A 57,671-nucleotide genomic window follows, 5' to 3' on the forward strand; every position below is an offset into this window, starting at 1 on the left:
GCGCCGGCGGCTGCTGGCCGAGTTGCGGGTGGTGCCAGCGCAGCAACACCTCGGCACCAACGATACGGTTGTCGCGGGCATCCACCTGGGGCTGGAAGTGCAGGGCCAGCTCACCCCGGGCCAGCGCCAAGCGAAGGTCGTTTTCCATGCGCAAGCGCTCGCTGGCGGCCTTTTGCATGGTGGTGTGGAACAGCTGGGTGGTGTTGCGCCCGGAGTCCTTGGCCCGATACAGCGCAATATCGGCGCGTTTGAGCAGGTCTGCCGGGGTGGTGCCGTGATCGGGTATCAGCGCCACGCCGATGCTGGGGGTCACCTGCAGGCGTTGGCCATCCAGCGACATCGGTTCGGCCAGCAGTTCACGCAGGGTATCGGCCAGATCGCGCACCTTGCTTTCGACCTGTTCGCGGCTGCCCTCCAGGCCGCTGAGCAGCACCACGAACTCGTCGCCGCCCAGCCGCGCAACGGTGTCTTCCAGACGCACGCTGGCCTCCAGGCGCGCGGTGATGATCTTCAACACGGCGTCGCCCACCGGGTGGCCGAGCGAATCGTTGATGTGCTTGAAGTGATCGAGGTCGAGAAACAGCAGCGCACCCCGCAGGTTGTGGCGTTTGAGCAGGGCGATCTGCTGGCTCAGGCGGTCCATCAGCAGGGCGCGGTTGGGCAGGTTGGTCAGCGGGTCGTGGTACGCCAGGTGGCGGATCTGCGCTTGGGCATTCTTCAGCTGGCTGACGTCGCGGGCGGTCAGCAGCAGGCAGTCGGTCTCGTTCAGGGTGATCGGTTCCACCGACACTTCGACGGTGAGGATATCGCCGCGCTTGTTGCGCCCGAGCATCTCCCGATGGTGCACCCGGCCCCGCTCCTTGAGCTCGGCGAGCAGGGCGCTGCGCTGCTTGTCGTCGGCCCAGATGCCCAGCTCGTAAACGCTGCGCCCGACCACTTCCGCCGCGCTGTAGCCGGTCAGCCGGCAGAACCCGTCGTTGATTTCCAGGTAGCGGCCGCTGTAGCGCTCGGTGATGGTGATGGCGTCGGGGCTGGAGTGGAAGGCCTTGGCGAACTTCTCTTCACTGGACTTGAGCGCCGCTTCGGCGCGTTGCTGCTGGGTGATGTCGCGCAGGGTGGTGACGCTGCAGGGCTGGTCATCGACACTGATCAGGCAGCTGGATATCACGCAGGTCAAGGGTGAGCCGTTGCGGTGGTTGACCACCACGGCCACGTTGCTCAGGGCCTGTTCGCGGATCACTCGCTCGATACGTTGCGCGCGTTCGATGGACTCTGCCCACAGGCCGATTTGCTCGGCGGTGTGGCCGATCACCTGGTCGGCGTTCCAGCCGAAGGTCTGGGTGAAGGCCGGGTTGATCTCGATGAACTGGCCGGTGTCCTGGCGGGTCACGCAGATCGGGTCTGGGCTGACCTGGAACAGACTGGCGAACTTTTCTTCCGAGGCGCTCAGGCGCTGTTCGCGCTCTACCTGGTCGGTGATGTCCAGCAGCGTGCCAGCCATGCGCAGGGGGTTGCCCTGGTCGTCCCGGTACAGCCGCGCACGGCTTTCGATATAACGCGAAGTGCCGTTGTCCAACTGTACCCGGTAGGTGATCTGGTAATTGCCCGCAGGCCCTTCGCGCAGGCTGCGGTAGGCCTGGCGCATGACGTTGCGCTCTTGCTCCGGCACACCTTCGAAAAAGGCATCGAAGGACTCATGGAAGGGGATGGGGTCAAGGCCGTGCAGTTGCGCCGCGCGGGCCGAGCCATACAGCATGCCGCTGGGGATGTGCCAGTCCCAGGTGCCCAACTGCGCCGAATCCAGGGCCAGATCGAGTCGCTCCTGGCTGTCCTTGAGGGCCTGCTCGGCGCGCTTGCGCTCGGTGGTGTCGACGAAGGTGCTGAGCAGAAAGGTCACGCCCTCCAGTTCGATGCCCTGGGTGCAGAGGATGCCGTCATGCACCTTGTCGTTGCTGGCCCGGAACTGCACCTCGAGGATCAGCGGGCCGCTGCTGGCGCGGGTGGCGTCGAGCATCTGCTGGCGTTGCTCGGGGTGCACCCACAGGCCCAGCTCCAGGCTGGTCTTGCCGATTACCTGGCTGCCCGGCCAGCCGAACATGTCCTCGAAATGCTGGTTGACCTCGAAGATCATGCCGTCGTGGCGACGGGTCAGCAGGATGGCATTGGGGCTCAGGTGAAACAGCGTGGCGAAGCGCTTTTCCGAGTTGATCAGCGCCGTTTCCCGCTCGCGCTGGCGAGTGATCTCGCGGATCACCCCGATCATCTGCGGCCGGCCATGGCGGTCGTGGGTCAGGCTGCCGTTTATCTCCAGCCAGTGCAGGCTGCCATCCGGCCAGCGGATGCGGTGGCGCATGGCCTGCTCCACGGGCTCGCCGTTGACCACTGCCTGGAACAACTGGCGGGTGCGCGCGCGGTCTTCCTCGGGCAGCAGGTCGAGGTAATCGATGTCGTTGGGCAGCGGGCGTTGCGGGTCGAAGCCGAACAACGCCTGGGTGCCGCGTGACCAACTGACCCGACCGGTTTCGATGTCCCACAGCCAGGCTCCCAGGTGGGCACCGTTAAGCGCGGCCAGCAGCTGTGGGGCGTTTTGCCAGGCCTGCTCGGATTCCTGAGGGTCAGCCGCAGAGATACGCGGCAGGCGCGGAAAGCGGTTTGCTGATTTGGGCATTGGTACCAGACCTTTGGCGTTTGAGGCGTCCTTGAGTTGGAAATGCCGAACTGACGACCGGTCAGGCGGACCCTGCGTGACTGTCGAGCAGGGCCATGAAGGCCCTCGCCGCATTCGATAGCGTTCGCTCCGTGTGCAGTATGTAGCCTAGCTGGCGCGACAGCTGTATGCCGGGTAAAGCGATGGGTGCAACCTGATCGTCGAGCATGGTGCGGGGCAGCACGCTCCAGGCCAGGCCAATGGAAACCATCATCTTGATGGTTTCCAGGTAGTTGGTGCTCATGGCGATGTTCGGCGTCAGCCCCTGGCTTTCGAACAGGCGCTGGACGATGTGGTGGGTAAAGGTGTTGCCGCCCGGGAACACCGCCGGGTGGCGGGCGACATCGGCCAGGCTGACCGCGTGGTTGCTGGCCAGTGGGTGCTCCGGTGCCGCCACGAAGTCCAGGGCGTCGTTCCAGACCGGGATCGCCTTGATCAGGTGGTGGGGCTCGGGTGCCAGGGTGATGACGGCAATTTCAGCGCGGCCATGGAGTATCTCGTCGTAGGCCGCTTCTGAATCCAGGAACTGAATATCCAGTGCCACCGAGGGGTACTGCCGGGTAAAGGCCCGTAGAAGCGGAGGCAAGCGGTGCAAGCCGATATGGTGGCTGGTGGCCAGGGTCAGTCTACCGCTCACCTGTCCCGTCAAATTGGTCAGTGCGCGTCGAGTATCATCGAGCACATTGAGTATTTGATAGGCCCGTGGCAGCAACGCCCGGCCAGCTTCGGTCAGGGTCACTTCACGCCCCAGCCGGTCGAACAGGCGCACGTCCAATTGCTGCTCAAGGCCGGCGATGCGTTTGCTGATGGCAGGCTGGGTCAGGTGCAGGCGTTCGCCGGCCCCGGAGAAGCTGCCGGTTTCGGCAATGGCGATAAAAGCACTGAGGTTGGCCAGGTCCATCTCTCTGATTCCTGATGGTTATGCAAAGTATGAAAATTATGAATTTGAGTTATTCAATCTATCGCCATAGCATCGTCCGTACAAGCCAAGGGGTCTTTGGCATAGAAAGACGCTGATGAGGAACAGTCTGATGGCTGGCAAAACGCTCTACGACAAACTCTGGGAAGCCCATGAGGTCAAGCGCCGTGATGACGGCTCGTCCTTGATCTACATCGACCGACACATCATCCACGAAGTGACGTCGCCCCAGGCCTTCGAAGGCCTGCGCCTGGCGAACCGCAAGCCATGGCGCATCGACACCAACATCGCCACGCCCGACCACAACGTGCCGACCACGCCAGAGCGCAAGGGCGGTATCGAAGCCATCGTCGACCAGGTGTCGCGCCTGCAAGTGCAGACCCTCGACGAAAACTGTGACGAGTACGGCATCGTCGAATTCAAGATGAACGACGAGCGCCAGGGCATCGTCCACGTCATCAGCCCGGAGCAGGGCGCTACCTTGCCGGGCATGACCGTGGTCTGCGGCGACTCGCACACCTCCACCCACGGTGCATTTGGCGCCTTGGCCCACGGCATCGGCACCTCGGAGGTCGAGCACGTGCTCGCTACCCAGTGCCTGGTCGCCAAGAAGATGAAGAACATGCTGGTGCGCGTCGAAGGCCAATTGCCTGCCGGTGTCACCGCCAAGGACATCGTCCTCGCCATTATCGGCAAGATCGGCACCGCGGGTGGCAACGGCCACGCCATGGAATTTGCCGGCAGCGCTATCCGTGGTTTGTCCATGGAAGGCCGCATGACCATCTGCAACATGTCGATCGAGGCTGGTGCCCGTGTCGGCTTGGTGGCGACCGATGCCACCACCGTTGCCTATGTTGAAGGTCGCCCCTACGCGCCGAAGGGCGAGCAGTGGGAGCAAGCGGTAGCGTCTTGGCAAGACTTGGTTTCCGATGACGACGCGGTGTTCGACACCGTGGTCGAGCTGGACGCCGCGCAGATCAAGCCGCAGGTCAGCTGGGGCACTTCACCCGAGATGGTGCTGGCGGTTGACCAGCGCGTGCCGGACCCGGCCGCCGAGGCCGACTTGGTCAAACGTGGCTCGATCGAGCGTGCCTTGAAGTACATGGGCCTGACCGCCAACCAGGCGATCACCGATATCCAGCTCGACCGCGTATTCATCGGCTCCTGCACCAACTCGCGGATCGAAGACCTGCGCGCCGCAGCCGAAATCGCCAAGGGCCGCAAGGTCGCTGCCACCGTCAAGCAGGCCATTGTCGTTCCGGGCTCGGGCTTGGTTAAGGCGCAGGCCGAACGTGAAGGCCTCGACAAGATCTTCCTCGAAGCCGGTTTCGAGTGGCGTGAACCGGGTTGCTCGATGTGCCTGGCGATGAACCCGGACCGCCTGGAAAGTGGCGAGCACTGCGCCTCGACGTCCAACCGCAACTTCGAAGGCCGTCAGGGTGCCGGTGGCCGTACCCATCTGGTCAGCCCGGCCATGGCTGCCGCCGCCGCGGTGACGGGCCACTTCATCGATGTACGCGAGTTGATCCAAGGGAGCGCAGCATGAAAGCTTTTACCCAGCACACCGGCCTTGTCGCGCCATTGGACCGTGCCAACGTCGACACCGACCAGATCATTCCCAAGCAGTTTCTCAAGTCGATCAAACGCACCGGCTTCGGCCCCAACCTGTTCGACGAGTGGCGTTACCTGGATGTGGGCCAGCCCTACCAGGACAACAGCAAGCGCCCGCTGAACCAGGAGTTCGTGCTCAACCACGCACGCTACCAGGGTGCCAGCGTGTTGTTGGCGCGGGAGAACTTCGGTTGCGGCTCCAGCCGCGAGCACGCGCCCTGGGCGTTGGATGAATACGGCTTTCGCAGTGTCATCGCACCGAGCTTTGCCGACATCTTCTTCAACAACAGTTTCAAGAACGGTCTGTTGCCGATCATCTTGAGCGATGAGGAAGTCGACGAGCTGTTCAAGCAGGTGGAAGCCAACCCTGGCTATCAGTTGACCGTCGACCTGCAAGCCCAGGCCGTGACCCGTCCTGATGGCAAGGTGCTGCACTTCGAGATCGATGCCTTCCGCAAGCACTGCCTGCTCAACGGCCTCGACGACATCGGCTTGACCTTGCAGGACAGCGATTCGATCAAAGTCTTCGAAGGCAAGCACCGCGCCAGCCAGCCCTGGCTGTTCCGGGATGCCTGATTGACCGGCTCCCTCATTGGCAACGCTGCCGATGTGGGAGCGGGTTCGCCGGCGAAGCCTGCATAGGCAACACAACACCAAAAGGATTGCCCCATGACCAGCACCACCCACACCGATGTGGTCCAACGCCAGTTCGGCGAACAGGCCAGCGCCTACCTCAGCAGCGCGGTACATGCCCAGGGCACGGAATTCGCGCTGCTGCAAGCCGAGCTGGCAGGCCATGCCGAGGCGCGTGTACTGGACTTGGGCTGTGGTGCCGGTCATGTCAGCTTCCACGTCGCGCCTCTGGTGGCGGAAGTGGTCGCCTACGACCTGTCGCAGTCGATGCTCGACGTGGTCGCCAGTGCCGCTGCCGAGCGTGGCCTGGGCAATATCACCACCGAATGCGGTGCCGCCGAGCGCCTGCCGTTCGCTGACGCCTCGTTCGACTTCGTCTTCAGCCGCTACTCGGCACACCACTGGAGCGACCTGGGCCTGGCCCTGCGCGAAGTGGGCCGCGTGCTGAAGCCGGGTGGGGTGGCGGCGTTCATCGATGTGCTGTCACCCGGCAGCCCGTTGCTCGACACCTACCTGCAAACGGTCGAAGTGCTGCGCGACACCAGCCACGTGCGCGATTATTCTGCCGCCGAGTGGCAGCGCCAGGTCAGCGAAGCCGGCCTGCACGCCCGTAGCCACACGCGTCAGCGCCTGCGCCTGGAGTGGAGCTCGTGGGTAGAGCGCATGCGCACGCCCGAGCCGCTGCGTGTGGCCATACGCCAATTGCAGCAAGCCATGGGTGAAGAAGTGCGGCAGTATTATCAGATTGAAGCCGACGGCTCGTTCAGCACCGATGTCATCGTGTTGTGGGCCGAGCGCTGAGTTTATTTCGCTGCGGCCGAGCTGGCCGCAGCGCTTGAATGGATAGAGGAAAGCATGAGCAAGCAGATTCTGATTCTCCCAGGTGATGGCATCGGCCCGGAAATCATGGCCGAGGCGGTCAAGGTGCTGGAGCTGGCCAACGACAAGTTCCAGCTGGGCCTGAGCCTGGCGCACGACGTGATCGGTGGCGCGGCCATCGACAAGCATGGCGTGCCGCTGGCTGACGAGACCCTGGAGCGTGCGCGCCAGGCCGATGCCGTGCTGCTGGGCGCCGTGGGCGGCCCGAAATGGGACAAGATCGAACGTGACATCCGCCCTGAGCGTGGCTTGCTGAAAATTCGCTCGCAACTGGGCCTGTTCGCCAACCTGCGCCCGGCCATCCTCTACCCGCAACTGGCCGATGCTTCATCGCTCAAGCCAGAAATCGTCTCGGGCCTGGATATCCTCATCGTCCGCGAGCTGACCGGTGGCATCTATTTCGGTGCGCCACGTGGTCAGCGTGAACTCGAAGGTGGCGAGCGCCAGGCCTACGACACACTGCCCTACAGCGAAAGCGAAGTGCGCCGCATTGCCCGCGTCGGTTTCGACATGGCCCGTGTGCGCGGCAAGAAGCTGTGTTCGGTGGACAAGGCCAACGTCCTGGCTTCGAGCCAGCTGTGGCGCGAAGTGGTCGAAGACGTGGCCAAGGACTACCCGGATGTCGAACTGAGCCACATGTACGTCGACAACGCTGCCATGCAGTTGGTCCGCGCGCCCAAGCAGTTCGACGTGGTAGTGACCGATAACATGTTCGGTGACATTCTGTCGGATGAAGCTTCCATGCTGACTGGTTCCATCGGCATGCTGCCTTCGGCGTCGCTGGATGCCGACAATAAAGGCATGTACGAGCCGTGCCACGGCTCGGCGCCAGACATCGCCGGCCAGGGCATCGCCAATCCGCTGGCGACCATCCTGTCGGTGTCGATGATGCTGCGTTACAGCTTCAACCAGCAGGCTGCAGCAGAGGCCATCGAGCAGGCCGTCAGCCTGGTGTTGGACCAAGGTTTGCGCACCGGTGACATCTGGTCGGCCGGCTGCGACAAAGTAGGCACGCAGGAAATGGGCGACGCAGTAGTCGCAGCGCTGCGGAATCTGTAATCTCTCTGGCCCGCCACCGTTTTAAGTCGGTGGCGGCCCACTTTTAGCAAAGGTGTAGTTGCGATGAAACGTGTAGGTCTGATCGGTTGGCGCGGTATGGTCGGTTCCGTGCTCATGCAGCGGATGCTGGAGGAGCAGGATTTCGACCTTATCGAGCCGGTGTTCTTCACCACCTCCAATGTCGGTGGCCAAGGCCCGAACGTGGGCAAGGATACAGCTCCGCTCAAGGACGCGTATTCGATTGAAGAACTCAAGACCCTCGACGTGATCCTGACTTGCCAGGGCGGCGACTACACCAACGAGGTCTTCCCCAAGCTGCGTGAAGCTGGCTGGCAGGGTTACTGGATCGATGCCGCCTCGTCCCTGCGCATGCAGGATGACGCGGTCATCATCCTCGACCCGGTCAACCGCAAGGTCATCGACCAGCAGCTCGATGCCGGCACCAAGAACTACATTGGCGGCAACTGCACGGTCAGCCTGATGCTGATGGGCCTGGGCGGCCTGTTCGAAGCCGGCCTGGTCGAGTGGATGAGCGCCATGACCTACCAGGCAGCTTCCGGTGCCGGCGCGCAGAACATGCGTGAGCTGATCAAGCAGATGGGCGCCACCCACGCGGCCGTGGCCGATGACCTGGCCAACCCGGCCAGCGCCATTCTGGACATCGACCGCAAGGTTGCCGAGACCATGCGCGGTGAAGCGTTCCCCACCGAGAACTTCGGTGTGCCGCTGGCCGGCAGCCTGATTCCGTGGATCGACAAGGAGCTGCCGAACGGGCAGAGCCGTGAAGAGTGGAAGGCCCAGGCTGAAACCAACAAGATCCTCGGTCGTTTCAAGAGCCCGATCCCGGTCGACGGTATCTGCGTGCGCATCGGCGCCATGCGATGCCACAGCCAGGCGCTGACCATCAAGCTGAACAAGGACGTGCCGCTGGCCGACATCGAAGGCATGATCAGCCAGCACAACCCATGGGTGAAACTGGTGCCGAACCAGCGAGAGATCAGCATGCAAGAGCTGACCCCGACCAAGGTCACCGGTACCTTGAACATTCCGGTGGGTCGCCTGCGCAAGCTGAACATGGGTTCGCAGTACCTGGGTGCGTTCACCGTGGGTGACCAGCTGCTGTGGGGCGCCGCCGAACCGCTGCGCCGCATGCTGCGGATTCTGCTGGAGCGTTGATCGTTCTGGTTTGACCGAAAACCCGCGCTGGCGACAGCGCGGGTTTTTTTATGGTGGGTTACGCCTGGTAGCAAACGAATGGCTGTGTTGGCCTCGTCGGGGCAATGCGAGTAAAGTGCCGCTCCCCGTTTCGCCTGAGGCAGCCCGTAGCATGAACCCTTCTCTCGATATCGCCGTCGTCGGCGCCACCGGCAGCGTCGGTGAAACCCTGGTACAGATTCTCGAAGAACTGGCGTTCCCGGTCGCCACCTTGCACCTGCTGGCCAGCATGGAGTCCGCAGGCAGCAGCGTGATGTTCGCCGGCAAGAAGCTCAAAGTCCGCGAAGTGGACAGCTTCGATTTCGCCCAGGTCAAGCTGGCCTTCTTCGCCGCAGGCGCGGCGGTCAGCCGCAGCTTCGCCAGCAAGGCCCTGCAGGCAGGCTGCACGGTCATCGACCTGTCCGCCGGCCTGGACGATGCCCTTGCCGTGGTGCCTGAAGCCAATGCCGAACGCCTTGCCGGCCTGACGCTGCCTGCACGCATTGCCAGCCCTAGCAGCGCAGCCGTTGCCCTGGCCGTTGCGCTGGCACCGCTCAAAGGCTTGCTGGACATCGAACGGGTTCAGGTGATGGCCGCGCTGGCGGTGTCCGCGCAGGGGCGCGAAGCGGTCAGCGAACTGGCCCGGCAGACCGCCGAGCTGCTCAACGCCCGCCCCCTGGAGCCGCGCTTCTTCGACCGCCAGATGGCGTTCAACCTGCTGGCCCAGGTCGGCGCCGCCGACGAACAGGGCCACACCGCGCTGGAGCGGCGCCTGGTCAGCGAATTGCGCGTGCTGCTCGGGCAGCCTGAACTGAAGATTTCGGTGAGCTGCGTTCAAGTCCCGGTGTTTTTCGGCGATAGCTTCAGTGTGGCCGTGCAGAGCCGTCGCCCGGTCGACCTGGCTGCGGTCAACCAGGCCCTGGAGTCTGCCGACAGCGTCGAGTTGGTGGAGCGCGACGATTATCCGACCCCGGTTGGTGACGCAGTGGGCCAAGACGTGGTCTATGTTGGTCGTGTACGCCATGGTGTCGATGAAGACCAGCAGCTCAACCTCTGGCTGACCACCGACAACCTGCGCAAGGGCGCGGCGCTCAATGCTGTGCAGGTGGCACAATTGTTGATTAAAGACAGGCTGTAAAAGATACTGCGAGCACTTTTGTCCTGCTCTGCATGCAGGTTTCGGGACGATTCATACAAGGGAAGAGGTCATGCTTCGAATTCGCAAACTGGTTCTGGCCATGGCGGCTGCCTCGGCGCTGTCGTCGGGTATGGCCAATGCCCTGGGCCTGGGGGAGCTGACTCTCAAGTCGGCACAGAATCAGCCGCTGGACGCCGAGATCGAATTGCTCGATGTGCGCGACCTCACTGCCGCCGAGGTGGCGCCGAGCCTGGCGCCGCCGGAAGAGTTCAGCAAGGCGGGGGTGGCCTTTCCGACTTACCTCGAAGACCTGACGTTCACACCGGTGATCAACCCCAACGGCAGGAGCGTGCTGCGCGTCACTTCCAGCCAGCCGCTGCCGGGCTCGGTGGTCAAGTTCCTGGTCCAGGTGATGTGGCCGCAGGGGCGACTGCTGCGCGACTACAGCGTCCTGCTCGACCAGGCCAAGGCGCAGGGCAAGCAACCGGCGGCGGCCAATGTGGCGCCGGCGGTGACGGGTGCGAGCAACTACACCACCCAGCGCCGCGACACCTTGTGGCAGATTGCCGCGCGCAACAGCCAGGGCGGTTCGATACAGCAGACCATGATCGCGATCCAGGCGCTGAACCCGGACGCCTTCATTGGCAACAACATCAACCAGTTGAAGGTTGGCCAGGTACTGCGCTTGCCCGATCAGCAACAGGTGCAGAACATCCCTCAGGGTGAAGCGGTTCGCGACGTGGCCGAGCAGTATGCGGCCTGGCGTGAAGGCCGGCGCCTGGGGCCGCGTGCCCGCCAGCTCGACGCCACCCGCCGTGGTGCTGCCGACGCGGCGCCGGAGCGCATTGCCCAAGGTGACAACCTGCGCCTGGTCAGCCCCGGCAACCAGGCTGGCGCAGGGCAGGCCAAGGCGCTCAATGACAAGCTGGCCGTGGCCCAGGAAAGCCTCGACACCAGCCGCCGTGACAACGATGAGCTCAAGAGCCGCATGGCAGACCTGCAGAGCCAGCTGGACAAGCTGCAGCGTCTGATCGAGTTGAAGAACAACCAACTGGCCCGTCTTGAGGCCCAGGGCGCGGCCGGTACGGCGCCGGTCGCCGCCGCGCTGCCAGGCGAGCCAGCACCCACGAAACCGGCGGCAAATGCCCAGCCAGTGGTCAAGCCTGCGCCGGCCGCTGTCGACACCGCGCCGAAAAACGTGCCTGCCGCCAATGCTGCGCCGGCTGCCCAGCCGCGCGGCGCCTTCGACGATGTGCTCGGCAACCCCTTGCTGCTGTGGCTGATTGCAGGGTCTGCGTTCCTCGTGCTGCTGCTTCTGCTGGTGCTCTTGATGCGCAAGCGCAAGGCTCAGGAAGAGGCAGAGAAACACCTGCGCATGGCGCGGGCCTTGGCTGAGGAAGAGCAGGGTGCGGGGCTGGACATGGCCTCCGACAGCTTTGAAGGCCTGGATGTTACGGCACCGAGCGTCACGCTGTCGCCAGCCGTGGTCGCGGCCTCTGCCGCAGCTGCTGCCGCCGCGGAAAAACCTGCGGTCCCGGTCACCGAGCCTGTGCTTGAGCCCGACGCCACTGCCGCGCTGCTGGCCGAGGTCGAGCAGAGCGTTGAAAGCGGCCGTCTGAATCATGCCGCCGAGCTGCTCGAAACCGCCCTCGCCGCAGAGCCCGGCCGTGATGAGCTGCGCTTGAAGCTGATGGAAGTGTATGCCCGCCAGGGTGATCACAGTGCGTTCGTCGAGCAGGAGCGTGTGCTGCCGGCCACCGAACAGAACGTGGCTCAGGTTCAGGAAATCAAAGGCCGCTTCCCAGCCATGCTGGGTGTGGCCGCCGCCGGTCTGGGCGCGGCAGCGCTGGCTGCTGAAATGGATGAGCAGTACGTGCAGGGCCTGCTGCAGGACCCGCCTGAGGCACCGGTGGTTGAAGACGTTGTTTCCGAGGGCATGGCAGAGCAAGCGCTTGAGCCTGAGCCGGAAGACGAGCCAGCGGTACTGGAGCAGCCCGATTCGGTCGCTGAGGCAGCGCTGGATGACATCGTCGAGCCTGAAACCGAGGCCTTTAGCGAGATGCCTTCGCTTGAGGAATCGGACCTGGACAGCGCCTTCGATCTGAGCCTTGACGAAGACCTGCCCGAGGAAGATCCACTGGCAGCGCCGCTGTTGGACGAGCCGGTACTGGACGAGACTGTACTGGATGAATCGGTGCCGGATGAGCCCGTACTGGACGAGGTGCAGGTAGAGCAACAGCCGGCCGTCGTGGACGCCGAGCTGCAAGCCGAAGCCGAAGCCGATGCTGATTTCGAAGCGATGCTGGCGCAGGCCGAGCCGCAGCCGGTTGCGGACCTGGACGACTTCGACCTTGATGTCAGCGAGCCGGTTGCCCCGGCTGTCGCCGATGAAACCCCGGTGGATGTCGCCGCCGAACTGGCCGCCTTCGACAGCGTGCCGGAGTTCGAGCCGATCACCGAGCTCGACCTGCCGTCCGATTTCGACCTGTCGCTGTCGCTGGACGACGATTCGCCGGCCGCCAAAAGCTTTGCTTCGGAGCTGGACGACGTCAACGCAGAGCTGGACAAGCTGTCGCAGAACCTCGAGTCGCCTTCGCTGGAACCGCACTTCACCACTGAGGATGCAGTGGCGCAGCCGGAGCCGGAGCCGCTGGATGACCTGGACTTCGACTTCTTCTCTGGCAGTGACGAAGTAGCCACCAAGCTCGACCTGGCGCGTGCCTACATCGACATGGGCGACCACCAGGGGGCGCGTGACATCCTTGATGAAGTGGTCAAGGATGGCGACGGGACCCAGCGTCAGGAAGCCGAGGAGCTGTTGTCCCGGTTGGTCTGATTCTACTGCTGAAGCGTTGTCGCCGGCGTGTCGGCGACGGCGCCATGACAGGCGTTACCCCCAACGGCAGCCCAACAGGGCTGCCGTTGTCGTTATAATCCCGCCATTGCGTATTCACCACAGGTTTCATGCTCTTGGACATCATCGACACCGCCGCCGAATCCGCGGCCGAAGGCTACTCCCGTATCGCCCTGGGCGTGGAATACAAGGGCTCGCGCTATCGCGGCTGGCAGCGCCAGGCCAGTGGTGTGCCCAGCGTCCAGCAAGCCCTCGAGCAGGCCTTGTCGAAAGTGGCGAACGAGCCTATCTCGGTGATCTGTGCCGGGCGCACCGACGCCGGGGTACACGGCTGCGGGCAGATCGTGCATTTCGATACGCGCGCCATCCGCGACGAACGCGCCTGGACCCTGGGTACCAATTTCAACCTGCCCCACGACATCAGTGTGGTCTGGTCGCGCCCGATGCCGTCAGACTTCCACGCCCGGTTCAAGGCCACGGCGCGGCGTTACCGCTACGTCATCTACAACGACCCGATCCGCCCGGCACACCTGGCCGAGGAGGTGACCTGGAACCACCGCCCGCTGGATGTCGAACGCATGGCCGAAGCCGCCGCGTTCCTGCTGGGCACCCACGACTTCAGCGCCTTCCGCGCCAGCCAGTGCCAGGCCAAGTCGCCGATCAAGCACATCCATCACCTGCGCGTCACCCGCCATGGCCAGATGATCGTGCTGGACGTGCGTGCCACGGCGTTCCTGCACCATATGGTGCGTAACATCGCCGGTGTCTTGATGACCATTGGCGCGGGCGAGCGGCCAGCCACCTGGGCACGTGAGGTGCTGGAGGGGCGCAATCGCCGTGAAGGCGGGGTGACGGCGCATCCGTACGGCCTGTACCTGGTGCAAGTGGAGTACCCCGAAGCCTTCCAATTGCCCAAGCGTTACATCGGCCCACACTTTCTGACCGGCTATGAGGCATTGGCTGACTGACGGACGAAAAGTCATTTGCTAACATCCGGCCTTTCACCGCTATAGCAGGGTTCGCAGTCCATGAGCAACGTTCGCAGCAAGATCTGTGGTATTACCCGCATCGAAGACGCGCTGGCTGCCGCCGAGGCGGGGGCTGATGCCATCGGCTTCGTGTTCTACGCCAAGAGCCCGCGCGCCGTGGACGTGCGCCAGGCGCGTGCGATCATTGCCGAGCTGCCGCCATTCGTGACCACGGTCGGGCTGTTCGTCAACGCCTCGCGCTGCGAGCTGAACGAGATCCTCGAAGTGGTTCCGCTGGACCTGCTACAGTTCCACGGCGACGAAACCCCGCAAGACTGTGAGGGTTACAACCGCCCCTGGATCAAGGCCCTGCGGGTGCGCCCAGGCGATGACCTGGAGGCGGCCTGTCGGCTTTACGCTGGCGCCCGGGGTGTGCTGCTGGACACCTACGTGCCCGGCACACCTGGGGGGACTGGCGAGGCCTTCGACTGGTCGCTGGTGCCGGCCCGCCTGAGCAAGCCGGTCATCCTTGCCGGTGGGCTGTCTGCACAGAATGTCGGCCAGGCCATTGCCCAGGTGCGGCCTTATGCGGTGGATGTCAGCGGCGGGGTGGAACAGGCCAAGGGCATCAAGGATGCGGCGAAGATCGAAGCCTTCATGCGCGCGGTGAAACAGGCGTGACAGTGGATGTGACGGTTGGCGGCGCACCATCGTCCATAGCTATCGCAGCCCCTGCGGGGCGGCCGTCGGTGCGACGGTCGAACAACACATTAACGGTGGAGCGGCGCGAAGGAAGCCCCGGCGGCCGGTCCATCATCGTTTCATAAAAGATATTGAGCTCAAGGGCAGGGCAGGCCGGTCACGCTGGCCCCCGCCCGCCGATACTGGAGAAAGAAAGCATGAGCAACTGGTTAGTCGACAAACTGATCCCTTCGATCATGCGTTCCGAGGTGAAAAAGAGCTCGGTGCCTGAAGGCCTGTGGCACAAGTGCCCGGCTTGCGAGGCCGTGCTGTATCGTCCGGAGCTGGAAAAGACCCTGGATGTCTGCCCCAAGTGCAACCACCACATGCGCATCGGCGCACGTGCGCGTATCGACATCTTCCTCGACGCCGAAGGCCGTGCCGAACTGGGCGCCGAGCTGGAGCCGGTCGACCGCCTGAAGTTCCGCGATGGCAAGAAGTACAAGGACCGCCTCACCGGTGCGCAGAAGCAGACCGGCGAGAAAGACGCCCTGATCTCCATGAGCGGCACCCTGATGGGCATGCCAATCGTGGTCAGTGCGTTCGAATTCTCCTTCATGGGCGGCTCCATGGGTGCCATCGTCGGTGAGCGTTTCGTGCGCGCCGCCAATTACGCCCTGGAAAACCGCTGCCCGATGGTCTGTTTCTCGGCCTCCGGCGGTGCGCGCATGCAAGAAGCGCTGATCTCGCTGATGCAGATGGCCAAGACCTCGGCCGTGCTGGCGCGCCTGCGTGAAGAAGGCATCCCGTTCATTTCGGTGTTGACCGACCCGGTCTACGGCGGCGTTTCCGCCAGCCTGGCGATGCTCGGCGACGTTATTGTCGGCGAGCCAAAGGCACTGATCGGTTTTGCCGGCCCCCGCGTGATCGAGCAGACCGTGCGCGAGAAGCTGCCAGAAGGCTTCCAGCGCAGCGAGTTCCTGTTGGAGCATGGCGCCATCGACCTGATCATCTCCCGTGGCGAGCTGCGCCCGCGTCTGGCCCGCCTGCTGGCGCAGATGACCGGCCAGCAAACCCCGGAGCAGGCACGTGAGGCGGCTGCGGTCGCGTGATGAAACAAAGATCCCTGGGCGAATGGCTCGCCTACCTCGAACAGTTGCATCCATCGGCCATCGACATGGGCCTGGAACGTTCGCAGAACGTGCTTGCCCGCCTTGCGCTGGGCAAGCTGGCGCCGCGCGTGGTAACCGTCACCGGTACCAATGGCAAAGGCTCCACCTGTGCCTTTGTCGCTGCGATGCTGCGTGCCCAGGGGCTCAAGGTTGGCGTGTACAGCTCGCCGCACCTGTTGCGTTACAACGAGCGGGTGCTCATCGATGGCCAGGAGGCCAGTGATGAGCGCCTGTGCGATGCCTTCGCCGCCGTCGAGGCGGCGCGGGGCGAAATTTCCCTGACCTATTTCGAGATGGGCACCCTGGCGGCGTTCTGGTTGTTCTACCAGTCGAAGCTGGATGCCGTGGTGCTCGAAGTGGGCCTCGGTGGCCGTCTGGACACCGTGAACGTGGTCGATGCCGACCTGGCGCTGGTAACCAGTATCGGCGTCGACCATGTCGACTACCTGGGTGATACCCGTGAGTGCGTCGCCTTCGAGAAGGCCGGTATCTTCCGCGCCGGCAAGCCGGCGCTGTGTGGCGACCTCGACCCGCCGCAGCCCTTGCTGGACAAGGCACAGGAGCTGGCAGCGCCGTTGTACCTGCGTGGCCGTGATTTCGACCTGGCAAGCAGCGACGCTGCCTGGCACTGGCGCGGGACCACGGCCGAACGTGGCCGGGTAGAGCTGCGCGATCTGCCATTGCTCGACCTGCCCATGGAAAACGCCACCTTGGCCCTGCAGGCCTATTTGTTGATGGGCCTGCCATGGGATGCCGGGCAAATCCGCCAGGCATTGCTCGACACCCGCATCACCGGGCGCCTCGATCGCCGCCAACTGAACTGGCAGGGCAAGCCGGTGGAGTTGCTGCTGGATGTGGGGCATAACCCGCATGCCGCCGCCTACCTGGCGCGGCGCCTGGCCGCTCGACCGCCCAAGGGGCGCCGCCTGGCGGTGTTCGGCCTGCTCGCTGACAAGGACCTGCAGGGCGTTGTCGAACCCTTGCAGGGGCTGGTCGACGACTGGGCGGTGGCACCACTGGATACACCTCGCAGCCGTCCGGCCGCAGAACTGGCGAATGCCTTGACGAACCTCGGCGCCTCGGTGAAGTCTTATGCCAGCGTCGACGCCGCCCTCGAAGGGCAATGCGCGCAGGCGACGGCGGATGACCAGATCCTGCTGTTCGGTTCGTTTTTCTGTGTCGCCCAGGCCCTGGAGTGGTTGGCGCGGCAGGCCCCGGAGGGTTGAGTAGATGGCAGTGCTGGATAAGGGGATGAAACAGCGCATGGTCGGTGCGTTGGTGCTGGTAGCGCTGGCGGTGATCTTCCTGCCGATGCTGTTCACCCGCGAGGACGAGATGCGCCAGGTACGGGTTGAAGCCCCGCAGGCACCGGCCATGCCGAGCCTGCCCGAGGTGAAGGTGGAGCCGGTCGCCGTGCCGGAGCCTCAGGTCATTCCTGAGGAGCCACAGCAGCCCCCGGTAGTGATCGACGAGGCTACTGCGCCAGCGAGCACGCCAAGCCAGCCGATCACGCCGTCGCCACAGACCCAGGCCCAGGCCGCCAAGCCGTCAGTACCCGCACAGAAGGTGGAAACCAAGCCCGCCGCTGCGCCGGCGCCTGCCGTCGCAGCAGCCAAGCCCGCAGCGCCGTCCAAAATCGACGTCAACGGGTTACCGGTCAGTTGGTCCATCCAGCTGGCCAGCCTGTCCAACCGCGCGGGGGCAGAAAGCCTTCAGCAGACCTTGCGCAGCCAGGGCTACAACGCCTACATCCGCTCTGCAGGCGGTATGAACCGGGTGTATGTCGGGCCGCTGATCGAACGCGCCGAGGCCGAGCGTGTGCGTGATGCAATCAACCGCAAGCACAGCCTCAAAGGCTTCGTGGTGCGTTTCCAGCCTGAACGCGGTTGATGGTGCCAGCGCGGTCCGCTCCCACAGGTATCGCGCAGTTGCTGATCGGCCCGACATTCCGCTTACTCCCAGCCCGCTGCTCTGATAAAATGCGCCGCCTCAAACGTCTGTAGGCGGCACCGTGGCATTTACCTGGGTTGATTGGGCGATCATTGCGATCATCGCCGTCTCCACACTGATCAGTCTCAAGCGCGGCTTCGTCAAGGAAGCCTTGTCCTTGCTCATCTGGATCATTGCCGGTGCGGTTGCCTGGATGTTCGGTGGCTCGCTCTCGGTGTATCTTGAAAGCTATATCCAGACACCGTCGATGCGTACCATCGCCGGTTGCGCCATTCTATTTGTCGCCACCCTGCTGGTGGGGGCCATGATCAACTTCCTCATCGGCGAGCTGATCCGCGTGACCGGGCTGTCCGGCACCGATCGTTTCCTCGGCATGGCCTTCGGCGCCGCGCGGGGGGCTTTGCTGGTGGTGGTGGCCATCGGGCTGCTCAGCCTGGGGCCGGTTCAACAAGACACCTGGTGGCAGGAATCACGCCTGATACCACAATTTCTCTTGGTCGCTGACTGGTCGAAAAACCTGATTCTCGGTTTCACCAGCCAGTGGATGTCCAGTGGGGTGATCAGCACACCGGCTGATCTCCCGTTCAAGGAACAGTTGCTCGGGCCCGCAAAGCCCTGAGCGCTATTCACTCAAGTTTCGTCAAAGTAGGGGTTGCGTCGCATGTGTGGCATCGTCGGTATCGTCGGTAAGTCGAACGTCAATCAGGCGCTGTATGACGCGCTTACGGTCCTCCAGCACCGCGGCCAGGACGCTGCCGGTATCGTGACCAGCCATGACGGCCGGTTATTCCTGCGCAAGGATAATGGCTTGGTGCGCGACGTCTTCCAGCAGCGCCACATGCAGCGCCTGGTGGGCCACATGGGCATCGGCCACGTGCGCTACCCGACCGCGGGCAGCTCGACCTCGGCCGAGGCCCAGCCGTTCTACGTCAACTCGCCGTACGGCATTACCCTGGCGCACAACGGCAACCTGACCAACGTCGAGCAGTTGGCCAAGGAGATCTACGAGTCCGACCTGCGCCACGTCAACACCAACTCCGATTCGGAAGTGCTGCTGAACGTGTTCGCCCACGAGCTGGCCGTGCGCGGCAAGCTGCAGCCAACCGAAGAGGACGTGTTCGCTGCGGTTTCTCACGTGCACAGCCGTTGCGTCGGTGGCTACGCGGTGGTGGCGATGGTCACTGGCTACGGTATCGTCGGTTTCCGTGACCCGAACGGTATTCGCCCGGTGGTGTTCGGTCAGCGCCACACCGACGAAGGCGTGGAATACATGATCGCTTCCGAAAGCGTCGCCCTGGACGTGCTCGGCTTTACCCTGATTCGCGACCTGGCGCCGGGCGAAGCGGTGTACATCACCGAAGAAGGCCAGCTGTACACCAAACAGTGCGCGAAGAGCCCGAAACTGCAGCCGTGCATCTTCGAACACGTCTACCTGGCCCGCCCGGACTCGATCATGGACGGCGTCTCGGTGTACAAGGCGCGCCTGCGCATGGGTGAGAAGCTGGCCGAGAAGATCCAGCGCGAACGCCCAGAGCACGACATCGACGTGGTCATCCCGATCCCGGACACCAGCCGCACTGCGGCCCTGGAGCTGGCCAACCACCTGGGCGTCAAATTCCGCGAAGGCTTCGTCAAGAACCGCTACATCGGCCGTACCTTCATCATGCCCGGCCAAGCCGCACGCAAGAAGTCGGTGCGCCAGAAGCTCAATGCCATCGAGCTGGAATTCCGCGGCAAGAACGTGATGCTGGTGGACGACTCGATCGTGCGCGGCACCACCTGCAAGCAGATCATCCAGATGGCCCGCGAAGCGGGCGCCAAAAACGTCTACTTCTGCTCCGCAGCCCCTGCGGTACGCTACCCCAACGTCTACGGCATCGACATGCCGAGCGCTCACGAACTGATCGCCCACAACCGCACCACCGACCAGGTGGCCGAGTTGATCGGCGCCGACTGGCTGATCTATCAGGACCTGCCTGACCTGATCGAATCGGTCGGTGGCGGCAAGATCAAGATCGAGCACTTCGATTGCGCGGTGTTCAACGGTGAGTACGTCACCGGCGACATCGACGCGGCCTACCTCGAGCGTATCGAGCAGGCCCGTAACGACCTGGCCAAGGTGAAGACCCAGGCGGTCAGCGCGATCATCGACCTCTACAACAACTGATTAGGGAGCGACGGCATGACGGATCAATGGGATGCCGGGCGCCTGGACAGTGACCTCGAGGGTGTCGGTTTCGACACCCTGGCGGTGCGCGCCGGGCAACACCGTACACCGGAGGGCGAGCACAGCGAAGCGATGTTCCTGACCTCCAGCTATGTGTTTCGTACGGCCGCCGATGCGGCGGCACGCTTTGCTGGCGAAACGCCGGGTAACGTCTATTCGCGTTACACCAACCCGTCCGTGCGCGCCTTCGAGGAGCGCCTGGCGGCCATGGAAGGCGCCGAACAGGCCGTGGGCACCTCCACCGGCATGGCGGCAATCCTGGCGGTGGTGATGTCGCTGTGCAGCGCGGGCGACCATGTGCTGGTATCGCAGAGCGTGTTCGGCTCGACCATCAGCCTGTTCGAGAAGTACTTCAAACGCTTTGGTGTGCAGGTGGACTACGTGCCGCTGGTCGACCTTGGCGGTTGGGAAAAGGCCATCAAGGCCAATACCAAGCTGCTGATCGTCGAGTCGCCGTCCAACCCGTTGGCCGAGCTGGTCGATATCGCCGCCCTCAGTGAAATCGCCCACGCCGGTGGTGCCATGCTGGTGGTGGACAACTGCTTCAGCACCCCGGCCCTGCAGCAGCCGCTCAAGCTTGGCGCTGACATCGTGTTCCACTCGGCGACCAAGTTCATCGACGGCCAGGGCCGTTGCATGGGCGGCGTGGTGGCGGGGCGTAGCGAGCAGATGAAAGAAGTGGTGGGCTTCCTGCGTACCGCAGGCCCGACCCTCAGCCCGTTCAACGCCTGGATCTTCACCAAAGGCCTGGAAACCCTTCGTTTGCGCATGCGTGCGCACTGCGAGAGCGCCCAGGTACTGGCCGAATGGCTGGAGCAGCAGGACGGCATCGAGAAGGTGCATTACGCCGGCCTGCCAAGCCACCCACAGCACGCGCTGGCCAAGCGCCAGATGAGCGGCTTTGGCGCCGTGGTGAGCTTTGAGGTGAAGGGGGGCAAAGAGGGCGCCTGGCGCTTTATCGACGCCACGCGGATGATCTCTATCACCACCAACCTGGGCGACAGCAAGACCACCATCGCCCACCCGGCCACCACTTCCCACGGCCGTCTGTCGCCGCAGGAGCGTGAAGCGGCGGGTATCCGCGACAGCCTGATCCGCGTTGCCGTGGGCCTGGAAGATGTCGCTGACCTGCAGGCTGACCTTGCACGTGGGTTGGCGGCACTGTGATTGAAATCAGAGGCGGTGCACCGGGCCATAACGGTCGGGTAGCCCTGGTGACCGGTGCCGCTCGCGGTATCGGCTTGGGGATTGCCGCCTGGTTGATCTGTGAAGGCTGGCAGGTGGTGCTAAGCGACCTGGACCGCCCGCGTGGGGCCAAGGTAGCCAAGGCGTTGGGTGACAACGCCTGGTTCATCACCATGGACGTTGCCGACGAGGCGCAGGTCAGTGCCGGGGTGTCCGAGGTACTGGGGCAGTTCGGGCGGTTGGACGCGCTGGTGTGCAATGCAGCGATCGCCAACCCGCATAACCAGACGCTGGAAAGCCTGAGCCTGGCGCAATGGAACCGGGTGCTGGCGGTCAACCTCAATGGCCCGATGCTGCTGGCCAAGCATTGTGCGCCGTACCTGCGTGCGCACAATGGGGCGATCGTCAACCTGACCTCGACCCGTGCGCGGCAATCCGAGCCTGACACCGAGGCCTACGCGGCGAGCAAGGGCGGCCTGGTGGCTTTGACCCATGCCTTGGCCATGAGCCTGGGCCCGGAGATCCGCGTGAATGCGGTGAGCCCGGGCTGGATCGATGCGCGTGACCCTTCCCAGCGCCGTGCCGAGCCGTTGACCGAAGCCGACCATGCCCAGCACCCGACGGGCAGGGTAGGGACGGTGGAAGACGTTGCGGCGATGGTGGCCTGGCTGCTGTCGCGCCAAGCGGCGTTCGTCACCGGCCAGGAGTTTGTGGTCGATGGCGGCATGACCCGCAAGATGATCTACACCTGAGCTGTAACACTATGAGTTGTAAAGGAAAGGGGCCGAGAAGGCCCCTTTTTTGTTTTTTCGGCGGCGCATATGCCAGTGGTGTAGCGATGGCAGCAGGCTTGCCCTTGAACAAGCCAACAGGAACAACCCAAATGGCACAGGGTGTGGAAACCGCTTTTTTGCCTTTTTTGAAAAAAAATTCAATGGGGGTATTGACTTAGCATCGGTACCTGCGTAAATTTCGCGGCCTCAGCGAAGCAAACGCAACAAGCAACATCGCGGGGGTGATTAGCTCAGCCGGGAGAGCATCTGCCTTACAAGCAGAGGGTCGGCGGTTCGATCCCGTCATCACCCACCACTTCCTGAGCGTTCCTGACGCAAGACGCTTCGAAAGAAGCCGATCGCCAGAGAGGAACAAGGCCTGATAAGCCATTATGCGCAGCGGTAGTTCAGTCGGTTAGAATACCGGCCTGTCACGCCGGGGGTCGCGGGTTCGAGTCCCGTCCGCTGCGCCACTTTTTAGTAACAGATGGGTGCCTTGCACCGGTCTGAGACCGAAAGGCAAATATGCCTGAGGTCGATCCCAGTTTCAATCGGGCGCAAGCCTGAATGATACGCAGCGGTAGTTCAGTCGGTTAGAATACCGGCCTGTCACGCCGGGGGTCGCGGGTTCGAGTCCCGTCCGCTGCGCCATCTTCGTTTCGAGGCCCCTTGAACGCCTCGAAGCAACAAAAAGAGCGATCAACGTGTCGCTTTTTTTGTGCCTGATAAAACTGTGCCTCTGGCCAGTAAGCAGGCAAAGCAGGTTTCACCGGGCGCAAGCCCAAGCGATACGCAGCGGTAGTTCAGTCGGTTAGAATACCGGCCTGTCACGCCGGGGGTCGCGGGTTCGAGTCCCGTCCGCTGCGCCATCTTCGCCTCGAGGCCCTGAACACCTCGAAGCAACGTGAAAAGCGACCTTAGGGTCGCTTTTTTCGTTATCACGGCCAGCTCGGCCACCTTTACACGAAGCTGACAGACTCTTCACGGATGAACGGTTTCAGTGTCTGTGCGCGCTGATGCACAATAGGCACCTTCTCGACTTACCCGGAATTCGCAATGACCAGATCATCCGTCTTTGGTGCGCTCGGGCTGGCCCTGGTGCTGGCGGGCGTGACCGGTTGTTCCTCGAAAAAAACGGCCATCTACGAGCACGAGAACTTCGACGACTCGGGGACGTTCTCGCGCAGCTTTCCGGTGACCGATGCCGGCTCCTGCGAGGCCGCTCGCCGTGCCTTGCTCAGCCAGGGCTATATCATCACCAGCAGCGGTGCCAACCAGGTTACCGGCAACAAGAGCTTCCAGCAGAACAGCGAAAACCACCTGCAGATCAGTTTCAACGTCACCTGCGCGCCAGACGTGAGCGACGAACAGCGTTCGACCATGTTCGCCAACGCCCTGCAGGATCGCTACAGCCTGAAGAAGTCCAATACCTCCGCCAGCCTGGGTGTGGGCGTGCTGGGTTCGGTGTCGATGCCGATCGGTTCGAGTGACGACTCGATGGTCAAGGTGGCCAGCGAGACGGTGACTGCGGCGCAGTTCTACGACCGGTATTTCGCACTGGTGGAGAGCTATCTGCCCAAGCCCAAGAAGGTCAGCAAGGCCAAGGTCGAGCCTGAGGCGCCTGCGCCGAAGGTAGAAAAGCCCGCAGTTGACCTGGGGCTGCCAGAGCAGGCGGCTGCCGCCCCAGCAGCGGTTCCCGCAGCCGCCCCAGCGCCTGCCGCCGTTGCCCCGGCCGCCGAGGTGCCAGCGGCGCCTGTGGTCAATGACAGCCAGGGCTCGCAACCTGTAGCACCGCCGGCAGAGCCGGCACCGATCCAGGCGCAACCTGCTGAAGCCCCGCCGGCCACCCTCTGAGCCTCTTTGCGCCTGCGGCTACGCGCGGGCACAGCACACATTCCCTGTTACAGACGGGCGCCGATAGCGCGTTCGATACCTGCTACGTTTACTTCTCATGAGCTTGTCATCATTCCTTCACCCAACCTGCTTAGGTTGAAGGCGACACCTACGAAGACAGATGAGAAAAGAGGACGCAGGGCAATGGACGAATATCAGGAAGAGCTGCTCGAGTTCCAGGCATACGAACTGGATACCCCGGAACCTGCCGAGGACGCCACCGAGCTTTAGCCGGCCTGCCGCTGACTGCGGCGAAACTCCCCCGGCGTGAGGCCGGTCCAGCGCTTGAATGCGCGCTGGAAAGCCTCTGCCGAAGCAAACCCCAGCAGATAAGCGATTTCGCCGAAAGCCAGCGCCGTGTCACGGATGTAGGTTTCGGCCAGGTCGCGCCGTGTCTCGTTCAGCACGTCGCGAAAGCGCGTGCCTTCCTCAGCCAGCTTGCGCCGCAATGTCCAGGTGGGCAGTTGCAGGCTCTGGGCCACTTCGTCCAGGTCCGGTTCGCGGCCGCCATTGAGTAACGGGCCGAGCAGGTGCGTGATGCGTTCACCCAGGCTGCGTACCCGTGTGCGCTGGAGCAACTCGGCTTCGCAGAGTTGCAGCAGGTGCTGCCAGGTGCTCGGGCAATGCTGCGGGTTGGCTATCTGTAGCGTGGCGCGGCTCAGGCGCAGTTGATTGCCAGCGGCTGCGAACTGCACCGGGGTACAGCACAGCGGCTGATACTGAGTGGCATAGTCGGGCGCTGCAAATTCAATATCCAGCCGTTCGGCCTGCAGCACGGTGCCTGTCAGGTCGCCCAGTTGTGCCAGCCAGCCGGCGAGCAACGAATCGACCACGAAACGGTTGTACGTGTTGTACGGGCTGATGGAGTAGAAGCGCAGCCAGGCGCCCTGGGCATCTTCCTGAAAGCTTGAGTGGCCCCGGTAGTTGGCAGCGTACAGCGGCTCGAAGCGCAGCAAGGTGCGCGCCGCTTCGCCCAGGGTTGGCGCCTGGGCCGCCGTGATGCCCGCCAGGCCGGCATGGGCCAGGCGGCTGAGGCGCCCCATGTGCAGGCCCAGGGCCGGCTCTGAGCAGAGCGTGATGGCGGCATGCCCAAGGTGCATGTAGCGGGGGATCGACAAGCGTGCGCCCGCTTCGGCCAGGCGCGCAGCATCGAGGCCATAGCGCCGCAGCAGGGGCGCTGGGTCATGGCCCAGCGCGCGCACAGCCCCTGCCAATGGCTGGACGAAGCCTACCGACAGGTCACCCAGGCGCACGCGGGGGCGGGCCACGGGGTCACAACCACAGGTTCAGCAGGCGGGCGCCATGGCTAGGGTTGCCCGCCAGCAGTTCGCCCGATTGATGGGCAAAGCCCTGGCCGTCGCCGGCCTGCTCCCAGAACTGCCCGCGCATGAACACGCTCATGCTGCTGACACCTGCGCCAGCCGCCTGGGTCAGGCGCTGCCAGGCGGTTTGCTCGCTTACCTCGCCACGCTGCAAGGCAAGCTCGGCCGCCGCTTGCTGGTGGCGGTTGCCGCGCCAGGGCGCCTGCCAGCTACCTTTGCCGCTGAGGAACACCGGGTTGGCGATCAGTTGGACCGACTGTTGCTCCAGTTGCTGGTGGTTTTCCGGGTACCAGCTGTCACTGCCGATCAGTACACCGAGGCGCCCGGCGGGGGTTTGCAGGACCTGCAGCGGGTGCTGGCGGCCATCATGGATGTAGCGGCGCATTTCGCTGTCTGGGTACTGCTGGCGCTGGGGCTGGCCCAGCAGCGAGCCGTCGCCGGCAAACACCACGCTGCTGTTGTACAGCGGGCCACTGCCGGCGTGCAGCACGCCCTGTTTGACATAAGGGGCAGGGAGCACGATAGAGCCAGCCACCAGGGTTACCCCAAACTCCTTGGCCAGGCCACCGAACAGCTGCTGATAGTCGGCGGCCATCTGCTCGGCCTTCATGCGCAAGTGCGCGTCGGTGCGCCAGTCGTCGGCGTTGGCGCGCAGCATCGCCAGGCCATAGCGCAGCGGGTTGCTCAGCTCCAGCCATTGCAAGGCCTCGCGGCTCTGCGTGACCTGGTACAGCTCGTTCTTTTCGCCGCGCGCCCACAGCCAGGTGCCGATGTGCTCCGGCAACACCACCACCGTGCGTGGGCCAACCAGCCCCTGCATTCGGGCCTGCTGCAGATAGGCCGAGAGCTTGCGGTGCAGGCGCTGCAGGTTCTGGTAGTCACTTGGGTAAAGCAGCGGCTCGACGCCCAGCAGGTTGCCGTGTTCGCCCGGCACGCCATGGTTGAGCGCGAGCTCGATGCGCAGGTCGGACAGGTAATGGCCTTCCGGGCGCTGCTGGGTCCAGAAGCCGTAGCCGCACACGGCGGCGATCATCACCAGCGCCAGGGCGCTTGCCAGGAGTTTTCGCATGAAGCGGTACTGCGCCTTGGAAGTCAGAGTTGTCTAGGGTAGCCGTGCTGTGAGGGAGGATCAATAAGTTGTCAGTTTCGATCATTGAGCCTGTTCAAACGCCTGTTTAATGTCATCGGCAGATAAACGACGGGCCCGCCGGCTGGCGAGGTACCCGCATTCCGTGATCACGCCACATGGGGACCTTCCATGGCTGCCGACCTTTATCCGCACCTGCTCGCACCGCTCGACCTCGGCTTCACCACCTTGCGCAATCGCACCCTGATGGGCTCGATGCACACCGGCCTTGAAGAGCGGCCCGGTGGTTTCGAGCGCATGGCGGCCTATTTTGCCGAGCGCGCCCGGGGTGGCGTCGGCCTGATGGTCACCGGCGGCATCGCGCCTAATGATGAAGGTGGGGTCTATTCTGGCGCCGCCAAGCTCAGCACCGAAGAAGAAGCCGACAAGCACCGCATCGTGACTGACGCGGTACACGCCGCGGGCGGCAAGATCTGCCTGCAGATCCTGCATGCCGGGCGCTACGCCTACAGCCCGCGCCAGGTCGCGCCGAGTGCGATCCAGGCGCCGATCAACCCGTTCAAGCCCAAGGAGCTGGACGAAGCGGGCATCGAGAAGCAGATCGCCGACTTCGTCAATTGCGCCGTACTGGCCCAGCGTGCGGGCTACGATGGCGTCGAGGTAATGGGTTCGGAAGGCTATTTCATCAACCAGTTCCTCGCTGCCCACACCAACCACCGCACCGACCGCTGGGGTGGCAGCTACGCCAACCGCATGCGCTTGGCCGTGGAAATCGTCAGCCGCGTACGTGAGGCCGTGGGCCCGAACTTCATCATCATCTTCCGCCTGTCGATGCTCGATCTGGTCGAGGGTGGCAGCACCTGGGATGAAATCGAGCTGTTGGCCAAAGCCATCGAGCAGGCCGGTGCGACCCTGATCAACACCGGCATCGGTTGGCACGAGGCGCGCATCCCGACCATCGCCACCAAGGTGCCGCGTGCGGCGTTCAGCAAGGTCACCGCCAAGCTGCGGGGGGCGGTGAACATTCCGCTGATCACCACCAACCGCATCAACACCCCGGAAGTGGCCGAGGCGGTGCTCGCCGAAGGCGACGCCGACATGGTCTCCATGGCGAGGCCGTTCCTGGCCGACCCGGACTTCGTCAACAAAGCCGCCGCCGGGCACGCTGATCAAATCAACACCTGCATCGGCTGCAACCAGGCCTGCCTGGACCACACCTTTGGCGGCAAGCTGACCAGTTGTCTGGTCAACCCACGCGCCTGCCACGAGACTGAGCTCAACTATCTGCCTGTGCGCGCGGTGAAGCGTATTGCCGTGGTCGGTGCAGGCCCAGCCGGCCTGGCGGCCGCCACTGTGGCCGCTGAGCGTGGCCACCAGGTGACGCTGTTCGATGCCGCTGGCGAGATCGGTGGGCAGTTCAACGTGGCCAAGCGGGTGCCGGGCAAGGAAGAGTTCTTCGAGACCCTGCGCTACTTTGCCAACAAGCTCAGCAGCACAGGCGTGGACGTGCGCCTGAACACCCGCGTCGATGTACAGGCGCTGGTGGACGGCGGCTTCGACGAGGTCATCCTGGCCACCGGTATCGCGCCACGCATCCCAGCGATCCCGGGGGTGGAGCACGCCAAGGTGCTCAGCTACCTGGATGTGCTGCTCGAACGCAAGCCGGTCGGCGCGGCCGTCGCGGTGATTGGGGCCGGCGGTATCGGTTTCGATGTGTCCGAATACTTGGTGCATCAGGGTGTGGCAAGCAGCCAGGACCGTGACGCGTTCTGGAAAGAGTGGGGCATCGACACCCAGCTTGAGGCCCGCGGTGGCGTGGCCGGAATCAAGGCCGCGCCGCACGCGCCGGCACGCCAGGTGTTCCTGCTGCAGCGCAAGGCGTCCAAGGTAGGTGACGGTCTGGGCAAGACCACCGGCTGGATCCACCGCGCAGGGCTGAAGAACAAACAGGTGCAGATGCTCAATGGCGTTGAATACCTGAATATCGACGACGCCGGTTTGCACATTCGTGTCGGCGGCGGTGAGCCGCAACTGCTGGCGGTGGACAACGTGGTGATCTGCGCCGGGCAAGAGCCGCTGCGTGAGTTGTACGACGGGCTGGTGACCGCAGGGCAGTCGGTGCATTTGATCGGCGGCGCGGACGTGGCAGCGGAGCTGGATGCCAAGCGGGCGATCAACCAAGGCTCGCGCCTGGCTGCCGAGCTTTGATAGGGCCGGGGGCTGCTTTGCGGCCCCCCGCTGTTTCACTGATAGACTGATGAATCCGCCTCAGGCCCCGATCCATGTCCATCGATTTCTTGAACCTCCCCCAGGCCCCTCTGCACCCCCTGACCCTGCCTTGGCTACAAAGCGCCAACGTCGAAGCTGCCATCTTGCGCCTGGACCTGATCGACCCCTTGATCAGCGGCAACAAGTGGTTCAAGCTGCGCCACCACCTTGCACAAGCCCATGAAGCAGGCGCCCCCGGCCTGATCAGCCTGGGCGGTAGCCACTCCAACCACTTGCACGCCCTGGCCGCCGCCGGCAAACGGTTTGGCTTCGCCACCGCCGGCTTGCTGCGTGGCCATGCCCAGGACACCCCGACGGTGCGTGATCTGCAGACGCTGGGCATGCACGTGCACTGGCTGGGCTATGGTGGCTACCGTGCGCGCCATGAAGCGGGGTTCTGGCAACCCTGGCAGGCACGTTACCCCGGCTGGCACTGCATCCCCGAAGGCGGTGGCGGCATGGCGGGCGCGCAAGGCTGCGGGTTGATCGTCGCGCAGGCGCGTACACAGCTGGCCGGCATCGGTTGGGACGATTACAGCGCCTGGTGGCTGGCCGTGGGTACCGGTACCACGCTGGCTGGCCTGGTGCTGGAAGAGGCCGGCGCGCATGACGTGCACGGCGCGCTGGCGGTGCCAGGCGATCATGGCGTGGCGGAGAATGTGAGCCAACTGGTCGGCGACAGTGGTTATAGGCTGCACGATGCCTGCCGGGGCGGCTTTGCCCGGGTCGACGACGAACTGTTGGGGTTCATCGACGCCTGCGAGCGCAGCACCGGCGTGCCGCTTGAAGCGCTCTACACCGGCAAGGCCTTGCTGGCGCTGCGTGAGCAGGTCGAGGCCGGCGTATTCCCGCCCGGCACCCGCCTGATCGTGCTGCACACCGGTGGCCTGCAAGGCCGACGCGGTTACTTGTAGGGCAGCATGCGCAGCAGCGTGTTGTCGCGTTGCACGTAGTGGTGATACAGCCCGGCCAGCGCATGCAGGCCGATCAGCCAGTAACCCCAGCTGCCGACGCGCTCATGCCAGCCTTTGATGAACTTGGCTTGGTCCGGGTCTGCGCCGATCAGGTGGGGCAGCTCGAGGCCATAGAAGGGTACCGGCTTGTCGGCGGCGCTGAGAATCAGCCAGCCGGCCAGGGGCAGGCCGATCATCAACAGGTACAGTGCCAGGTGCATCAGGTGGGCAAGGCCGGTCTGCCATGCAGGGGGCTTGGGCAGAATGGGCGGGGTGGGGCGGCTCAGGCGTACCGCCAGGCGCAGCCAGACCAGCACAAACACCGTCAGGCCCAGCATGAAGTGCAGGTCCTTCATTAGGTTGCGCTCAGCGCTGTCCTTGGGGAACAGGCCGCGAAACTCGATGCAGGCGTAGACGGCGGCCAGCAGCACCAGCATCAGCCAGTGCAGGGCGATGGACAGGCGCGCGTAATGAGGCGTCGGGGTGAGTGAAACCATGCTTGATCCTCGTCATCAGGTTTAAGGTGGCGCTCTTGCTGGCGCTCACGGGTAACTGTAACTGCTGATTTGAGGGGATGCTTTGCGCTGGGTCGGTGAAAGGTGTTTGGCCGGTGGGGCAGGGCTTGAGGTTTTTAGCGCCTATGAGATCGAGCGCCGCCAGCGCGGCGCTCGATCTTCTGGGCGCCACAAACCTCAAGCCCTGCGCACAAACCCACCTACTCGCTCAGCGCCGGCCAGCCATCGGCCACCAAAAATACCCGCTCTACTTCATGCCAGGCCCCATCGGCCTGCATGTGCAACCTGACCAGCATCTGCGCCGGCGCCTGCTCATCCAACCCCGCCAGCCAAGCCTCGAACTGCTGCACTGTCCAGCACGCCTCGGCCGTGACCCGCGCTGGCGCCAACCAGGCATTGCGCGGCAGGGGCTGCCAACGTTCAGCTGTGGCCCTTGGCCAATCCCGCCGGCGTAACCAACGCCCGCGCAGATGCAGCGGGTTGGCCCCCTCAGGCGGTTCTGCATGCCCTGGCCATGGGTAGAACAGATAACCCGCAAGCCACAGATGCGCCTGCACCTGCTGCACGCCAAGCCCGGCCAGCGCCACACGGCTGTGCGCACCACTAGACATGGGCAACTGATGCCCGGCCAGGTGCGCCAGCTTGCTGCCCAATCGGTCGTAACACCCCGGCCCGAGCCACTGCGCGGGGTCGCGGCCACCGCTGTGGTCCGGCCCCAGGTAAAGCTTGATCGCCAGCTCCAGGTGGTGGGTGCCTTCAGCGTCGCGCAGCAAGATATCCAGCTCGCCCAGCGTGCGCCCACCTTCGCGGATCGCCAGGTTGGCCGCCAGCAGCTCGATACCCGGCGCCTGGCCCAGGGCGAACTGCCACAGGCTTTCGTAGTAAAGCCCCAGGCGCCGGCTGGTCAGCCTCGCCAGCCCGTCACGCAGCGGCTGGTCATCGGCATCCAAGGCCAACAACCAGGCTTTCAGGCGCTGCGGCTCATCGGCCCAGGCACTGCCTGCCAGCGGGTGGCGCTGGGGGCAGGGCGGGGCGCTGAGCAGCGGTGGGGACAGCAGTGTCCAGGCCAGGTCGCGCACGGCAGGGCGGCGCAACTGGCGGGGCAAGTCGTGGAGTTCGGCGAAGGGCATCATCCAGCGAGCATAGCCGGTTTGCCGCTGCCCGGTCGTTTCGCCCATAATCGGCGCATAGTCACCCGCCGCAGAGCCTCGCAGGAGCCCCATGGAGCAATTTCGCAATATCGGTATCATCGGACGCCTTGGCAGCTCACAGGTGCTCGACACCATTCGCCGACTGAAAAAATTCCTCATCGAGCGCCACCTGCATGTGATCCTCGAGGACACCATCGCCGAAGTGCTGCCCGGCCACGGCCTGCAGACGTCCACGCGCAAGCTGCTGGGCGAGGTCTGCGACCTGGTCATCGTCGTTGGTGGTGATGGCAGCCTGCTCGGCGCCGCCCGCGCCTTGGCCCGGCACAACATTCCGGTGCTGGGCATCAACCGCGGCAACCTGGGCTTTCTTACCGATATCCGCCCCGACGAGTTGGAAGAAAAGGTCGCCGAAGTGCTCGACGGTCACTACCTGGTAGAAAACCGCTTCCTGTTGCAGGCCGAAGTGCGCCGGCACCACGAGGCCATCGGCCAAGGCGATGCGCTCAACGATGTGGTCCTGCACCCCGGCAAATCGACGCGGATGATCGAGTTCGAGATCTACATCGATGGCCAGTTCGTCTGCAGCCAGAAGGCCGACGGCCTGATCGTCGCCACCCCGACCGGCTCGACCGCCTATGCGTTGTCGGCGGGCGGCCCGATCATGCACCCCAAGCTCGACGCCATCGTCATCGTGCCGATGTACCCGCATACCCTGTCGGGCCGGCCGATCGTGGTGGACGGCAACAGCGAACTGAAGATCGTCGTGGCCAAGGACCTGCAGATCTATCCGCAGGTCTCCTGTGACGGCCAGAACCACTTCACCTGCGCCCCCGGCGACACCATCACGGTGAGCAAGAAGCCGCAGAAACTGCGCCTGATCCATCCGCTGGACCACAATTACTACGAAGTCTGCCGTACCAAACTCGGCTGGGGCAGCCGCCTTGGCAGCAGGGACGACTGATGCTCGATCCGGCGCGAAGTTTCGACATCATCGGTGACGTGCATGGTTGTGCGCTGACCCTTGAACGCCTGCTCGACGCCCTGGGTTACAAGCGTGTGGCGGGCGTCTGGCGCCACCCACGGCGCCAGGCACTGTTCCTCGGTGACATCGTCGACCGTGGGCCGCGTATCCGCGAGGCCTTGCACATCGTGCACGACATGGTCGAGGCCGGTCAGGCGTTCTGCATCATGGGCAACCATGAGTACAACGCCCTGGGCTGGGTTACCCCGGCCCTGCCCGGCAGCGGCAAGGCCCATGTGCGCGAGCACACGCCACGCCACGCCCGGCTGATCGACGAGACCCTGACCCAGTTCGCCCACCACCCCGGCGACTGGCATGACTTCGTCAACTGGTTCTATGAATTGCCGCTGTTCGTCGACGCCGGGCGCTTCCGCCTGGTGCACGCCTGCTGGGACCCCCGGTTGATCGAGCCGCTACGCCAGCAATACCCGAATGGGCGCATCGACCAACACTTCATCCAGGCCTCGGCCGTGCCCGGCAGTTTCGCCGCCACGGTGTGCAATCGCCTGCTGCGGGGCACCGACATGCGCCTGCCGGACGGGCTGACCCTGACCGGTGGCGATGGCCTGACCCGCGCCTTCTTCCGCACCAAATTCTGGGAAGAAGACCCGCAAACCTATGGCGACATCGTGTTCCAGCCCGATGCCCTGCCCGAGGCAGTCGCCAGCACGCCGCTCAGCCATACCCAGAAGAACGCCTTGCTGCGCTACGCCGAGGACGAACCCTTGCTGTTCGTCGGCCATTACTGGCGCAGCGGCCGCCCGGCGCCGATACGCGACAACCTGGCCTGCCTGGACTACAGCGCCGTGCTCTATGGCAAGCTGGCAGCCTATCGGCTGGATGATGAAACCCGTATCGACCCGCACAAGTTCGTCTGGGTCGACGTCGATCGCCCACAGGCCAATCAATGAACATAATCGAAGTGATGCGTCTGCCGCTGTCGGTCGACCTCAGCGGCTTCGTCCATCTGCTGCAGCGCTTGCAGGTGCCGCACCGGGTCAGCGAAGAAGGCGATGCCCAGGTGCTCTGGGCGCCCGATACCCTGGCCGAAGACGTGCTGCAACTCTACCAGCGCTTCCCGGACGGCAACGCCGACCTTGAGCTTGCCCAGGCGCCAATGGCAGCGGGTTCAACCGCGACTGCCGCCACCCAGCCCTCCCTGAAGGACCAGGCAAAAGCCTGCAAGGTCACCACCGTGATCCTGCTGCTGTGCTTCATCGTCGCGGGCCTCACCAGCCTTGGCGAAAACTTCTCGACCATCGGTTGGTTCACCTTCCTCGATTTCCGCGTACAAGGCGACTACCTGTACTTCACCCCACTGGCCCAAGGCCTCGCCGAGGGCCAATGGTGGCGCCTGGTGTCACCGATGCTGCTGCACTTCGGCGTGCTGCACCTGGCCATGAACAGCCTGTGGTACTGGGAGCTGGGCAAGCGCATCGAACTGCGCCAGGGTCCGTGGCTGTTGCTGGGCCTGACCCTGTTGTTCAGCCTGGTGTCCAACCTGGCCCAGCACTACACCAGCGGCCCGAGCCTGTTCGGCGGCCTGTCTGGCGTGCTCTACGGCTTGCTTGGGCATATCTGGCTGTACCAGTGGCTGGCGCCCAACCCGCACTTCAACCTGCCCAAGGGCGTGCTGGTGATGATGCTCATCTGGCTGGTGGTGTGCCTGACCGGGGTGGTCGGCCAGCTCGGCTTTGGCCAGATCGCCAATGCCGCCCACGTCGGCGGGTTGCTCATCGGATGCCTGACAGGGCTCTTGGGTGGCGGGATGGCCCGGCGTAAACTGTCGGCTTGAATTAGGAGACGCTATGTCCACTTTCGCGCAAATGATCGAAAACATTACCCCCGAAATCTACGAGAGCCTGAAAACGGCCGTGGAGATCGGTAAATGGTCCGATGGCCGCAAGCTCACTGTCGAACAGAAAGAGCTGTCGTTGCAGGCCGTGATCGCCTGGGAGATGCAAAACCTCCCCGAAGATCAGCGCACCGGTTACATGGGCCCACAGGAATGCGCGTCGAAGTCGGCGCCGATCGCTAACATTCTGTTCAAGTCGGACTCGGTACATTGATCGAACTCGCTCGTGGCTCTTTGAGCAAGATGGCGGTGCGCCTGGAAGCACCGGTCGTGCAATACAGCTTTCGCCTGGGTGAGGAGCAGGTACCGGTCAACCCGTTGATCGGCCAGCGCCTGCGCCTGGAGTACCTCGGCGCCATTCATTGCAGCCATTGCGGCAAGCGCACCAAGACCAGCTTCAGCCAGGGTTACTGCTACCCGTGCATGACCAAGCTGGCCCAGTGCGACATTTGCATCATGGCCCCGGAACGCTGCCACTACGACGCCGGCACCTGCCGCGAGCCGTCCTGGGGCGAGCAGTTCTGCATGACCGACCACGTGGTCTACCTGGCCAACTCGTCGGGGGTCAAGGTCGGCATCACCCGCGCCACCCAACTGCCCACCCGCTGGCTCGACCAGGGTGCCAGCCAGGCCCTGCCGATCATGCGCGTGGCCACCCGCCAGCAATCAGGTCTGGTCGAAGACGTGCTGCGCAGCCAGGTACCCGACCGCACCAACTGGCGTGCACTGCTCAAGGGCGACGCCGAAGTGCTGGACCTGGTCGCCATCCGCGAACAGATCTTCGATGCCTGCGCCGACGGCCTGCGCGAGCTGCAGGCACGCTTTGGCCTGCAGGCGCTGCAGCTGCTGCCGGATGCCGAGGTGGTGCAGATGCGTTACCCGGTCGAGGCCTACCCGACGAAGATCGTCAGCTTCAACCTGGACAAGAACCCGGTGGTGGAAGGCACGCTGCTGGGCATCAAGGGCCAGTACCTGATTTTCGACACCGGCGTGATCAACATTCGCAAGTACACGGCCTACCAGTTGGCCGTGCTCCAGTAAAAAGGACCTGCACATGCGTACCGAACAACCGCAAGTGATCTACCTCAAGGACTACCAGGCGCCCGAGTACCTGATCGACGAGACGCACCTGACCTTCGAGCTGTTCGAGGACCACACCCTGGTCCATGCGCAACTGGTCATGCGCCGCAACCCGGCACGCGGTGCCGGCCTGCCGCCACTGGTGCTCGACGGCCAGCAGCTCGAACTGCTGCGCGCCTCGCTGGACGATCAGGAGTTGCAGCCAAGCGACTACCAGCTTGAAGCCGACAGCCTGACGGTCCACCCCAAGGCCGAGCGCTTCACCCTCGACACCAGCGTGAAGATCCACCCCGAGAGCAACACCGCGCTGGAAGGCCTTTACAAGTCCGGCAAGATGTTCTGCACCCAGTGCGAGGCCGAGGGTTTCCGCAAGATCACCTATTACCTCGACCGCCCGGATGTGATGAGCACCTTCACCACCACGGTGATCGCCGAGCAGCATCGCTACCCGGTGCTGCTGTCCAACGGCAACCCGATCGGCAGCGGGCCGGCTGAAGAGGGCCGGCACTGGGCGACCTGGGAAGACCCGTTCATGAAACCGGCCTACCTGTTCGCCCTGGTGGCCGGTGACCTGTGGTGCGTCGAGGACAGCTTCACGCGCCAGTCGGGCCGCGACGTGACCCTGCGTATCTACGTCGAACCCGAGAACATCGACAAGTGCGACCACGCCATGGTCAGCCTGAAGAAGTCCATGCGCTGGGACGAGGAAGTCTACGGCCGTGAGTATGACCTGGACATCTTCATGATCGTCGCGGTCAATGACTTCAACATGGGCGCCATGGAAAACAAGGGCCTGAACATCTTCAACTCGAGCTGCGTGCTGGCCCGCGCCGAAACCGCCACCGACGCCGCCCACCAGCGGGTCGAAGGCGTGGTCGCCCACGAGTACTTCCACAACTGGTCGGGCAACCGCGTAACTTGCCGCGACTGGTTCCAACTGTCGCTCAAGGAAGGCTTCACGGTGTTCCGCGACGCCGAGTTCAGCGCCGACATGAACTCGCGCACGGTCAAGCGCATCGAGGACGTCGCCTACCTGCGTACCCACCAGTTCGCGGAAGATGCCGGCCCAATGGCCCACCCGGTACGCCCGGACAGTTTCATCGAAATCTCCAATTTCTACACCCTGACCGTGTACGAGAAGGGTGCCGAAGTGGTGCGCATGGTCCGCACCCTGCTGGGCGCCGAGGGCTTCCGCAAGGGCAGCGACCTGTACTTCGAACGCCACGATGGCCAGGCGGTGACCACCGACGACTTCATCAAGGCCATGGAAGATGCCAACGGCGTCGACCTGACACAGTTCAAGCGCTGGTACAGCCAGGCCGGCACGCCGCGCCTTGAGGTGAGCGAAGCCTATGACGCGGGTGCCCAGACCTACAGCCTGACGTTCCGCCAGAGCTGCCCGCAGACGCCGGAAAAGGCCGACAAGTTGCCGTTTGTGATCCCGGTCGAACTGGGCCTGCTGGATGCCGAAGGCAACGACCTGCCACTGCGCCTGGCCGGCGAAGCCGCCGCTGCCGGCAGCAGCCGCGTGCTGTCGGTGACCGAGGCCGAGCAGACCTTCACCTTCGAAGGCATCACGGCCAAGCCGCTGCCCTCGCTGCTGCGTGGTTTCAGCGCGCCGGTGAAGCTGAGCTTCCCGTATGACCGCGACCAGCTGATGTTCCTCATGCAGCATGACAGCGACGGCTTCAACCGCTGGGAAGCGGGCCAGCAACTGTCGGTGCAGGTGCTGCAGGAGCTGATTGGCCAGCATCAGCGCGGCGAAGCGCTGAAGCTCGACCAGCGCCTGATCAGTGCGCTTGGCACCGTGCTGGGCAACACGTCGCTGGACGCTGCCATGGTCGCCGAGATGCTGTCGCTGCCGGGCGAGGCCTACCTCACCGAGATCAGCCAGGTGGCCGACGTCGATGCCATCCACGCCGCCCGCGAGTTCGCTCGCCAGCAGATCGCCGAGCAGTTGTTCGATGGCCTGTGGGCGCGCTATCAGGCGCACCGCGAGGCCTCGCGCAGCACGGCCTACGTCGCTTCGGCCGAGCACTTCGCCCGCCGCAGCCTGCAGAACATCGCCCTGTCGTACCTGATGCTGAGCGGCAAGCCGCAGGTGCTGGAAGCGACCCTGGAGCAGTTCGACCAGTGCGACAACATGACCGAACGCCTGACGGCCCTGGCGGTACTGGTCAACTCGCCGTTCGAGGCTGAGCGGGCCAAGGCGCTGGCAACCTTCGCCGAGCACTTCAAGGACAACCCGCTGGTCATGGACCAGTGGTTCAGCGTGCAGGCCGCCAGCTCACTGCCGGGCGGGCTGGCGCGGGTCAAGGCACTGATGCAGCACCCGGCGTTCACCCTGAAAAACCCGAACAAGGTGCGCGCGCTGGTGGGTGCCTTTGCCGGGCAGAACCTGGTCAACTTCCATGCGGCGGATGGCTCGGGCTATCGCTTCCTGGCAGACCTGGTGATCGAGCTGAATGCGCTGAACCCGCAGATTGCTTCGCGTCAACTGGCACCGCTGACCCGCTGGCGCAAGTATGACGCTGCGCGTCAGGCGTTGATGAAGGGCGAACTGGAGCGGATCCTCGCTTCTGGGGCGCTGTCCAGTGATGTGTATGAAGTGGTGAGCAAGAGCCTGGCTTGATTGCCAGTGGGGCCGCAAAGCGGCCCCAGCCTTTTATGTGCTTAACAAAACATAACGTCCCGCTCGTTGTATCCGCGCAACGTTCCCCGCTACGATCCCCCCAAGCTATTGCAGGCCTCTACCACAGGCTTTTCGCAGTACCTGCAAGGCATTGACCCACTAAGAAGAACACAACAGGGGACAGTCATGAGGGAGCAGCTGATGGCGCAGCCCAGGCGTGGTGCCTGGCCGCTGGCCGCCGGTGCGATGCTGGCGCTGGCATTGGGAATGTGGACGGGCAGCGTCGAAGCCGCTGCCGCCGACGAATACTCGACCGAATCGGCCAAGGCCAGCCAGAGCCTGCTGATCGACGCCGCCCACGCCGGCAAGCGCCTGGTAGTGGTGGGCGATCGCGGTCATATCCTGTTCTCCGACGACCAGGGCAAGACCTGGACCCAGGCGCGGGTGCCCACCCGGCAACTGCTCACCGCCGTGTTTTTTCTCGACGACAAGCGTGGCTGGGCAGTCGGCCATGATGCGCAGATCCTCGCCAGCACCGACGGCGGCGCGACCTGGAGCAAGCAGTTCGAAGACCTTACCCGTGAAGCCCCGTTGCTCGATGTCACCTTCCTCGACGCCCAGCACGGGTTTGCCGTAGGTGCCTATGGCGCCTTGCTGGAAACCCGGGACGGCGGCCAGCACTGGCAGGACGTCGCCGAGCGGCTGGACAACCCCGACCAGTTTCACCTCAACGGCATCGCCGTGATCAAGGGTGCCGGCCTATTCATTGTCGGCGAGCAGGGCAGCATGTTCCGCTCCAGCGACAACGGCCAGGCCTGGGCCAAGGTCGACGGCCCTTACGAGGGCTCGTTGTTCGGTGTGATCGGCACCGCCCAGCCGCAGACCCTGCTGGCCTACGGCCTGCGCGGCAACCTGTTCCGTTCAACGGACTTCGGTGACAGCTGGCAGCCGATCGCGCTCAAGGCCGCGCGCGGCGCCCTCGAATTCGGCCTGGCAAGCGCTACGCTTGTCGAGGATGGCAGCGTGGTGCTGGTCGGTAACGGCGGCAGTGTGTTGCGCAGCCATGACGACGGGCAAACTTTCAGCGTCTACAACCGCGCCGACCGCATCGCCCTGGCCGGCGTCACTGGCCTGTCCACGGGCGGCTTGCTGCTGGTGGGGCAGGGTGGTGTGCACCTGGCCACCGCCGAAGGTGCCGACCAGGCTGCCGAGGAGCCGCGCCCATGACCAGCAGGGAGAGCATCACCATGCACCCGCATCATCAGGACAAGGCCACGCTGCTCGAACGCCTGATCTTCAATAATCGCCCCGTGGTCATCGCCCTGTGCGTGCTGGTCAGCATTTTCCTGTTCTGGCAGGCCACGCAGATTCGCCCCTCGACCAGCTTCGAAAAAATGATCCCGCTCGAACACCCGTTCATCGAGCAGATGATGGAGCACCGCAACGACCTGGCCAACCTCGGCAATACCGTGCGTATTTCCGTGGAGGCGGTCAACGGCGACATCTTCGACAAGGACTACATGGAGACCCTGCGCCAGATCCATGACGAGGTGTTCTACATCCCCGGTGTCGACCGCGCCGGGCTGAAGTCGCTGTGGAGCCCCAGCGTGCGCTGGACCGAAGTGACCGAAGAAGGCTTCTCGGGTGGCGAGGTGATCCCCAATACCTACAACGGCTCGGCCGAAAGCCTCGACGCGTTGCGCGACAACGTGCTCAAGTCCGGCCAGGTCGGGCGCCTGGTGGGTAACAACTTCAAGTCCACTATCGTTGACGTGCCGCTGCTGGAGAGCTACCCCGACCCGCAGGACCAGGGCAAGCAGGTCAAACTCGACTACCAGCAGTTCTCGCATCAGCTGGAAGAAAAGATCCGCGACAAGTTCCAGGCACAGAACCCCAACGTGAAGATCCATATCGTCGGCTTCGCCAAGAAGGTCGGCGACCTGATCGACGGCCTGGTGATGGTGGTGATGTTCTTCGGCGTGGCCCTGGCCATCACCTGTGTGCTGCTGTACTGGTTTACCTGGTGCATCCGCAGCACCATCGCCGTGCTCATCACCACCCTGGTGGCGGTGGTCTGGCAACTGGGGTTGATGCATGCGGTGGGCTTCGGCCTGGATCCGTATTCGATGCTGGTGCCCTTCCTGATCTTCGCCATCGGCATTTCCCATGGGGTGCAGAAGATCAACGGCATCGCCCTGCAGTCCAGCGACGCCGACAACGCCCTGACTGCGGCCCGGCGCACCTTCCGCCAGCTGTTCCTGCCCGGGATGATCGCCATCCTCGCCGATGCCGTGGGCTTCATCACCTTGCTGATCATCGACATCGGGGTCATCCGCGAGCTGGCCATCGGCGCTTCGATCGGTGTCGCGGTCATCGTCTTTACCAACCTGATCCTGCTGCCGGTGGCGATCTCCTATGTGGGCATCAGCAACAAGGCCGTCGAGCGCAGCAAGAAGGATGCGACCCGTGAACACCCGTTCTGGCGCCTGCTGGCCAACTTCGCCAGTGCCAAGGTGGCGCCGGTGTCGATTGGCCTGGCCTTGGTGATGTTCGCCGGTGGCCTGTGGTACAGCCAGAACCTGAAGATCGGCGACCTCGACCAGGGCGCTCCGGAACTGCGCCCGGACTCACGCTACAACCAGGACAACAACTTCATCATCAGCAACTATTCGACCAGCTCGGACGTGCTGGTGATCATGGTCAAGACGCCGTCGGAAAGCTGCTCGATCCACTCGACAATGGCGCCGATCGACGAGCTGATGTGGACCATGGAGAACACCCCGGGCGTGCAGTCGGCGATCTCGCTGGTGACCGTGTCCAAGCAGGTGATCAAGGGCATGAACGAGGGCAGCCTGAAATGGGAGACCCTGTCGCGCAACCCGGACGTTCTCAACAACTCCATCGCCCGCGCCGACGGCCTGTACAACGCCGACTGCTCGCTGGCGCCGGTGCTGGTGTTCCTCAACGACCACAAGGCCGAGACCCTAGAACGGGTTACCGCCGCCGCCAAGGCCTTTGCCGACAGCCACAACAAGGAAGGCCTGCAGTTTTTGCTGGCAGCCGGCAACGCCGGGATCGAGGCGGCCACCAACGAGGTCATCAAGTCGGCCGAACTGACCATTCTGGTGCTGGTGTACATCTGCGTGGCGGTGATGTGCCTGATCACCTTCCGCTCGTTCGCCGCGACCTTGTGCATCGTCCTGCCGCTGGTGCTGACATCGGTGCTGGGTAATGCACTGATGGCCTACATGGGCATTGGCGTGAAGGTCGCCACCTTGCCGGTAGTGGCCTTGGGCGTGGGCATTGGCGTGGACTACGGCATCTACATCTACAGCCGCCTGGAAAGCTTCCTGCGCGCAGGCCTGCCGTTGCAGGAGGCCTACTACGAAACCCTGCGTTCGACTGGCAAGGCCGTGTTGTTCACGGGGTTGTGCCTGGCCATTGGCGTGTGCACCTGGATCTTCTCGGCGATCAAGTTCCAGGCCGACATGGGCCTGATGCTGACCTTCATGCTGCTGTGGAACATGTTCGGTGCGCTGTGGCTGCTGCCGGCGCTGGCGCGGTTCCTGATCAAGCCCGAGAAGATGGTGGGCAAGGAGGGTGGGTCGATTTTCGCCCACTGATTGCTGTATCTGGGGGCCGCGTTGCGGCCCCTTCGCGACGCAATGTGGGGGCGGCCTTGCGTCGCAATGGGCTGCAAAGCAGCCCCAGGGTTATAATGCCGGCACCTCTCTAACTGGTACCCCCCATGTCCCCCCTTGCCACCGCCCTCGCAGCCTGCGACATGCTGCTGATCGACGGCCTGCACGCCTTCGACTTCACCGCCAACGAAACCGGTCTCACCGTCGAATGCATGGACGGCCGCCAGCTGCGCCGCTGGGCTTTTACCGCCGAACAGGTCGCCACCGCCATCGCCACGGGTGACGAGTGGCAGCTCAGCGATGCCCAGGGCGAGCATCGTCTAGTCTGTATGAGTGCCTTTCGTGCCCCGGATGAAGACGACGATGAAGCGAATCTGGACGAGCCTGCTGACCGCTAGCCTGATGACCCTGACCCTCAATGCCCAGGCTGCCACACTGCTGGTGGGCAGCTACACCGATGGCGCCAGCCAAGGTATCTACCGCTACCAGTTCGACAGCACGACAGGCCATATCGACCCCACCCCGCAACAGGTGGTCAAGAGCGTGAGCCCCTCCTGGCTGGTGCTCTCGGCCGACCAGCGGCAACTGTTCGCGGTCAACGAAACCGTTCAGGGCCACGTCAGCAGTTTCAGCGTGAGCAGCAAAGGCGAGATCAACCCCCTCAACCAGGTGGCCAGCCGGGGCGACGAGCCAACCCACGCCAGCCTCAGCCGCGACCAGCGCTACCTGTTCGTTGCCAATTACGCGGTCAAGCCAGACCCCGGTGGCAGCCTGGTGGTGATCCCGGTGGCCAAGGACGGCAAGCTCAAGGCGGTGGTGCAGCAGGCCCGGCACAAGCCAAGTGGCGCCAACCCCGAACGCCAGGCCGGCGCCCATGTGCATTCGCTGGTGCTGTCGCCGGATGGGCAGCACCTGTATGCCAGCGACCTGGGCGCCGACAAGGTGTTCATCTATCGCTACGATGGCGCCAGCGCAGACCACCCACTGACACCGGCGATTCCTGCTTCGGTGGCCTTGCCGCCGGGCAGCGGCCCGCGCCACCTGCTGTTCGACGGCAAGGGGCGACATGCTTACCTGACCCTGGAAATGAGCGCCGAGGTGGTGATGTTCGATGTTCAGGAAGGCAACCTTGTCGAACGCCAGCGCCTGCACCTGACCGAGCGCCAGGATGCCGCGGCCAAAGCCGGTGGTGGCTTGCACCTGTCGGCGGATGGGCGCTTCCTGTATGTCAGCAATCGGGGCACGGCCAACGAGATCGTGGCGTTCAGCGTAGGTAAGGATGACGGCCAACTGGCGTTCTTGCAGCGCCGTTCGGTCGAAGGTGATCACCCTCGGGAATTTGCCCTGGACCCCAGCGACAACTTCCTGCTGGTGGCCAACCAGAAGAGTAACCAGATTGTGGTCATGCGCCGCGATCCGCGTAGCGGCAAACTGGGGGACACGGTGCAGACGCTGCCACAGGATGCGCCGTCGGACCTGAAATTCATCGAGTGACTATCGATCAGCGTGATAATGGTTACTGTCGCAATGAATTTCTAGCGGCGACCTTGGCGGCGTAAGTTTGACCCAAGGCCCAAACGGGCCAACGTCAAACCACCGCCGTCGAGGTAAGCCCAGATGAACTTCAATCTCTTCCCGGTCATCGCCGCATCCGCCATCTCCGCTTCGGTCGTGCTGCCGGCACAGGCCCATGCCGACACCAGCAGCAAGGCGTCCAGTACCCACAGCTATACCGAGCAGTACCTGCGCCAGAGCGCGCATTTTCATGCAGCCTTGAGTGGCAAGCACGGCCACTGAGCACTACCCGGCTTTTGTGTAGGAGCGGCCTTGCGTCGCGAACAGGGCTGCGCAGCGGCCCCAGCAATCTGTGTAGCGACACAGAACTTGGGGCCGCTACGCGCCCCTTTCGCGACGCAAGGCCGCTCCTACACAAGGGCCGTGTCAGGTCACTTGGCCATGACAGCCTTGAACAGGTCCGACGCCAGCCACCCCTCCAGCCAGCTCCGCACCCGCGGATAAGCCGCCTCGGCGAACCACTGCGGTTCGACCCCGGCAAACTGGCGCATCAGGGGCAGCAACGCGGCATCGGCCAGGCTCGGATGATCGGCCAGCAGGTAAGCCCGGCCTTCAAGCAGTACTTCAAGCGCTGCCAGCCAGGTTTCGGCCTGCTGGCGGTAGTGCTCGCGGGAATGCTCAGGGTATCGCTCGGCGTACTTGTACAGGTTCACCTGCGCCTTGAACGTGGAGTCGTTACGGGCGATCAGCGCCTCGGCCTGTTGCGCCGCCGCCGGGTCCGCCCGTAGCCGCCAGTCCTGCGGGTCGTTGCGTTCCAGCGCCCAGCGCATGATGTCCAGGCTTTCCTCCAGCACGCCGGTACCGGTGTCCAGCACCGGCACCGTACCCTTGGGCGACAACGCCAGCAGCGCGGCCGGTTTGTTCTTCATCGCCACTTCCTCGACCCGTATCTCGCACCCGGCATAGCGCAGGGCCAGGCGCGCGCGCATGGCCCAGGGGCAGCGGCGGAACGAGTAGAGGATCACCCGCACACCTCGACGTCACTCAGGCCGTTGCCCTGGCGGCGCACCTGGATCTGCACCGGGATGCGTTCATGCATCTCCTGCACGTGGGAGATCACCGCGACCTTGCGGCCCTGAGCCTGCAAGCCGTCGAGGGCATCCATGGCCAGTTGCAGTGATTCTGGGTCGAGGCTGCCGAAGCCTTCGTCGATGAACAACGATTCGATGCGCAGGGTGCTCGAGGCCATCGACGCCAGGCCCAGTGCCAGGGCCAGCGATACCAGGAAGGTTTCACCGCCCGACAGCGAATGCACCGAGCGCAGCTCGTCGCCCATCTCGGTGTCCAGCACCAGCAGGCCCAGGGCACTGCCGCCGCGCTTGAGGCGGTAGCGACGCGCCAGCTGGCGCAACTGGCTGTTGGCATGGTGCAGCAGCAGGTCGAGGTTGTAACCCTGGGCGATCTTGCGGAACACATCGCCAGAGGCCGAACCGATCAACGCATTCAGGCGCGCCCAGCGCTGCCATTGCTGATGGGCCTGTTCGATGTCCTCGGCCAGCGCCTGATACGCCAGTTGGCGACGCTGGTCTTCGGCCTGGGCGGCGCGCAGCTCGGCGCACTGCTGTTCATGGTTGGCCAGCAACGCGCGCAGTGCTGCGAGGGACTGCTCAAGGTCTTCGGCCGTGGCCTCGACGCTGGCTTGCGCGGTATGTTGCTGCAGGCGCTGTTCACGCTCCTGCAACAGCACGCGGCCTTGTTCGATGGCCTTTTGTGCAACTTGCAGGCGCTGGCGCAGTTCGCCCACTTGTGCGTCGTCCATGGCCAGCAGGCGGTCGAGGCCGCTATCGTCGAGCTCGGGGTGTGCGGCGCGCCACTGAGCGATTTCACCCTGCAACTGCTGGTGTTCGTGGTCCAAAGCCTGCTGGCGGGCGCTATTGGCCTTGAGTTCGCCGGCCAGCTGCAGGGCATGGGTGCGGGCCTGTTGCAACTGCTCGGCAGTCTCGGCTTCGCCTGTGCGGGCGTGCTCTACCTGTTGCTCCAGATGGCGTTGCCAGTCCTCGGCACGCGGGTGTTCACCCAGCAGCTCGGCCAGGGCGGCGCGGGCCTTGTCCATCTGTTCGGCCAGCCCGCTGACCTGCAGTTGCAGTTCTTGCTGGCGCTGCACGCGGGTTTGCTGCTGGTCGTGCAGGCGCTCCAGCTGTTGCAGGCGCTGCTGATGTTCTTGCAGTTCGTCCTTTTGCTGGTCCAGCTGTTGCTGGCGCTGGGCGATCTGCTGGTCGAGGCTGAGGAAGGCCTGCGCCGGCTCATCGCGCAGGGCCTGCAGCACAGGGGGCGGCAGCAGGTTGGCGAAATCGGCCAAGGCCTGCTCAAGGCGTTCCTGGTCGGCGGCCAGAGCTTGGTGCTGCTGGTCCAGGCGGCGTTGTGCCTGCTGTTGGGCTTCGCTCGCGGCTTGCAACTGCTGATTGAGGCGGGTGGCATCCCTTTGCAGGGTCAGCAGCGTGGCTTGGCGCTGTTCGTCACGGCCGATTTCCTGGTCGAGGCGGCGCAGTTGGCTGTCCAGCCAGGCACTGCGGGCCTTGTCTTCATGGGCACTGAGTGCGGGCCACAGGGCATGGGCCGCCAGTTGCTCGGCCAGCGGCTGCAACTGCTCACTCAGTTGCGCCTGTTGATGCTGATACTCCTTGATCTGGCCATTGACCACACCCACCTGGGTGCGCAACTCGATCAGGCGGGAATTGAAGTGCTCGACCTGTGCCAGGGCCGTCGCTTCTTCGGCCTGGTCATGCCGGCCCAGGCTTTGCAGCAGCGCTTCGGGCTGATGGAAGGGATGCTCGGCGCTGCCACAGACCGGGCAGGGTTCGCCCTCGTGCAATTGCGCACGCAGTTCTTCGACGCTGGTGCTGCGCGCCAGGCGCTGACGTTCCAGCAGTTGCCGGGTGAGCGCCAGCGCCTGCTCGGCAGCTTCAAGCTCGGCCTTGGCGGCGGTGCCTTCGCCAATCAGTTGCTGGCGTTGCTGCAGGGCCAGTTGCTGGCGTTCGCGCAACGACTGGATACCCTGTTGCAGCTCCTGCTCGCGGGCATGCAGGCGCGACAGTTGTTCCACGGCACGTTGCTGTTTGCGGTTTTCCTGCAGCATGCCGCCCAGCAGGTCGAGCTGTTCGGCCAGGGCCTGGGGCTCTGCTGCGGCTTCGCGGAACAGCACTTCGAGGGCGTCGCGCTGGGTTTGCAACTGCGCATTGGCCTGGCTGGCCTGGGCCTGCAGGCCCGGCAGCTCTTCGCCGCCCTGGTTCAGGCGGTTGCCGATCTGCAGCAACTGTTGTAGCTGTGGGCGATAAGCCTGCCAGGCGCTGGTGAGGGCAGCCAGGGGGGCACTCTCGGCCAGAGCAGTGTCGATCTGCGCCAGTTGCTGCTGGCCGCGCTGCTGGTGCTCGGCCAACTGCTGCAGTTGTTGCTCGAGCTCGGCGGCGGCCAGGTCGGCCTGCTGGCCGGCCTCGCGGGCCTTGGCCAGTTCTTGCTCCAGGCGGGTGAGGGTGTCTTGCTCGGCGAAAGCCTGGCGCAGGCGCGGGGCGTTTTCGCCCTGGCTGGCCTGGGCCTGGCTCAGCGCCTGACGGGCTGATTCGAGGGCCCGTTCAAGTTCGCCGATGCGGCCTTGCAGGTCGCTCTGCTGGCGGTGTTGTTCGCTGAGCTCGCTGGCCAACGGCGCGAGCTGCGCCGCCAGGGCCTGCTGACGGTGGAACTGGTGGCGCTGGGGCGCCAGGCGCTCCAGGCGCTCCAGGTCCAGGCGCTGATCGGTGAGGTGCTGCCAAGCCTGCTCGGCGGCCTGCAATGCTGAGCTGGCTTCGCCCTGCTGTACCTGCAGCTGGCGCTGTTCATCGAGCCAGGTACGTTGCTGCTCGAGCTGGCGCTCTTGCGCCTGGTCGGCCTTGAACTGCTGCTGTGCCTGCTCCAGGCGCTGGTCGAGTTCGGCACGGGCATCGCTCGGCATGGGCAACAGGTGGCTGGCGCGGTCCTTCAGGGCACTGTGCGCCTCGCCGGCCTCGCGGGCCTTGCTGAAGGCACGCTGGCCAAGGCGGGTATAGATCGCCGTGTTGGTGAGCTTTTCCAGCAGTTCGCTGCGTTCCTTGTCGTCGGCCTTGAGGAAGGCGCCGAACTCGCTCTGGGCCAGCATCACCGCGCGGGTGAACTGCTCGAAGTTCAGGCCCAGGCGCGCTTCGACCAGTTGCTTGTATTCCTGCTTGCCACTGGCCAGTACCTGCTCGCTGTCCAGGTCATAAAAGCTCTGGCGGCTGTGTTGCAGTTTGCCGTTGGCCTTGTCGCGGGCGCGGTTGGCTTCCCAGCGGGCACGGTAGCGACGGCCGTCGATGCCGACGAAGTCGACTTCGGCGAAACCGCTGCCGGTGCCTCGGCGCACCAGATTGCGTGGGTCAGAGGTCGGGATCTCGCCGTCGGCGTCCGGCACCTTGGCTTCGCGGCCAATGTCGTTGAGCCGGGGGACAGTGCCGAACAGGGCCAGGCACAGGGCATCGAGCAGCGTGCTCTTGCCGGCGCCGGTCGGGCCGGTGATGGCGAACAGGCCGGCGCTGGCCAGGGGCTCAGCGGTGAAATCGATGTCGATCGGGCCGGCCAGGGATGCCAGGTTCTTCAGGCGGATGGCGAGAATCTTCATGGCTGTTCCTCTTCCAGCTGTGCGTCCTGCAACAGCAGGGCGAAGTCGGCCAAGGCCTGTTCATCGGCGGGGTTGCCGTAGGCTTGCTCCCAGGCGCGGCTGAACAGGTCTTGCGGGGTCATCTGGGACAGTTCGACGAAGGCCAGGTCGTCGTCCTCGGCGCTGGCGCGCCCGGCATATTCGGCGCCAATGCGGATCAGCCGCACGGCTTTGCCTTGCAGGGCGCCTTCGATTTGCTGGCGCAGGTCGGGCTGCGGTTCGTCCAGCACGACGCGCACTTCGAGCCAGGGCTGGCGGTTAGGGTCTTCGAGCAGGTCGATCACCGGCAGTTCGGCGAGCTGTGCCAGCAGCTCGCCAAGCGGTGCCGGGCCGATGCGTTGCAGGGCCACGGCGCGAGGCACCGGGCGCGCTTCGACGCTGACCAGCTCGGCACCGTCCAGCTCTACCTCCAGCACCTGGTGCGGGTAGTTGATCTCGGCGAACGACAGCGGGATCGGCGAGCCGCTGTAGCGAATGCGGTCTTCGCGGTTGACCTTCTGCGGCTTGTGCAGGTGGCCCAGGGCGACATAGCTGATGGCCTTGTCGAACAGCTTGGCCGGCAAGGCCTCGGCGTTGCCGATGATCAGGCTGCGCTCGGAGTCTTCCGACACGGCGCCGCCGGCCATGTGGGCATGGCTGATGGCGACCAGTGCCTGGTCCTTCTTGCGTTTTTGCAGGGCGGCGGCAATCAGTTGCTGGTGCACCTGGGTGATGCCTTGCAGGTAGTCGTCACCCAACTGCGGGCCGGTCACTTCCGCGGGGCGCAGGAAGGGCAGCGCCAGGCACCAGGCGCTGATTTTGCCGCGGGCGTTGGTCAGTGGGATCAGCAGGCGCTCGGCATCCAGCTGGCCTTCGTCGAGCCAGTGCACACGGCCCAGGGCGTGAGTGCGCAGGCGGCGCATCAATGCTGCGGGCAGTTCGATGCGCGAGCCGGAGTCGTGGTTACCGGCGATCATCACGATGTCCAGCTTGGGCTGTTGCTCGTGGGCCTGGACGATGAAGTCGTAGAGGCGCTCCTGGGCTTTGACCGGTGGGTTGACCGTGTCGAAGATGTCGCCGGCGATCAGCAGCGCATCCGGCTGGCGCAGGTGCAGTTGGCCGAGCAGCCAGTGGAGGAAGCAAGCGTGTTCGAAATCGCGTTCCTGGCCGTGCAGGCTTTGGCCCAGGTGCCAGTCGGAGGTATGAAACAGACGCATGGATGACCTGTTGGTGTCGAGTCGAGCAAGCGGGGGGCTTGGCTTGGATGATGGGCGTTGCGCAGGGGGGGTATGGTAACTCAATGGTGGGGGAGAGGGGCATGCCTGGGGGGATTGCATGTGGGGGAATGGATGTGGGCGTACAGGTGCATGTCATGAGTCTTTCAGCGCCTATCAGATCGAGCGCCGCCCGCGCGGCGCTTCGCGGGGCAAGCCCGCTCCCACATCTGTTTCGGGCCAGTTATGCCTGATGCATTGGCGCGCGGCCCTTTGGTGCCCGCCACAATATCGCGTCGGACAAACAAGGCGGTCGCGCGCAAATGGCACAGGCCTCACTGGCCCGAAACAGATGTGGGAGCGGCGGTGCGGCGATCCGACTTGCCCCGCGAAGCGCCGCGCGGGCGGCGCTCGATCTCATAGGCGCTGAAAATGCCAAGCCCTGCACCCGCTGCACCCCACATGTCACTTCGGATACAACGGCGGCAACCCCCCCGTATCCCCGGAAGGCAGCAGCACCTGCTCGGCCGGCGGAATGGTACCGATCGCCCGCCACAAATCCTCACCCTGCCAATACTGCCCACTCTCGCTATACAACGCCCCATTCAGCCCATCCAGCGCATCGGACAACGGCACGAAACGCGCCGCCATCTCCGCCAGCGTCTGCGGTTGCTGGCGTGCCCAGGCGTCGAGCGCCTGGCGCGTGGCCTGCGGGTCGTTGGCCTGGCAGGCGCGCTTGAGGTCGTCCAGCAGGGTGCGTGGGCTGGGGCCTTGTTGTGCGGCGCGCAGCACCGCCGGTTGCGAGCGCGCCCGCCACCACAAGGTGAAGCCCAGCAGCGTGGTCAGGGCCAACACCAGCGTGGCAAGCTGCCAAGGCCACAGCAAGCCGCTGCCAGAACGGCTGTCGCCGACCGGGGTGTCGGCGCTCAGCGCCGGGTTGTCCTGCACGTTCAGGGTTCGCGCCGGCAGGCTGGTGTGCTCGAGGTGATCTTCACGGGTGTTCCACCACGATACTTCCAGCGCTGGCAGGGCCAACTCGCCACTGTGGGTAGGCACCAGGGCCTCACGCTCCTCGCGGTTGGCGGTCATGCCGCGGTCGTTGATTTCGTTGCGCAGCAGCGGCTGGTCGGGGTAGCGGCGCAGGCCGGTGATCTCGGTGGCCGGCAGCGGCGGCAGCTGAGTGCTGGACAAACCGTCAGCGCGCAGGGTGATGTTGCGGGTGAGGGAATCGCCAATCTGCGTCTGCTGGCTGCCTGGGTCGGGGTTCCAGTGCTCTTCAAGGGTCAGGCTGCGTGCGGGCAGCCACGGCGCACCGGCCGGCCAGGCCGCCGGAATCGGGCGCACGGCGAGGCGCAGCGGCAGCGAGCTGACCTGCACCTGGCGGCCGGCACGCGGCGCGGCGGCGGGCGATTGTTCGTCGTCGACGCTGGCGGCGGCGGTGGCGGTAAAGGTCAGGGGGGGGATCTCCAGGCCGCCGCTCTGCTGCGGATAGACGGCATAGCGGGTTTCAATCACCCCGTGGCGCACGCCGTTGATTTCCTTTTCGTAAGTGCGCGACTCGCCCAGAGGCTCGACCTTGGCGTTGTCCAGCTGCAGCGGGCTGAGGCTGCTGTCGTCATACAGCGCCACCGAATGGTAGATGCGCAGGGTCAGCACCGCCTGGGCCTGGACATACACATCGGTGCTGTCCAGGGTCGCTTCGATGAACACTTGGGAGGCGCTTTCCTGGCGGCTGGCATCGGCCTGCAGCACTTGCAGGTCGATGGCCTGGCTGCGTGACTGGCCCAGTTGCAGTTCCGGGATGCGCAGGCTGCCGCTGCGCCGTGGCAGCAGGGTGATGATCCAGCGGGTGCTGGCGCGGGTTTCGCCGTCGAGGGTGTGCAGGCTGTTCAGCTGACGAGTGCCGCGCACCTCGAAGTCGCCCTCCAAGGCACGCAGGTCGGGCTTGCCAAACTGGGTCACGTCCTGGCTTTCGAGGGTCAGTTCCAGGCTTTCGCCGGCGCCCAGGCGGGTACGGTCGACGCTGGCTTGCAGCATCGGTTCGGCCTGGGCCAGCAAGGCCCATAAGAAACCGAGAAGAAAGACGCCGAAGCGACTCATTGTGGGTTGTCCTGATGCAATTGCTGTTCATACCAGAATTTGCGCCGCAGCAGTTCCGCCGGGTTATCGGGGATCTCCCGCAGCCACTGTTCAAGGGCTTGACGCTGTTCGGCGTCGAGGCTGGTGGACACCGGGCGCTGGGGTGGCTGGATGATATCGTCGTCGGCGCCGCCCTGATTGCCCGGTGTGGCCTGGCTGTTGTTGCTGCCTTCGCCGGGTTGTTCGGCGTTGGCGTGTTCGTCACTGCCGGGCGTGCCCTGTGCCGGGTTGCTAGCCGAGCTGCTGTTGCCTTCGGTTTCGCTTCCGGGTGTGCCTTGGGCTTCGCTGCTGGCGGCTTGCTGTTCGGCCTTGGCCTCACGCTGTTGCAGCATTTGCTGGACCAGCGCCTGGTTGTCCAGTGCCGGTTGCAGGTCGGGTTGGCGCTCCAGGGCCTGGTCATAGGCGTCCAGCGCGGCTTCCAGCTCACCACTGCGGGCCAGGGCATTGCCTCGATTGTAGTGCGCTGCCGCCGTATTGCCTTCGGAGAAGGCCTGGGCGGCACCGGCGTAATCGCCGGCCTGATACAGCGCCATGCCGCGCCATTGCGCGTCCTGGAAATGGCGCGCGGCGCTGGCCGGGCGGTTCTGTTCGAGCAGGCGCTGGCCTTGCTGGTCGGGGCGCAGCCACAGGTCATTGAACTCGAACGCCTGGCTGGGCTGCGGCAGCGCCAGCAATAGCGGCAGGCAGAACAGCCAGCCGCGACGGCCGGCGCAGGCCGCCAGCAGCAGCAGTGGAATCAGCAACCAGTAGCCCTGGTCTGCCCAGCTATCCAGTTGCAAGGTCTGGCCGTCGTTACGTAAGGCGCGCGGGTTGTCGAACAGGCCCAGGCCGCGCAGGTCGAGGTCGTCGACCCGGGCATTGCGGTAGCGCCCGCCGGTGCTGCTGACAAATGCCTTGAGGCTGGCGCTGTCCAGGCGTGGCAGCAGGATGCCGCCCTGGTCATCCTTGAGGAATTCGCCGTTGGCCTGCCGCACCGGGGCGCCGTCGCGGCTGCCGATGCCCAGCATCAGCAGGCTTGGGCCCTGGCGGCCGAGGGCCTGGACGATGCCTTGGCGTTCTGCTGCGCTGAGCGAGGAGCCAATCAACAGCAGGCGGCCTTGCCCCAGGCCGCTCTGGGCCAGCAAGGCCAGGCCTTTTTGCACCGCCAGGTCTGCGCGCTGGCCGGGTTTGGGCATGATCGACGGGTCGATCGCCTCCAGCAGGTTGCGGGTGGTGCCCAGGTCGTCGGACAGCGGCACCAGGGTGTGGGCGGACCCTGCGTAGACGATCAGTGCGGTCTGGCTATCGTGGCGGTGTTCGAGCAGGTCGAGGACCTTGCGCCGGGCCTGCTCCAGGCGGTTGGGTGGGCTGTCCTCGGCGAGCATCTGTGGGGTCAGTTCAAGCAGGATCACCAGCGGGTCGGCCGGGCGTTGGCGGTTTTCTTCCACGCGTTGCCAGCTCGGCCCGAGCAGCGCCATGACCACCAGTGCCCAGGCCAGGCCCAGCACGACCCAGGGCAGTTTGCTGGTGCTGCCGCTGCCGCCCCCAAGCAGCACGGCATGGAAGGCCGGCGGCAAGATCATCTGCCAGCGCCCGGCGCGTTTGCGCCGGTGCCAAAGCTTGAACAGCAGCCAGCCGAGCAGCGGCACGACCAGCAGCCAGAGGGGGCGCAACCATTGTGGCCAGAGCTCGATCATCGCCGCCTCCTCAGCCGCAGGCGTTTGAGGCGCTGGCGCCATTCCGGATGCGGCTGCAGAAAGCGCGGTTTGCGCAGCAGGCGCTGCAGCCGGTTGTCGGGCCATTGCACGGCCACTACCAGCAGCACGCTGAGCAACAGCGCCAGGGCCAGTGGCCAGGCATACAGGGCCTTGGCGGTGCGCGCCTGGGTCGGCTGCTGGGCCACCGGCTCCAACTGGTCGAGGGCGTCGCCGATGGCGTCCAGTTCGGCGCCGTCGTGGGCGCGGAAGTAGGCGCCGTGGGTCATGTCGGCGATTTCCTTGAGCGAGGCTTCGTCCAGGTCAAGGCTTGGGTTGAGGCCCAGCAGGCCTGGGGTGCCGCTGGCCTCTGGGTTGGCACCGATGCCGATGGTATAGATGCGCACGCCTTCCTGGGCGGCCAGGCGGGCGGCGGTCAGCGGGTGGATCTGCCCGCCGTTGTTGGCGCCGTCGGTGATCAGCACCAGCACCCGGCTCTGTGCCGGGCGCTGGCGCAGGCGCTTGACCGCCAGGCCGATGGCGTCACCGATGGCGGTGTTCTTGCCGGCGATGCCGATCTGCGCTTCGTCGAGGAAGGTACGCACGGTACGCCGGTCGAAGGTCAGCGGGGCCTGCAGGTAGGCCTGGCTGCCAAACAGGATCAGGCCGACCCGGTCGCCTTCGCGGTCCTGAAGAAAGTCGCCCAGCAGCGCCTTGACCAGGTCGAGGCGGCTGATCTCGTCGTCCTTCCACTGCATGTCGGGGAAGTCCATCGAGCCCGACACATCCACCGCCACCAGCAGGTCGCGACCGCTGGCCGCCACCGGTACTGGGTCGCCGAGCCATTGCGGGCGGGCTGCGGCCAACAGCAGCAACAGCCAGATGATGACGAAGGGCGCCTGTTGGCGCCAGGTCGGCAGGTTGAGCCGCGCCCGGCGCCCGGCAAGGCCTTCCAGCTCGTTCAGGAAGCCCACCTTGAGCACCGGCTCGCCACTGTCGGCGGCGGGCAGCATCATGCGTGCCAGCCACGGCAGCGGCAGCAGGGCGAACATCCACGGCCAGGCCAGTTCAAACATGCTTGCGGATCCAGGTTTCGACAGCCTGGCTGAGGCCGACGATGGCTTTGTCGTCGAGTTTGCACTCAGGCTTGTAGGCGCCTTCGACCAGCACCATCCAGCGGGTCAGGCCGGCGGCCGGGCAGCGGTTGTCGAGAAATGCCAGCCACTGGCGACCGTTGAGCGTGTGGCTGTTGGCACCGGGGTAGTGGCTGCGGCACAGGCGCTTGAGCAAGCCGTTGATCTGCTGCAGCCAGGCGCCGGCCGGGGCTCCGTCATAGGGGCGCGGCAGGCGAGCAAGTTCGGCCAGGGCGGCCACGCGCACTGGGTCGAGCGGTTGCTCGGCACGCACGATGCGGCGTTTGCCGGGGCGCCAACGGCGCATACGCCACAGGCCCCAGGCAAGCAGCGGCAGCAAGGCCAGCAACACCCACCAACCCGGTGCCGGTGGCCACAGGCCGATTGCCTCTGGGGTGATCAGCGGGTGCAACTGGTCCAGCGGGTTCATTTGCTGCTCCCCGCGCGCTGGGCGTTAAGGTACTCGCGCAACTGCTCGATCATCTCGCTTTGGGTGCTCAGCGGCATCAGCACCACGCGCAGCTTCTGTGCCATCAGTTCCCAGCGCTCGATACGCGACTCGGCTTGCTGGCGGTAAGCCTGGCGCAGGCTGGCGTCCAGGGTGTCGAGCTCCAGTTGCGCGCTGCGCTGGGCGAAGCGCAACAGGCCGGCAGCGGGCAAGGCGTGGTCGAGCGGGTCGGAGACGGGCAGCAGCAACAGGTCGCAGTGGCGTGAGAGCATGGCCAGGTGTTGCTCGACCTGGTCGGTCAGCGCGCGTTCGTCGCAGATGATGATCGCCAGGCTGCCAGGGCGCAGCACTTCGCGCGCCCGGCGCAAGGCCAGGCCAAGGCTGTCGGCCTGGGGCGTGGCTTCGGTGTGCAGCGACTGGTTGACCTTGGCCAGGCGGTTGAGCAACTGCAGCAGGCTCTGCTTGCTGCGCCGCGGCTTGATTTCGTGGTGTTCGTTGTCGCCGAACACCAGCCCGCCAATGCGGTCGTTGTGCCCCAGCGCTGCCCAGCCGAACAGTGCTGCGGCCTGGGCTGCCAGTACCGACTTGAACATCAGCCCCGAGCCGAAGAACAGCCGCTGGCTCTGCTCGACCAGAATGAAGATCGGCCGCTCGCGCTCTTCATGGAACAGCTTTGTGTGTGGCTCCTGCGTGCGCGCGGTGACGCGCCAGTCGATGTTGCGCACATCGTCGCCGGCCTGGTAGACGCGCACCTGGTCGAAGTCCACGCCGCGTCCGCGCAGCTTGGAGTGGTGCAGGCCCACCAGCGGGCTGCGCTGGCCAGGCCGGGAAAACAGCTGGATTTCGCGCACGCGGTGGCGCATGTCGATCAGCTCGGCAAGGCCGATACGGATGCCGGGCTCGGCCAGCTGCGCGGTGGGCATGGGCTCAGGCAACGGCGACGACGTCGAGGATACGCTGGACCACCCGGTCCTGGTCGATCCCCGCAGCCTCGGCCTCGAACGACAGGATGATGCGGTGGCGCAGCACGTCGAACAGCACCGCCTGGATATCCTCGGGGCTGACGAAGTCGCGCCCGGCCAGCCAGGCATGGGCACGTGAGCAGCGGTCCAGCGAAATCGAGCCGCGGGGGCTGGCGCCGTAGGCGATCCAGTCGGCCAGTTCGGTATCGAACTTGGCCGGGGTACGTGTGGCCATCACCAGTTGCACCAGGTATTCCTCGACGGCGTCGGCCATGTACAGGCCGAGGATTTCCTTGCGCGCGGCGAAGATCGCCTGCTGGCTGACCCGGCGCTCGGGCTTGGTCTCGCCGCCCAGTGCTTCGCCGCGGGCCTGCAGCAGGATGCGCCGCTCCACCGCAGCGTCCGGGAAGCCGATTTTCACGTGCATCAGGAAGCGGTCGAGCTGAGCCTCGGGCAGCGGGTAGGTGCCCTCTTGCTCGATGGGGTTCTGGGTGGCCATGACCAGAAACAGCGGTGACAGGTCGTAGGTACTGCGGCCCACGCTGACCTGGCGCTCGGCCATGGCTTCGAGCAGCGCCGACTGGACCTTGGCCGGGGCGCGGTTGATTTCGTCGGCCAGCACCAGGTTGTGGAAGATCGGCCCCTGCTGGAACACGAAACTGCCGGTTTCCGGGCGGTAGATTTCGGTGCCGGTAATGTCGGCAGGGAGCAGGTCGGGGGTGAACTGGATGCGGTGGAACTGCGCTTCGATACCCTCGGCGAGCTCCTTGATGGCCTTGGTCTTGGCCAGGCCCGGGGCGCCCTCGACCAGCATGTGGCCGTCGGCCAGGAGCACGATCAGCAGCCGCTCGACCAGCTTCTCCTGGCCTAGGATCTGGGAGGAAAGAAAGGTGCGCAGCGCGATCAGCGCTTCACGGTGTTCCATCGGCGACGGTTCCTGGTATTGGGCCGCAGGCGCGCTGGGGGCAGCTGCCTCGGCAAGGGGTGATACTTTAATCTATCCGGGGGGGTGGCGACTAATGGCGGCTGGCAAATTTATCCAGGCCGTTGCCTGCGGCGTCATCGAAAAGTCCCGTGCAAGGTTCGGAGTCGGCTGATGGTTTGCCGCTGCGTCCTGACGCCTGCCGGTGCTCTTTGGGCAAGCAGGATGCACCTCGCAGCGGGTGCCGGGGCATTTGTCGCGGGTCTACCTGAGCATCATGCGTGAGTTGGCGCTGCGCGCGGGCGTGCCGTTTGCCGAGTTGGGCAACGATGAGGCCTATGCGGTGCCGGATGAGTTGGGCGAAATCAGCCGCAAGCTGCATGATTTTGCCTTGGGGCGTAGTGACCACGCGCATTTGACCGAGCAGGAGCAACGGCTGTTGCGCGAGCGCTACATTCATACATCGGCGAACTGGAACCCTGTTAAAGGGCTGCGCAATAGCACGCTTGACTTGCTGTTCGTCAACCGGCCCGGTGAGGCGGGGCGGGTGGTGCATTCGGATGGCAGTGTCCGTGGCTGAGGGTAGGAGCGGCCTTGCGTCGCGAAAGGGGTGCGAAGCAGCCCCAGGATCTCAGCTTCGCCGCATAGATTGCTGGGGCTGCTTCGCAGCCCTTTCGCGACGCAAGGCCGCTCCTACAGGGCGTGCGTTACTGGGGCGCGAGCGCGTCCAGCAGCCCTTTGAGGTAGGCACTGCCTTGTGGGTCCAGCGGCTGCAGGGGCAGTCGCGGTGCGCCCACATCCTGGCCCCGCATTTTCAGCCCAGCCTTGATGGTGGTGGGCAGGCCACGGCGGGTGATGTACGCCAACAATTCGTATTGGCGGTAGAACAGCGCACGCGCCTCTGCCAGCTCGCCGTTCTGCACGGCGTCCCACAAGGCCAGGTTCAACGCGGGGATCAGGTTTGGCGCTGCGGTGCACCAGCCCGTGGCGCCGGCAACCAGGGCTTCCAGGGTGAGCGGGTTGCAACCGTTGTAGAACGCCACCTTGCCTTCGGTCGCGGTGTACAGGCGGTGCATGCGCTGAATATCACCGGTGCTCTCCTTGACCATGGTGACATTGGCGACTTCGCCCAGAATACGCAGGATCAGCTCTACCGACAGGTCGGTGCCGCTGGTGCCCGGGTTGTTGTAGAGCATGATCGGGATGTCGATCGCCGCGCCGACCGCTCTGTAGTGGTCGACCACCTCGGCCTCGGTCAACTTCCAATAGGAGACGGGCAACACCATCACCGCCGTGGCGCCGCACGCCTGGGCCAGGCGGGCACGTTGCACGGTACGCGCGGTGGTCAGGTCCGAGACGCTGACCACGCTGGGTACGCGGCCGGCGATCTTCTCCAGGCTGAAGCGAACCACAGATTCCCACTCGCTATCGGACAGGTAGGCGCCTTCGCCGGTACTGCCCAGCGGGGCGATAGCGTGCACGCCGGCCTGGATCAGGCTGTCGATGGATCTACCCAGTGCGTTCAGATCGACGGAGCCGTCTGCCGCGAAGGGGGTGATGGTGTAGCCGATGACGCCGCGAATTACAGGTGTAGACATGACCAGGTACCTTTG

Annotated in this window: 46 protein-coding genes, 4 tRNA genes and 1 pseudogene (1 of these 51 cut by a window edge); 35 read left to right on the forward strand and 16 right to left on the reverse strand. The window is 64.7% G+C overall.

From position 1 onward, the window contains the following. A protein-coding gene (locus LJX93_RS07285) for a bifunctional diguanylate cyclase/phosphodiesterase (RefSeq protein WP_033700548.1) crosses the window boundary here: on the reverse strand, positions 1-2,668 show its 5' portion. Its footprint begins 629 nt before the window's first position; only the first 2,668 of its 3,297 coding nucleotides appear in the window; its start codon is at positions 2,666-2,668; the stop codon falls past the left edge of the window. Positions 2,669-2,729: 61 nt separating this feature from the next. Further along, entirely contained in the window at positions 2,730-3,608 is an 879-nt protein-coding gene (locus tag LJX93_RS07290) for a LysR family transcriptional regulator (protein ID WP_033700546.1), read from the reverse strand. 130 nt (positions 3,609-3,738) lie between these two features. Here LJX93_RS07290 and leuC point away from each other — a divergent pair, with 130 nt between their 5' ends. From leuC to LJX93_RS07395, 21 genes are all read left to right on the forward strand, one after another. After that, positions 3,739-5,172 carry a 3-isopropylmalate dehydratase large subunit gene (leuC, locus tag LJX93_RS07295; protein WP_033700545.1) on the forward strand — a complete coding sequence of 478 codons (1,434 nt, stop codon included), beginning with the start codon at positions 3,739-3,741 and terminating at the stop codon, positions 5,170-5,172. Continuing rightward, on the forward strand, positions 5,169-5,813 hold the full coding sequence (leuD, locus tag LJX93_RS07300; RefSeq protein ID WP_033700544.1) for a 3-isopropylmalate dehydratase small subunit: 645 nt from the start codon (positions 5,169-5,171) through the stop codon (positions 5,811-5,813). The genes leuC and leuD overlap by 4 nt, the downstream gene beginning before the upstream one ends. A 93-nt stretch (positions 5,814-5,906) precedes the next feature. Further along, positions 5,907-6,671 carry a class I SAM-dependent methyltransferase gene (locus LJX93_RS07305; protein ID WP_095064831.1) on the forward strand — a complete coding sequence of 255 codons (765 nt, stop codon included), beginning with the start codon at positions 5,907-5,909 and terminating at the stop codon, positions 6,669-6,671. Between the two features lie 54 nt (positions 6,672-6,725). After that, entirely contained in the window at positions 6,726-7,808 is a 1,083-nt protein-coding gene (gene leuB, locus LJX93_RS07310; RefSeq protein ID WP_033700541.1) for a 3-isopropylmalate dehydrogenase, read from the forward strand. A 63-nt stretch (positions 7,809-7,871) separates the two neighbouring features. Further along, the gene (gene asd / locus LJX93_RS07315; protein WP_033700540.1) at positions 7,872-8,984 is read left to right on the forward strand and encodes an aspartate-semialdehyde dehydrogenase; all 1,113 of its coding nucleotides are present in this window, start codon (positions 7,872-7,874) and stop codon (positions 8,982-8,984) included. 151 nt (positions 8,985-9,135) lie between these two features. Further along, positions 9,136-10,140 carry an aspartate-semialdehyde dehydrogenase gene (locus LJX93_RS07320; protein ID WP_033700539.1) on the forward strand — a complete coding sequence of 335 codons (1,005 nt, stop codon included), beginning with the start codon at positions 9,136-9,138 and terminating at the stop codon, positions 10,138-10,140. A gap of 70 nt (positions 10,141-10,210) precedes the next feature. Then, positions 10,211-12,976 carry a FimV/HubP family polar landmark protein gene (locus tag LJX93_RS07325; protein WP_227696886.1) on the forward strand — a complete coding sequence of 922 codons (2,766 nt, stop codon included), beginning with the start codon at positions 10,211-10,213 and terminating at the stop codon, positions 12,974-12,976. A gap of 128 nt (positions 12,977-13,104) precedes the next feature. Continuing rightward, on the forward strand, positions 13,105-13,962 hold the full coding sequence (gene truA / locus LJX93_RS07330) for a tRNA pseudouridine(38-40) synthase TruA (protein ID WP_033700536.1): 858 nt from the start codon (positions 13,105-13,107) through the stop codon (positions 13,960-13,962). A gap of 60 nt (positions 13,963-14,022) precedes the next feature. After that, on the forward strand, positions 14,023-14,643 hold the full coding sequence (locus tag LJX93_RS07335) for a phosphoribosylanthranilate isomerase (protein WP_227696887.1): 621 nt from the start codon (positions 14,023-14,025) through the stop codon (positions 14,641-14,643). A gap of 218 nt (positions 14,644-14,861) precedes the next feature. After that, positions 14,862-15,755 carry an acetyl-CoA carboxylase, carboxyltransferase subunit beta gene (gene accD, locus LJX93_RS07340; protein ID WP_033700534.1) on the forward strand — a complete coding sequence of 298 codons (894 nt, stop codon included), beginning with the start codon at positions 14,862-14,864 and terminating at the stop codon, positions 15,753-15,755. Next, on the forward strand, positions 15,755-17,041 hold the full coding sequence (folC, locus tag LJX93_RS07345; RefSeq protein ID WP_227696889.1) for a bifunctional tetrahydrofolate synthase/dihydrofolate synthase: 1,287 nt from the start codon (positions 15,755-15,757) through the stop codon (positions 17,039-17,041). Before accD ends, folC begins: the two co-directional genes overlap by 1 nt. Positions 17,042-17,045: 4 nt before the next feature. Continuing rightward, entirely contained in the window at positions 17,046-17,705 is a 660-nt protein-coding gene (locus tag LJX93_RS07350) for an SPOR domain-containing protein (RefSeq protein WP_033700531.1), read from the forward strand. 121 nt (positions 17,706-17,826) lie between these two features. Continuing rightward, on the forward strand, positions 17,827-18,384 hold the full coding sequence (locus LJX93_RS07355) for a CvpA family protein (protein WP_033700530.1): 558 nt from the start codon (positions 17,827-17,829) through the stop codon (positions 18,382-18,384). A 42-nt stretch (positions 18,385-18,426) separates the two neighbouring features. After that, the gene (gene purF / locus LJX93_RS07360) at positions 18,427-19,932 is read left to right on the forward strand and encodes an amidophosphoribosyltransferase (RefSeq protein WP_033700529.1); all 1,506 of its coding nucleotides are present in this window, start codon (positions 18,427-18,429) and stop codon (positions 19,930-19,932) included. A gap of 15 nt (positions 19,933-19,947) precedes the next feature. Beyond that, positions 19,948-21,159, forward strand: a complete 1,212-nt coding sequence (locus tag LJX93_RS07365) for an O-succinylhomoserine sulfhydrylase (RefSeq protein WP_033700528.1) — start codon at positions 19,948-19,950, stop codon at positions 21,157-21,159. After that, positions 21,156-21,929, forward strand: a complete 774-nt coding sequence (locus LJX93_RS07370; protein ID WP_033700527.1) for an SDR family oxidoreductase — start codon at positions 21,156-21,158, stop codon at positions 21,927-21,929. The genes LJX93_RS07365 and LJX93_RS07370 overlap by 4 nt, the downstream gene beginning before the upstream one ends. A 261-nt stretch (positions 21,930-22,190) precedes the next feature. After that, positions 22,191-22,266, forward strand: a tRNA-Val gene (locus tag LJX93_RS07375). 80 nt (positions 22,267-22,346) lie between these two features. Beyond that, a tRNA-Asp gene (locus LJX93_RS07380) sits at positions 22,347-22,423 on the forward strand. Positions 22,424-22,524: 101 nt separating this feature from the next. Then, positions 22,525-22,601 (forward strand) — tRNA-Asp (locus tag LJX93_RS07385). 141 nt (positions 22,602-22,742) lie between these two features. Beyond that, positions 22,743-22,819 (forward strand) — tRNA-Asp (locus LJX93_RS07390). 187 nt (positions 22,820-23,006) lie between these two features. Further along, entirely contained in the window at positions 23,007-23,804 is a 798-nt protein-coding gene (locus LJX93_RS07395; RefSeq protein ID WP_047583557.1) for a DUF2242 domain-containing protein, read from the forward strand. A gap of 266 nt (positions 23,805-24,070) precedes the next feature. On the opposite strand, the gene LJX93_RS07400 is transcribed toward LJX93_RS07395, so the two are convergent. Next, on the reverse strand, positions 24,071-25,111 hold the full coding sequence (locus LJX93_RS07400) for an AraC family transcriptional regulator (protein WP_227696890.1): 1,041 nt from the start codon (positions 25,109-25,111) through the stop codon (positions 24,071-24,073). 4 nt (positions 25,112-25,115) lie between these two features. Further along, the gene (locus tag LJX93_RS07405; protein WP_033700524.1) at positions 25,116-26,234 is read right to left on the reverse strand and encodes a nitrilase-related carbon-nitrogen hydrolase; all 1,119 of its coding nucleotides are present in this window, start codon (positions 26,232-26,234) and stop codon (positions 25,116-25,118) included. A 189-nt stretch (positions 26,235-26,423) separates the two neighbouring features. Between LJX93_RS07405 and LJX93_RS07410 the strand changes: the two genes are divergently transcribed. Together LJX93_RS07410 and LJX93_RS07415 are read left to right on the forward strand one after the other, a co-directional pair. Beyond that, positions 26,424-28,460, forward strand: a complete 2,037-nt coding sequence (locus LJX93_RS07410; RefSeq protein ID WP_227696891.1) for an NADPH-dependent 2,4-dienoyl-CoA reductase — start codon at positions 26,424-26,426, stop codon at positions 28,458-28,460. 74 nt (positions 28,461-28,534) lie between these two features. After that, positions 28,535-29,434 (forward strand): 1-aminocyclopropane-1-carboxylate deaminase/D-cysteine desulfhydrase, encoded by a 900-nt coding sequence (locus LJX93_RS07415; protein WP_371856434.1) that lies wholly within the window; start codon positions 28,535-28,537, stop codon positions 29,432-29,434. Here LJX93_RS07415 and LJX93_RS07420 read toward each other — a convergent pair. Together LJX93_RS07420 and LJX93_RS07425 are read right to left on the reverse strand one after the other, a co-directional pair. Next, positions 29,425-29,970 carry a cytochrome b gene (locus LJX93_RS07420; RefSeq protein ID WP_033700521.1) on the reverse strand — a complete coding sequence of 182 codons (546 nt, stop codon included), beginning with the start codon at positions 29,968-29,970 and terminating at the stop codon, positions 29,425-29,427. The two genes, LJX93_RS07415 and LJX93_RS07420, sit on opposite strands and share 10 nt — an antisense overlap. 218 nt (positions 29,971-30,188) lie before the next feature. Next, positions 30,189-31,166: a DUF1853 family protein gene (locus LJX93_RS07425; protein WP_077068645.1), complete on the reverse strand. Its 978-nt coding sequence runs from the start codon at positions 31,164-31,166 to the stop codon at positions 30,189-30,191. A 43-nt stretch (positions 31,167-31,209) separates the two neighbouring features. Between LJX93_RS07425 and LJX93_RS07430 the strand changes: the two genes are divergently transcribed. The 11 genes from LJX93_RS07430 (at position 31,210) to LJX93_RS07480 (ending at position 43,165) form a co-directional block, all read left to right on the forward strand. Continuing rightward, positions 31,210-32,100 (forward strand): NAD(+) kinase, encoded by an 891-nt coding sequence (locus LJX93_RS07430; protein WP_033700519.1) that lies wholly within the window; start codon positions 31,210-31,212, stop codon positions 32,098-32,100. Then, a complete protein-coding gene (locus tag LJX93_RS07435; protein ID WP_033700518.1) occupies positions 32,100-33,071 on the forward strand; it encodes a metallophosphoesterase in 972 nt (323 codons plus the stop codon). Before LJX93_RS07430 ends, LJX93_RS07435 begins: the two co-directional genes overlap by 1 nt. Continuing rightward, entirely contained in the window at positions 33,068-33,955 is an 888-nt protein-coding gene (locus tag LJX93_RS07440) for a rhomboid family intramembrane serine protease (RefSeq protein WP_033700517.1), read from the forward strand. The genes LJX93_RS07435 and LJX93_RS07440 overlap by 4 nt, the downstream gene beginning before the upstream one ends. Positions 33,956-33,968: 13 nt before the next feature. Beyond that, on the forward strand, positions 33,969-34,229 hold the full coding sequence (locus LJX93_RS07445; RefSeq protein ID WP_033700516.1) for a YeaC family protein: 261 nt from the start codon (positions 33,969-33,971) through the stop codon (positions 34,227-34,229). Beyond that, positions 34,226-35,056, forward strand: a complete 831-nt coding sequence (locus tag LJX93_RS07450; RefSeq protein WP_033700515.1) for a DUF2797 domain-containing protein — start codon at positions 34,226-34,228, stop codon at positions 35,054-35,056. The genes LJX93_RS07445 and LJX93_RS07450 overlap by 4 nt, the downstream gene beginning before the upstream one ends. A gap of 13 nt (positions 35,057-35,069) precedes the next feature. Then, positions 35,070-37,727 (forward strand): aminopeptidase N, encoded by a 2,658-nt coding sequence (gene pepN, locus LJX93_RS07455; RefSeq protein ID WP_227696892.1) that lies wholly within the window; start codon positions 35,070-35,072, stop codon positions 37,725-37,727. A gap of 186 nt (positions 37,728-37,913) precedes the next feature. Then, complete coding sequence (locus LJX93_RS07460) at positions 37,914-38,954, forward strand: WD40/YVTN/BNR-like repeat-containing protein (protein ID WP_033700513.1); 1,041 nt, start codon at positions 37,914-37,916, stop codon at positions 38,952-38,954. A gap of 20 nt (positions 38,955-38,974) precedes the next feature. Then, positions 38,975-41,350 (forward strand): efflux RND transporter permease subunit, encoded by a 2,376-nt coding sequence (locus tag LJX93_RS07465; protein WP_033701489.1) that lies wholly within the window; start codon positions 38,975-38,977, stop codon positions 41,348-41,350. A gap of 125 nt (positions 41,351-41,475) precedes the next feature. Continuing rightward, the gene (locus LJX93_RS07470; RefSeq protein ID WP_156311532.1) at positions 41,476-41,766 is read left to right on the forward strand and encodes a DUF5629 family protein; all 291 of its coding nucleotides are present in this window, start codon (positions 41,476-41,478) and stop codon (positions 41,764-41,766) included. Beyond that, positions 41,732-42,862, forward strand: a complete 1,131-nt coding sequence (locus tag LJX93_RS07475; protein WP_218573827.1) for a lactonase family protein — start codon at positions 41,732-41,734, stop codon at positions 42,860-42,862. Before LJX93_RS07470 ends, LJX93_RS07475 begins: the two co-directional genes overlap by 35 nt. Positions 42,863-42,985: 123 nt before the next feature. After that, positions 42,986-43,165: a hypothetical protein gene (locus LJX93_RS07480; protein WP_033700510.1), complete on the forward strand. Its 180-nt coding sequence runs from the start codon at positions 42,986-42,988 to the stop codon at positions 43,163-43,165. Between the two features lie 149 nt (positions 43,166-43,314). Here LJX93_RS07480 and LJX93_RS07485 read toward each other — a convergent pair whose 3' ends face one another. From LJX93_RS07485 to LJX93_RS07525, 9 genes are all read right to left on the reverse strand, one after another. After that, entirely contained in the window at positions 43,315-43,908 is a 594-nt protein-coding gene (locus tag LJX93_RS07485; protein WP_227696893.1) for a glutathione S-transferase, read from the reverse strand. Next, complete coding sequence (locus LJX93_RS07490) at positions 43,905-47,549, reverse strand: AAA family ATPase (protein WP_095064851.1); 3,645 nt, start codon at positions 47,547-47,549, stop codon at positions 43,905-43,907. Before LJX93_RS07490 ends, LJX93_RS07485 begins: the two co-directional genes overlap by 4 nt. Continuing rightward, on the reverse strand, positions 47,546-48,784 hold the full coding sequence (locus LJX93_RS07495) for an exonuclease SbcCD subunit D C-terminal domain-containing protein (RefSeq protein WP_033700507.1): 1,239 nt from the start codon (positions 48,782-48,784) through the stop codon (positions 47,546-47,548). Before LJX93_RS07495 ends, LJX93_RS07490 begins: the two co-directional genes overlap by 4 nt. Positions 48,785-49,246: 462 nt before the next feature. Next, on the reverse strand, positions 49,247-50,881 hold the full coding sequence (locus LJX93_RS07500; protein ID WP_033700506.1) for a BatD family protein: 1,635 nt from the start codon (positions 50,879-50,881) through the stop codon (positions 49,247-49,249). After that, complete coding sequence (locus LJX93_RS07505; protein ID WP_033700505.1) at positions 50,878-52,596, reverse strand: tetratricopeptide repeat protein; 1,719 nt, start codon at positions 52,594-52,596, stop codon at positions 50,878-50,880. Before LJX93_RS07505 ends, LJX93_RS07500 begins: the two co-directional genes overlap by 4 nt. Beyond that, a complete protein-coding gene (locus LJX93_RS07510; protein ID WP_033700503.1) occupies positions 52,593-53,669 on the reverse strand; it encodes a vWA domain-containing protein in 1,077 nt (358 codons plus the stop codon). The genes LJX93_RS07505 and LJX93_RS07510 overlap by 4 nt, the downstream gene beginning before the upstream one ends. Next, positions 53,662-54,156 (reverse strand): DUF4381 domain-containing protein, encoded by a 495-nt coding sequence (locus LJX93_RS07515; protein WP_033700502.1) that lies wholly within the window; start codon positions 54,154-54,156, stop codon positions 53,662-53,664. Before LJX93_RS07515 ends, LJX93_RS07510 begins: the two co-directional genes overlap by 8 nt. Further along, positions 54,153-55,097, reverse strand: a complete 945-nt coding sequence (locus LJX93_RS07520) for a DUF58 domain-containing protein (protein WP_033700501.1) — start codon at positions 55,095-55,097, stop codon at positions 54,153-54,155. The genes LJX93_RS07515 and LJX93_RS07520 overlap by 4 nt, the downstream gene beginning before the upstream one ends. Positions 55,098-55,101: 4 nt before the next feature. Then, positions 55,102-56,061 (reverse strand): AAA family ATPase, encoded by a 960-nt coding sequence (locus LJX93_RS07525; protein ID WP_033700499.1) that lies wholly within the window; start codon positions 56,059-56,061, stop codon positions 55,102-55,104. A gap of 232 nt (positions 56,062-56,293) precedes the next feature. Here LJX93_RS07525 and LJX93_RS07530 point away from each other — a divergent pair. Next, positions 56,294-56,638 (forward strand): annotated as a pseudogene (locus LJX93_RS07530) (DUF2235 domain-containing protein); the annotation flags it as partial. Between the two features lie 127 nt (positions 56,639-56,765). On the opposite strand, the gene LJX93_RS07535 reads toward LJX93_RS07530, so the two are convergent. After that, positions 56,766-57,656 carry a dihydrodipicolinate synthase family protein gene (locus LJX93_RS07535; protein WP_047583271.1) on the reverse strand — a complete coding sequence of 297 codons (891 nt, stop codon included), beginning with the start codon at positions 57,654-57,656 and terminating at the stop codon, positions 56,766-56,768. Positions 57,657-57,671 lie beyond the last annotated feature (15 nt).

Source organism: Pseudomonas sp. HN2-3, assembly GCF_020691745.1.
Classification (GTDB): Bacteria; Pseudomonadota; Gammaproteobacteria; order Pseudomonadales; family Pseudomonadaceae; genus Aquipseudomonas; species Aquipseudomonas capeferrum.

Excerpts from the sequence above, each read along its gene's own strand:
- LJX93_RS07290 (WP_033700546.1), bottom strand. The coding sequence starts at position 3,608 with ATGGACCTGGCCAACCTCAGTGCTTTTATCGCCATTGCCGAAACCGGC.
- leuC (WP_033700545.1), top strand. The coding sequence starts at position 3,739 with ATGGCTGGCAAAACGCTCTACGACAAACTCTGGGAAGCCCATGAGGTC.
- leuD (WP_033700544.1), top strand. The coding sequence starts at position 5,169 with ATGAAAGCTTTTACCCAGCACACCGGCCTTGTCGCGCCATTGGACCGT.
- LJX93_RS07305 (WP_095064831.1), top strand. The coding sequence starts at position 5,907 with ATGACCAGCACCACCCACACCGATGTGGTCCAACGCCAGTTCGGCGAA.
- leuB (WP_033700541.1), top strand. The coding sequence starts at position 6,726 with ATGAGCAAGCAGATTCTGATTCTCCCAGGTGATGGCATCGGCCCGGAA.
- asd (WP_033700540.1), top strand. The coding sequence starts at position 7,872 with ATGAAACGTGTAGGTCTGATCGGTTGGCGCGGTATGGTCGGTTCCGTG.
- LJX93_RS07320 (WP_033700539.1), top strand. The coding sequence starts at position 9,136 with ATGAACCCTTCTCTCGATATCGCCGTCGTCGGCGCCACCGGCAGCGTC.
- LJX93_RS07325 (WP_227696886.1), top strand. The coding sequence starts at position 10,211 with ATGCTTCGAATTCGCAAACTGGTTCTGGCCATGGCGGCTGCCTCGGCG.
- truA (WP_033700536.1), top strand. The coding sequence starts at position 13,105 with ATGCTCTTGGACATCATCGACACCGCCGCCGAATCCGCGGCCGAAGGC.
- LJX93_RS07335 (WP_227696887.1), top strand. The coding sequence starts at position 14,023 with ATGAGCAACGTTCGCAGCAAGATCTGTGGTATTACCCGCATCGAAGAC.
- accD (WP_033700534.1), top strand. The coding sequence starts at position 14,862 with ATGAGCAACTGGTTAGTCGACAAACTGATCCCTTCGATCATGCGTTCC.
- folC (WP_227696889.1), top strand. The coding sequence starts at position 15,755 with ATGAAACAAAGATCCCTGGGCGAATGGCTCGCCTACCTCGAACAGTTG.
- LJX93_RS07350 (WP_033700531.1), top strand. The coding sequence starts at position 17,046 with ATGGCAGTGCTGGATAAGGGGATGAAACAGCGCATGGTCGGTGCGTTG.
- purF (WP_033700529.1), top strand. The coding sequence starts at position 18,427 with ATGTGTGGCATCGTCGGTATCGTCGGTAAGTCGAACGTCAATCAGGCG.
- LJX93_RS07365 (WP_033700528.1), top strand. The coding sequence starts at position 19,948 with ATGACGGATCAATGGGATGCCGGGCGCCTGGACAGTGACCTCGAGGGT.
- LJX93_RS07395 (WP_047583557.1), top strand. The coding sequence starts at position 23,007 with ATGACCAGATCATCCGTCTTTGGTGCGCTCGGGCTGGCCCTGGTGCTG.
- LJX93_RS07405 (WP_033700524.1), bottom strand. The coding sequence starts at position 26,234 with ATGCGAAAACTCCTGGCAAGCGCCCTGGCGCTGGTGATGATCGCCGCC.
- LJX93_RS07410 (WP_227696891.1), top strand. The coding sequence starts at position 26,424 with ATGGCTGCCGACCTTTATCCGCACCTGCTCGCACCGCTCGACCTCGGC.
- LJX93_RS07415 (WP_371856434.1), top strand. The coding sequence starts at position 28,535 with ATGTCCATCGATTTCTTGAACCTCCCCCAGGCCCCTCTGCACCCCCTG.
- LJX93_RS07420 (WP_033700521.1), bottom strand. The coding sequence starts at position 29,970 with ATGGTTTCACTCACCCCGACGCCTCATTACGCGCGCCTGTCCATCGCC.
- LJX93_RS07425 (WP_077068645.1), bottom strand. The coding sequence starts at position 31,166 with ATGGGCGAAACGACCGGGCAGCGGCAAACCGGCTATGCTCGCTGGATG.
- LJX93_RS07430 (WP_033700519.1), top strand. The coding sequence starts at position 31,210 with ATGGAGCAATTTCGCAATATCGGTATCATCGGACGCCTTGGCAGCTCA.
- LJX93_RS07435 (WP_033700518.1), top strand. The coding sequence starts at position 32,100 with ATGCTCGATCCGGCGCGAAGTTTCGACATCATCGGTGACGTGCATGGT.
- LJX93_RS07440 (WP_033700517.1), top strand. The coding sequence starts at position 33,068 with ATGAACATAATCGAAGTGATGCGTCTGCCGCTGTCGGTCGACCTCAGC.
- LJX93_RS07445 (WP_033700516.1), top strand. The coding sequence starts at position 33,969 with ATGTCCACTTTCGCGCAAATGATCGAAAACATTACCCCCGAAATCTAC.
- pepN (WP_227696892.1), top strand. The coding sequence starts at position 35,070 with ATGCGTACCGAACAACCGCAAGTGATCTACCTCAAGGACTACCAGGCG.
- LJX93_RS07460 (WP_033700513.1), top strand. The coding sequence starts at position 37,914 with ATGAGGGAGCAGCTGATGGCGCAGCCCAGGCGTGGTGCCTGGCCGCTG.
- LJX93_RS07465 (WP_033701489.1), top strand. The coding sequence starts at position 38,975 with ATGCACCCGCATCATCAGGACAAGGCCACGCTGCTCGAACGCCTGATC.
- LJX93_RS07470 (WP_156311532.1), top strand. The coding sequence starts at position 41,476 with ATGTCCCCCCTTGCCACCGCCCTCGCAGCCTGCGACATGCTGCTGATC.
- LJX93_RS07475 (WP_218573827.1), top strand. The coding sequence starts at position 41,732 with ATGAAGCGAATCTGGACGAGCCTGCTGACCGCTAGCCTGATGACCCTG.
- LJX93_RS07480 (WP_033700510.1), top strand. The coding sequence starts at position 42,986 with ATGAACTTCAATCTCTTCCCGGTCATCGCCGCATCCGCCATCTCCGCT.
- LJX93_RS07490 (WP_095064851.1), bottom strand. The coding sequence starts at position 47,549 with ATGAAGATTCTCGCCATCCGCCTGAAGAACCTGGCATCCCTGGCCGGC.
- LJX93_RS07495 (WP_033700507.1), bottom strand. The coding sequence starts at position 48,784 with ATGCGTCTGTTTCATACCTCCGACTGGCACCTGGGCCAAAGCCTGCAC.
- LJX93_RS07500 (WP_033700506.1), bottom strand. The coding sequence starts at position 50,881 with ATGAGTCGCTTCGGCGTCTTTCTTCTCGGTTTCTTATGGGCCTTGCTG.
- LJX93_RS07505 (WP_033700505.1), bottom strand. The coding sequence starts at position 52,596 with ATGATCGAGCTCTGGCCACAATGGTTGCGCCCCCTCTGGCTGCTGGTC.
- LJX93_RS07510 (WP_033700503.1), bottom strand. The coding sequence starts at position 53,669 with ATGTTTGAACTGGCCTGGCCGTGGATGTTCGCCCTGCTGCCGCTGCCG.
- LJX93_RS07515 (WP_033700502.1), bottom strand. The coding sequence starts at position 54,156 with ATGAACCCGCTGGACCAGTTGCACCCGCTGATCACCCCAGAGGCAATC.
- LJX93_RS07520 (WP_033700501.1), bottom strand. The coding sequence starts at position 55,097 with ATGCCCACCGCGCAGCTGGCCGAGCCCGGCATCCGTATCGGCCTTGCC.
- LJX93_RS07525 (WP_033700499.1), bottom strand. The coding sequence starts at position 56,061 with ATGGAACACCGTGAAGCGCTGATCGCGCTGCGCACCTTTCTTTCCTCC.
- LJX93_RS07535 (WP_047583271.1), bottom strand. The coding sequence starts at position 57,656 with ATGTCTACACCTGTAATTCGCGGCGTCATCGGCTACACCATCACCCCC.